Below are 43,300 nucleotides of genomic sequence, written 5' to 3'. Positions count from 1 at the left end.
TCTTTTAAGATAAATGGAATGTCTAATCCAAAGAACATGCTGATGAATATGATTTTAAATGTAAATACTTGTTTGTTAATGTTTTTAAAACCATTTGAAACTAATATTTCAGAAGTTTCTCTGCAATCCATAATTTTAAATATTTCTTTCAACAAAGTATAATTTGGGTCTTTAATATCTAAATTTAATCTCTGTTTCATTTTGATCATCAAATAAATATATGTAATACATACTATTTAAATTTAACGATATAAAGACCCTATTTATTAAAAATAATGAAAATTAAATTGTATTTTTACAAACAATTATAAATAAATATGATAAACATAAAAAATAAGAAATTTTAGCCCAAATTTTATTCAGAAAATTTCAGGCCCCTAAAAGTTAAGTTATACAAAAATAAGCTTTATAGATACCCATTTGATTGAATTTGAATTAAATGATAAAGAATAAAAATATTGGAGGTTATAATCCTTTTTCAAAAATTAGAGTAAAATTGAACAAAAATACATATTATAAAAATTTTTGTAATAATCAAATAGGATTTCTACAAAAGTCCAAAAATATAAAACCTTTATAAATTTTATAAACATATAATTATTTTTTAAATTTAATATCAAAAATGTAAAAACAATCAAAATTGAATAAAATAAAAAAAATACTAAAAAAAAATAAAAAATATTAAAAAATACTGAGATAAAATTATTCCCTTAGATGATTAGCAATAGTTTTTGCCAGACTTATACTGCTTACATCAGATTTCAATGTGTCAGTTCCTGCAAGGTCCTTTGCCCCTGCAGCAAAAATTTTACTAATAGCATCATTTACAAGTGTTGGATGTACACAACATACATTTACACTTACTGCACCATGTTCTTTTAAAATGTTTATAGCGTTAACTATTGTACCACCTGTTGCAATAATATCATCAATAATGACAGCTTCCTTTCCTTTAACAGAAGATATTTCCACTTTACTACCATTATCCTCACTTTCATCTATATCTGCTATAGTAGTTTCAACTTTATCAGGTCCAAGTCTGACTTTTTTAAGATATGTACAATTACATCCTAAAATTTCTGAAATTTCCTCTGCAAAACCTAAAGCACCTTTATCTGGAGCAATAATAATTGGGTCATTTGTTATTTCACTTACATAGTCTGCAATAGCTGGCATAGCAGACAAATTATATGCTGGAATATTGAAGAATTTCCTAACACAATCTTCATGAAGGTTGATTGATGCAAATTCATCAGCACCAGCCATTTCAATTAATTCGGCAACAATCTTTGCTGATATTGCTTCACCATCATTAAATCTACGTTCTTGTCTTGCATAACCCATAAAAGGAACAATAACTTTAACTTTTTTTGCCCCCAAATCTTTAAGATTCCTTATTAAAAACAATAATTCAACAAGAGTCTCATCTTGAGGAAAACCTGTAGATTGAATAATAGTAACCTCTTCATCAACATTTCCATGTACACGTAAATATTTTTCACCATCAGGGAATTTTTTAGTTTCGACCCTAACAAAAACATCATTTAACTCTTTTGCCACATTAGCTGCTAATTTTTGAGAAGCTGAACCACTTACAATCAAAATATCACCAATCAATATTATTATATATAAATAATTATATTTAGATATTTGAAATATAAAAAATTTTTGTAAATCACTAATTTATTAAATAATAAGCTTTTTGATAGAAAAAATAATAAATTTATATGGAAAAATTTAAAAAAAATTATATTTAAATGGAATAAAAATACTAAAAGCTTATATAAAGATTATGTCAAAACTATAATTAATTAGTATAATAGTGAGAAAAATGGAAAGTGTAGGAAGTAGATTAAAAAATTTAAGAAAACACTATAACTTTACACAATCAGATATTGGAAAATATCTTGATTATAATCAGGGACAAATTGCAAGAATTGAAAATGATAGCAGAAAACTACAAAAATCTGCTTTAAAAAAATTATGCGATTTATATAATTGTAGTGAAGATTATATTCTCTATGGAAATGAAGAATATAAAATAAATACCTATGTATTTAGGTCTGATATTCACAATAAAGATTTAAATGGTCTTGCAAAAATGAATAGAATATTAAAAGACATTGAATATTTAAATGAAATTACTAAAGACCTATAATAAGTATTATTAGTTTAATAATTCTTGTTTATAAATATGATTTAAAATATTGATGAAAAATCATAATTACGATTCTCTTATAATGATATAATAGATTTAAACTTAAAAAAATAATATTAAGCATTATTGGTGAATAAAATGGATTATTCTAACTATTTTGAAATGAATGAACTTGCAAATAAATGTAGGAGAAAATGGAATATTCATGATAATAACCCTATTGACATAATATCCCTCGCCTTAAATAAAATTAATAATCTCACTATATCCTTTTTAAAATTTGATGGAAACTTTAGCGGATCATCTTGTATAGTATCCAATCAAGTACTTATCTTTATTAACTCAAATCACCCTTTAGGAAGACAAAGATTTACATTGGCACATGAAATCTATCATTTAATGGCTGAAAGGAACTATATAAACATAAGCTCACTAAGTCATGAAGAAATTGAATCTAATGCTGAAAACTTTGCATCATGTCTCCTTTTACCTCATGGAGGATTAGATTCATATGAAGAGGAATTTAATATTGAAAAATGGACACTTGAAGACATTATTAAAGCAGAACAATATTATCAAATAAGTCATGATGCATTTTTATTTAGACTAAATCTCCTTGGAAAAATTACAGAGGAAGAACGTGAAAAGTTCAAACCACACATTAAAAGAAATGCAAGAAAGCTTGGTTTTACACAGCAATTATATGAATCCTATACTAATTACGAAGAATTGGTCATAGGCAATTACATTAGACTAATCGAATTATCATACGATAATCAATTAATCAGTAAAGAAAAAAGAGATAAACTTCTTTTTAACAAATATAAGGAATATTCTATAAATAAAGATGAAAATAAAAAATATGAAAAATAAAGGGTGGAAAAAGAATAAAAATTAGTATTAAAAAAGGGATAAACTATGGCAAATAATAGTTACAGTATTTCAGATGTAGATGAGATTCTCATGAGTTTAAATGGAAATAAATTAATATTTACAAAACACAGCTTTAAAAGAGAACAATCAAGGGAGATTAGTGAAGAATATATTCGAAAGGTAATATTGAATGAAGACCCTTTAGATATAGAACAAGACAAAAGGAATGAATTTAAATTGTATTACCCTTCCGAAAACTATTCCAATAAAGAATTAGTTATAATAATAGCAATCGATAAAGATAAATCTGTAATAATCCAAAGTGTATGGGAATCAAAAAGAATTATATAAATATTTTATAAAGATTCTATATATAAATTTAAAAATAATAGGTTATTAATTATTAAACATTATTATTGAAAAAAAACTTTGAGAGGAATTTAAATGAAACCATATGTAATTTTAATAGGAAGTGCTTCTGGAATAGGCAAATCAACAGTTGCATCTGAGTTAGCTAAATCACTTAATATAAAACATTTAATTGAATCTGATTTTATAAGAGAAGTTGTAAGAGGAATTATTGGGGATGATTATGCACCTGCGTTACATAGTTCATCATATAATGCTTATAAAACACTTAGAAATCAGAACAGATATAAAAATGAAGAAGAATTAATTAGTGCAGGTTTTGTAGAACATTCTTCTTTTGTACTACCTGCAATTGAAAAGGTTATTGAAAGAGCTGTTAAAGATCATGATGATATTATTATTGAAGGAGTTCATTTGATTCCGGGAATGATTGACTTAGATAAATTTAAGGATAATGCTTCTGTTCATTTCTTTGTTTTAAGTGCAGATGAAAATTCTCATAAAAACCGTTTTGTAAAAAGAGCTACAGAAATTGGAAGAGGCGGAAAACAACTAGATTACTTTATGGAAAATCGTATTATTCATGATTATTTAATGTCACAAGCCCAAAAAAATGACATTAAAGTAATTCAAAGTGATAATATTGATGGAACTGTTAAAAAAATATTATCAGACATTAATGAAAGCTGTGAAAGTTTAAAATTAAAAAATACAGTTGATGAATTATATGATGTAGCAGATATTATTATTAGAAAATATAATGGTACCATAAAAAATGTTTCATATCCAATTAAAGGTTTTAAAGAACCCTTAGTTAGAATGATTAATGTTTCTGAAGTTGAAGAATATGAAAAATTCCTTAATAATTTAAATAATTATGATGAGAGAAAAAGAGATTTAGAAAATCTATATAATTTAAGTGAATATCGCCAAACAACTATCTGTGCAATAAATAAAGAAACACTTGAAGATATTAAAAATGAATTAGATAAAAAAGGCTTTTTATATAAAGAATAAAATTTCAAATATAAATATTTTTAAAGGGAAAATTTAGACTGCTAAAATGATTTTAAAGAAAAAAAGCTTATAGTAAATTACTAAACTTTTATTATACTTGTTTATATATGATTTATAATAAAAATTTGGTAAATAACTATAAAAATAATTTTTATTGAATATTAAAAAATAGTCTAATAAGACAAAATAAATAAAATTAAATAAAATAAAAAAAGAAAAATTAGAAAAATAAAAAAATAAATAAAATTTAGAAATTAGTGTGCTTGTGGAGTGTTTATTGAAATATCAGAAACAGAATCACTAACAGATTCTCTAATTTCTTTAATTTTAGCCATTAAATTATCTTTTCTAGAACCATTTATTAAAATATTATCAAGTACATCATCAATAGTTTCAATTGGGATAATTTCAATCATTTCTTTATATCTATCCTCAATCATAACATCACCTAAATTAGATTTAGGAATAAGTACTTTCTTAATACCTGCTTCTGCAGCTGCTTCTATTTTTCCAGTAGCTCCACCAATAGGCATTACATCACCACGAACACTTAATGAACCAGTGAGTGCTACTGTTTGATCTACAGGAATACCTTCAACTGCAGAAATAACTGCTGCAGTCATAGAAACACTAGCAGAATCTCCTTCTACACCATCATATGCTTGAAGGAACTGTACATGAATATCATAATCAGATATATCAACTTGGGTGTATTTTTTAATAATAGCTGAAATATTTTGTACACTAGCCTCAGCAATTTCTCCTAATTTACCAGAGACAATGATTTTACCTTCATTTTTACTGTTTGCCGGAGCCATTTCAGCAGCAATTGGCATAACAATACCACTTCTATCTCCTATAATAGCTAAACCATTAACCACACCAACTCTTCCACCTTCAGCACTGAATACAGAGTAATCTTTTCTATTTTGAATAGACATATCTGCCATTTGTTGTTCAAGAGTTCTAGCAAATCTTTTAGCTTTTACAACATGTTGTGCAGTAACAAATGATTCACCTTCTTCTTTAGCAACATCTCCAGATGATCTTACAAGACCACCTAAATCTCTAAGTTTAAGGGTTAATGCATCTTTTTTACCTGCTCTACGTTTAGCTTCAAGAATAATTTCATCCATAGCTGTTGTATCAAATGGTGGAATTCTTCCATCATTTTTAATTTCCTGTGCTACAAATCTTACAAGTTTTTTACGGTTTTCATCATTATCATCCATATGGTCTTTCATATAGACTTCATAACCATATCCCCTAATTCTTGAACGCATTGCAATATGCATACCTTCTAAAACCTTAATATTACCAGATGCTACTAATACAAAGTCACATGGTACTGCTTGAGAACGAACCATCGCACCACTACTGTTTTCACTTTGACCCGTAATAGCATAACGTTTTTCTTGCATTGCAGATAAGAGCTCTTGTTGAGTTTTCATACTCATAGTACCAATTTCATCAATGTATAAAACACCATTATGAGCCTTATGAATCATTCCAGGTTCTACACGTTCATGAGCAGGAGTTCCTAAACCACCAGATTGATATGGGTCATGTCTCACATCACCAAGAAGTGCACCTGCATGAGCACCAGTTCCATCGAAAAATGGTGCAAATCTTTTATCTGAATTATTTACTAATAATTTAGGACCTTGAGAAATATTTTTAGGTTTGATTTGAAGTCCAATTAAAAATATGAATGCAGATGCAATAATTGATTCAAGTAATGCATTGTAGAAAAATCCTAAAGCCAATACTCCTGCAATTGCTACCATTATAATTAATGATTTTCTCTCCTCATAAATTTTAGATGAAGATTTAGCACTATTTACAATAATTTTACCTTCACCTGCAGGAACTGTCCTTATTAAAGGATGATTCTGATCATCAGGATTAGGATATACAAGAACATCTTGTAATATTTCAGGAGGTAATAATTCTGACATTCCCTTTGCAAGCATTGATTTTCCAACACCAGGATTACCTATTAAAAGAACATTTCTCCTTTGTTTAGCTGCTTTTTTAATAGTTTCAACAGCTTCTTCATGACCAATAACTTGGTCTATTAAAAGAGGAGGAATATCAATATCTTCACTAGTTTTAACAGATTCATAATCAACCATAGGTCCTAATTTTTCTGTTTCAGGAACTAGATCATCAGTTATCTCATTATTTTCATCTGAAGACATGTCCTCTTGAGAATTTTCTGATTCATCATCAATTTGAGGTTTTAAAATTACATCTTTATTTTCATCATTAGAATCATCAAGATTAACATCACTATTATCATCAGTAATGTTTTCATCTAAAACCTCTTCTTCATTAATAGAAGAATCATCTTTTGATTCTTCTCTAATAGAGGAATCGTTTTTTAATTCCATAAATAAACCTCATAATTATTTTTATAAATAAAATATCAATAATAAATTATCTTTTTAACTTATTATTTACCTATATTAACATACATTAATAACTTATGTTAAATTAGTATAAAAAGATTTTTGTTTTAGTAAATTAAAGTAATTAAAATATTAAAATATAGAGAAAATCTACCCTCTCTTTTATTAAAATAATAGTTTTTGGCACTTTCAAAAACTTGTATTGAAAATCAAGTATAAGTTAAAAAAATATAAATATACTTTAATAATAATTAATAAAAACTTATAATGAAGATAAGAATAAATTTAATTAATTTTTAAAAACTATATTAAATAAAAAAATAATGAAAATTTTCAAAATAACTAAAAATAATATTGATATTTAGAGTAACAATGAATAATATTAAATTTAAGGTAATTTTATGACAAAAACATTAATGATTCAAGGCACATCATCCAATGCAGGAAAAAGTTTACTTGTAGCTGCATTATGTAGAATTTATATGAAAAGAGGATATAAGGTAGCGCCCTTTAAATCTCAAAACATGTCACTAAATTCATACACTACTAAAGAAAATGGTGAAATGGCAGTTGCACAATATTTACAATCATTAGCAGCTAAAATTGAACCTGAAATAGATATGAATCCTATTTTACTTAAACCGAAAGGTAATTTTATTTCTCAAGTTATTATACAAGGAAAAGTAGTAGATGATATGGATTTCTACACTTATCAACATGATTTTAAACAAGAAGCAATACGTGCCATGAATGAATCATACAAGAGACTTAGTAAAAAATATGACATTATATTTATAGAAGGTGCAGGTTCTCCATCTGAAATAAATATGAGAGAAGAAGATATTGCAAATATGGAAGTTGCACACATGGCAGATTGTGATGTAGTTCTTGTTGCAGATATTGATAGAGGAGGAGTTTTTGCTGCAATTGCAGGAACATTTGCACTTCTTAATGAACGTGACCATGCACGTCTTAAAGCTGTAATAATCAATAAATTTTCAGGAAACCTAGACATATTAATGCCGGGAATTGAAAAATTAGAAAACATTATTAAAGCACCAGTTTTAGGAGTTATACCTTTTGATAAAAGTCTTAAATTACCTGAAGAAGATTCCCAATCTTTAGCAGATCATAAATTCCTTGAATATGAGGATAAACAAAAGGATATTACTATTGGAGTTATAAAATTACCTAAAATAGCTAATTTTACAGATATAGATCCTCTTGAAACAGAGCCAGATGTAAGGATTAAAATGGTATCAATATATGATTCACCAAGTGAACTTGATGATGTGGATATGATAATCATTCCAGGTACACGTACCTCAACAAGTGATGCAAAGGCATTAGTAGATAGCGATCTTGGAGAAAAAATAATTGAAAGAGGAGAAAAAATACCTGTAATTGGAATTTGCGGTGGTTACCAAATATTAGGCCAAGAATTAATTGACGAAAATATGAAAGAATCTAATCTTAAACATGTAACAGGCCTTGGACTTCTTAATTTAAAAACAGAATTTACAAACACCATTAAAGCAGCATGCCAGACAAAATTAAGAGTTCCTGATAATGACTATTTATGCGGACTTGCAAAAATCATATTTAAAGGTCTTGAAGAAGAAGAGTTAACAGGTTATGAACAACATGAAGGCACAAGTACCATAATAAATCCTTCAATCAACAGTACTTTTCCACTATTTATTGTTGAAGAAGGGGTGGGAAATGATTATGACAGTCCCTTTGACGGGGCATGTGGACAGTCAAATGTATTCGGCACATATGTTCATGGAATATTCCACAATTACAATTTACGTCGAAACCTATTAAACCATATAAGGAAAAATAAGGGATTAAAATTAGATGATGGTGTAAGTGATCCTTATGAAGATAGTTTAGATAATTCCCTTGAACAATTGGCACAATTAATTGAAGAAAATGTAGATATGGATTATATTGATAAATTAATTTTTGGAGACGACTACACGTATACAACAGCATCTAAATAAATAAAAAAAAAGTTTTCTAAAAAATTACCAATGAAAAAAAAAATATCTAAAAAAAAGATGAAAAAAACTAGAATACTACTTTTATCTAAAAAAAATTATCTAAAAAATATTAAAGAAAAATTAAAAAAAAATAAGAAAAAAAGAAAAAACCTAATTATTATTAGGTTCTCTACCGAAGATATGTACAGCACAGGTTCCTCCTGTACCACCAACATTTTGAGTAAGTCCTATTTCTGCATTATCTACTTGACGTTTACCTGCTTCTCCTCTTAATTGCCATACAACTTCAGCTGCTTGAGCAATACCAGTTGCACCAAGAGGATGTCCTCTAGCTTTAAGTCCACCAGATGGATTAATAGGGAAATCACCATCAGTTCTAGTTTGACCTTCAGCAACTACCACTCCACCTTGACCTTTCTGACAGAATCCTAAATCCTCAATAGCTAGAATACCATTAATTGAGAAACAATCATGAACTTCTGCAAGGTCAATATCTTTAACAGTTAAACCTGCTTGTTTATATGCTCTTTGTGATGCAGCTTTAGTTGCACCAAGAGTAGTTATATCTTTCCTATCATGAAGTGCAATAGTACCTGATGCCTGTTGTGAAGCTCTAACATAAATTGGTGTATCTGTATATTTATGAGCATCTTCAGCAGGACATAATACAACAGCAGAAGCACCATCTGAAACTGGTGAACAATCAAATAAAGTTAAAGGATCTGCAACCATAGTAGCATTTAATGCTTTATCAACAGTAATTTCAAATGGGAATTGTGCCCTTGGATTATTTGATGCATTATGATGAGCAACCACTGCAAATTCTGCAAGTTGTTCTCTGGTAGTACCATATTCATGCATATGTCTTTTTGCAATCATTGCATATAATGATGGGAATGTTGCACCTTGTTGAGCTTCCCATTCAATATCAGATGCAGTTGCAATAGCTGGTGTTGCATCTACAACATCAGTCATTTTTTCCACACCTGCAGAAACTACAATATCATGATAACCAGAAGCAACAGCAAAAATTCCTTGTCTTAAAGCGAGACTTCCAGATGCACATGCTGCTTCTACTCTAGTACATGGAATAGGGTTTAAACCCATATGATCTGCAATAAGTGATGCAATATGTTCCTGATTTACAAATAAACCGGAAGACATATTTCCAACATACATTGCATCTAAATCATTTCCTCCAATATTTGAATCTTCCATTGCACCTAGACCTGCTTCTGCAATAAGGGATCTAAATGATGCGTCCCATAGTTCTCCAAATTTAGTTTGTGAAACACCTATAATAGCTACGTCTCTCATTTTTACACCCCTATATCATTTTTATTTTACCTTTATATTTAGCATAAACTGCATAATCCACATATTTCTTTGTAGCAATGTAATCTTCAGTTTTACTAGCTAAATCTCTGACTTCTTCTATTCTATCGTTAACTTCCATTACAAAAGCATCACTACCAGCACCAGAACCATAACTTACAATAAACAATCGGTCACCTGCTTTAGCATGATCTAAAATATTAGATAAACCTAAAGGAACAGCACCAGAATATGTATTTCCAATATTAGGAGTTAATAAACCATATTTATATTGTTCTTGAGTAAATCCAAATGATTTTGCAGCTCTTAAATAAAATTTACCGTTAGGTTGGTGGAAACAACAATAATCATAATCTTTTGCATTTGAATCAGTTAATTCAAACATTCTTTTTGCAGCACCTTCAACATGCTTAAAGTATGCTGGCTTACCTGTAAATCTTCCACCATGAGAGGGATAATTTTGACCTTCTCTTCTGTAAAAATCTGGAGTATCAGTTGTGAAACTACATGTTTTTTCAATATCTGCAATTGTATTTTCTTTACCTATAACATAAGCAGCACCACCGGCAGAAGCAGTATATTCTAAAGCATCACCTGGAGCTCCTTGTGAAGTATCTGCTCCGATAGCTAAACCATAGTCAATCATACCAGATTCGACTAAACCCATATTTATTTGAATTCCTGCAGTACCTGCTTTACAAGCAAATTCTAAATCTGCTGCAGTTAAATTTGGAGTTGCATCAATTGCATCAGCAACAATAGTAGCAGTTGGTTTTACCGCATATGGATGAGATTCAGAACCAACATAAACTGCCCCAATTTTTTTAGAATCAATTTGAGCTCTTTTTAATGCATTTCTAGCTGCCATGACAGATATAGTAACAGTATCTTCATCAGAAGCTGGTACTGATTTCTCATTAACAACTAAACCACTTTTAAAGGATTCAGGATCATCACCCCAAACTTTGGCAATTTCTTCAACCTTAATCCTATAAGATGGCACATAAGCACCATAACCTACGATTCCTACCATAAAATCACACCGTAATTTATTATAATGAAATTTAGAAATTGATTATAATCTCTTGAATTGTCTTAAGCAATTTCAATATAATTATAAACTTAATTGGCTTAAAAAATAATACCAATAATTCCATAATAAAAACAATTATTCCATAATAAAAATTTTCAAATTCATAATGGAATTTTTAAGTTAAAATTAATTTAGCTAAAATCAACTAAATTAAATTATCATATTATAATAATTGTTTTTAAAACATATAAAAGTATATATTTTTTTTTAAGTGTTATTTCATATAAATGAGAAATTATTAATTATGTTATTAGAAAAAATAAATGTTGATTATATTCTAAAATATATACTTAGAGATTTTTAAGAGTAATTAATAATATACTTATTAAAGAGATTAGTAAAAAGCTTATTTTTTCATATTTAAAAATTTTAATATTAAAAGACTGATTTTGCCACATTTAATTTTAATTATATATTTTTTAAAAAATTTAGAGTATTAGATGTTTTTAAAAAATATTATCTTATCAAGATTTTCTAAGATAAATTAAATTATAGTAAATTACTAAACTTTTATTATATTTGTTTATAAATGATTTATAATAAAATTGGTAAAAACTATAAATAGATTTTATCCATTTAAAATATCATCACCATCTAATATCAAAAAAAATCAATAAGTTCTATCCACCTAATATAACAACCTCAAATATTAAAAAATTTAAAATAATATTAAAAAAATTTAAAATAAAATATATTTATTATTGAATAATTAAAATTAATAAAGGAAAAGTTGAGAATATTCTAGAAAAAATAAGTGTTATTTAAAAAAATAATAATAAGATATAAAAAATTATATTATAATAATTTAGTATATATAAAGAAATATTAAATGAAAATATAGATTTTTATAGGTTTAATACCCATAATACCAATTATTAACTTTTAGTTACAATAATTTACTTTTAACCATAAAGTATTTATATAACCTTAAACCCAGTTGTATATGTAGATGTTTTTTTTAATTAAAAATTTTATAAATTTTAAAATTAATAAGAGGAGTATGAAAATTTTACTAAGATACAGATAGTTAAAATTAGTAAAATAAAATGTTTAACTGTTAAACTCTTCAAAACATCAAAATCATTTTAAATAAAAATTTACTATTTAGTAATAATTACTAAATTTAATATAGAGGTGAAAATATGGCACAACAAGGTCAACCTATTTTTATTTTACCAGAAGGAACCAACAGGTTACTTGGTAGAGATGCACAAAGAAATAATATTTTAGCGGGTAAAGTTTTAGCTGAAACTGTAAGAACTACTTTAGGTCCAAAAGGTATGGACAAAATGTTAGTAGATGGACTTGGAGACATTGTAGTAACTAATGATGGAGTTACCATCTTAAAAGAAATGGATATTGATCATCCTGCAGCAAAAATGCTTGTTGAAGTTGCAAAAACTCAAGAAGATGAAGTAGGAGACGGAACTACTACTGCTGTTATTATTGCAGGAGAATTATTAAAACAATCTGAAAATTTATTAGATATGGATATTCACCCAACCATTATTGCAATGGGATACAGACAAGCTGCTGAAAAAGCACAAGAAATTTTAGAAGACATTGCAATTGCTGATATTAACACTGCAATGTTAAACAAAGTAGCAATTACTGCAATGACCGGTAAAGGAACTGAAAAAGCTCGTGAACCTCTTGCTAAAATCGTTGTTGAAGCTGTCGAACAAGTTGCTGAAGATGGAAAAGTTGACATTGACCATATTAAAATTGAGAAAAAAGAAGGAGCATCTGTTGAAGAAACTGAACTCGTTCAAGGTGTTATTGTAGACAAAGAAAGAGTACACCAAGGTATGCCAGATTCAGTAAAAGATGCTAAAATTGCACTTATTAACTCTGCTATTGAAGTTAAAGAAACTGAAGTTGATGCAGAAATCAGAATTACAGACCCTAGCCAAATGCAAGCATTTATTGAACAAGAAGAAAATATGTTAAAAGAAATGGTTGATAAAATTGCTGATGCTGGAGCAAATGTTTTATTCTGTCAAAAAGGTATTGATGATTTAGCTCAACATTACTTATCTAAAGCTGGAATTTTAGCTGTTAGGAGAGTAAAAAAATCAGATATTGAAAAATTATCCAAAGCTACTGGAGCAAATGTTGTAAGTAATGTAGAAGATTTAGTTGCTACTGATTTAGGTTTAGCTGGATCTGTTGAAGAGAAAAAAGTCTCTGGTGAAGATATGATCTTTGTTGAAGAATGTAGTGAACCTAAAGCTGTAACCCTCCTTATTAGAGGTAGTACTAAACATATTGCAGACGAAATTAAAAGAGCAATGGAAGATGCAATAGGCGTAGTTGCTGCTACTGTTGAAGACGGTAAAGTTGTTGCTGGTGGAGGAGCTCCTGAAGTAGCAATCGCTAAAAAATTAAAAGATTATGCTGAATCTATCAGTGGAAGAGAACAATTAGCTGTAAATGCATTTGCAGAAAGTTTAGAAGTTGTTCCTAAAACTTTAGCTGAAAATGCTGGTATTGACAGTATTGATTCATTAGTAGACTTAAGAGCTGCTCATGAAAAATCTAACACCATGGGATTAAACGTATTCAATGGTGAAGTTACTGATATGAAAGAAGCTGGAGTAATTGAACCTAAACGTGTCAAAAAACAAGCAATCCAATCTGCTTCTGAAGCTGCTGAAATGATTTTAAGAATTGATGATGTTATTGCATCTACTGCGTCAGAACCTGACCCAGCTGCTATGGGCGGAGCAGGCGGAATGCCTCCAATGATGTAATCACAAAGTGATTATAAACATTAATGAGATAGATTTTATCTATCTCTCACCTTTTTTTATAAAACAATTCATTATAAATTTCTAGAAACAACTTTTTTTACCCCTACAATATTTTCAACCATTATTACTAATAAAAACCTTTTTTTAATGTGAATATTGTTAAATATTAATTAATATTAAGATAAATTAGAAATATATTTAATTAATTTATAAAAGATTATTTTCTTAAAAGTTAATCTTTACTACTATATAATAATTATAAAAAATAAAACTTAAATATTTAAAAATAAAGAGAAACAAAATTTCATATTAAATTTTAAGATATAATTAAAAAATTAGATTATAAAATTCATAATTATATTTTTATTTATAAAAAGAAGAATAATATTTTAAAATTTTTCTTTACTAAACACTCTATTTAGATTTATAATTATATTAATAGGAAAAATAATTCAAGGTAAAAATAATGTGTCCTAAAGAAAATAAATTAAGTCAAGAAGAAATAAATGAAATCAAAAAATCAGAAACAGATGAATTATTGATAAATTGCCGTAAACCTAAAGGAGAGCTTGGAGAGCAAATGATTAAAAGAATGAACAAATCTCATGAAAGCCTAGCTCAATGGGGAATAAGCCATCTGAATATATGCGAAGATGATATAATTCTTGATATTGGCTGTGGTGGAGGAGTAAATGTTAATAGATTTTCATCAATGACGAATGCTAAAGTTTATGGACTTGATTACTCAAAAAAAAGTGTTGAAGAATCAATAAAATATAATGCTGAAGCAATTGAAAAAGGACAAGTGGAAATCTTAGAAGGAACAGTGTCAAATATTCCCTTTGAAGATGAAAGTATAGATATTGTAACTGGATTTGAAACTATTTATTTCTGGCCTGATTTTAAAGAAGATTTAAAGGAAATAAAACGTGTACTTAAAAATGATGGAGCAATATTCATTTGCAATGAGGAATTAAATGATGGACATATTGAAGAAAGATTAGGAGATAGAATGAAACTATTGGAAATGTTTGTACCATCTGAAGATGAATTAGGTCAAATGCTTGCAGACGCTGGTTTTAAAGATGTCACCACCTTTACCAAAGGGGAGACGCATTGGTTATGTGCAATTGGAAGAAAAGAATAATATTTTTTTAAATTTTTAGGTGAATCTAATGGAAAGTGAAAAAAACAAACCCCAATGGGACAGCACATTATCATTTATTATGGCAATGATTGGATCTGCCATTGGACTTGGAAATATATGGAGATACCCCTATGTTGTATATTCAAATGGGGGTGGCGCCTTTTTAATACCATATCTTATTTCTATTTTAATAATTGCCTTACCTTTCTTATATTTAGAATATGTAATAGGTTTTGAATTTAAAACATCAGTACCAAACATATATAAAAAGGTTAAAAAGCCACTTGAAGTTGTAGGTTGGTTTATTTGTTTTGTTCCATTTTTAATATTAATATATTATGTTGTAATTATTGGATGGGACATCATATATTTAGTATTAAGTATTACAAAAGGATGGGGAGCAAATACAAATACATTTTTTACAACAACATTACTTCACAGTACCACCTCCATCAGTGGATTAAGCCATATCATATGGCCAGTTTTAGGATCTTTAATAATTATATGGAGTATAATCTGGTATATTTCACGTCAAAATCTAAATAATGGTATTGGAAGATTTAGTAAAATCTTAATACCCTTACTTGTAGGAATTATGGCAGTTGTTGTTATTTACAGTATAACACTTCCAGGTGCAAATATAGGTATTAATGCATTATTTAAACCAAAATGGGATGCACTTTTCAATTTGAATATTTGGCTTGCAGCTGCAGGGCAAATTATATTTTCACTAAGTTTAGGTTGGGGCGTCATATCAACATATTCAAGTTACCTTCCAAAAAATTCTAATCTTATTAAAAATGGAGGGATAGTTGCAATTTCAAACTGTAGTTTTGAGCTATTAACTGCAATAGGAGTATTTTCAATACTTGGATTTATGTCAATAACAGAACATGTACCTATTAATCATGTAGTAACTGAGGGAACAGGGCTTATTTTTGTAGCATTTCCAATGGTATTCAATAAAATGGGACCTTATGCAAATATAATCGGACCCTTATTCTTCTTATGCGTATTCTTTGCAGGAATCACTACAACAATTTCATTACTTGAACCAATATCTAATGCAATTACTCAAAAATTTAAAATTAAAAGAGAAAATGTTGTAACAATATTATGTGCAATAGGATTTATTGTATCAACTGTATTTGCAACAGGTATGGGAACTTATTTGGTTAAAATAGCAGACTCATTCTTGAATAACTTTGGAGTTTTATTTGGAATTGTTCTTGAAGGTTTAATATTTGGATGGTTGTACAATAATAAAAAATTACTTAAAATCATTAATAAAAATGGAAAAATTAAATTAGGTAATTGGTGGGTATATCTTATCAAATATATAATTCCAATACTGTTAATCGGTATTTTAGCAAATGGAATTTATGAATTAATCTTAAATAATAATTGGTCTACTTTAATATTCCAATTAATAATTGGGATATTACTGGTAATATTTCCAACAATATTTACCCTTCTTCCAAAAAGGGAAGAAGAATTGGAAATTGAATGAAGGGTTAAAATTTTATTTTTCACTAGTGATTTTAAATTGTATTTTTATAAACAATCGACTATAGCATGATAATAATAAAAAATGAGAAAATAATTTGAATTTATATTTAATAAATTCATCCACTAAAAATATTAATAATAATAATAATAATATTGATTGAAAAAAAGTAAACTAGGAAAAATAGTTTTATCTAAAATTATAAAATGCCTAAAGCACCTAGCATTGCTTGAAGACCTAAAACAAATATAGCAAAACCACCAATAAATTCAATTAAATCAGCATATTTAATAGCAACTTTAGTACCTAAAGTACCTAATAATAGCCAAAAAATAACAAACATTAAAGATAAGCCAGCTAAAATTAGAGGATTTACACCTGCTATAACTCCCTGAGAAGAAAGTACTAAATTTTCAATATTACCAAAAATGATTAATGGTAAAAATGGTTTAAATTCATCAAATCCCATAAATTAACCCCTTAAAAAATTTAATGTATAATATGAGTTGCTTTTAGCATAGACTGAACACCTAAAATAGCAATTGCCAAACCACCAATGAACTCTATTACATCCGCATACTGAATTGCAAAAGATGTAGCAAAAGTACCTATAATCAACCAACAGGACACTGCAATAATACTGAAAAGAGCAAGTTTCTTAGAATCCACACCTACAACTACCCCTTGGGAAGCCAAGATTAAATTTTCAATATTACCAAATATTAAAAGTCCTAAAAACGGAACATAAATACTAAAATCAATCATTTACTCACCAATTCGTTATTTTTATAAGAAAAAATAATATAACAATTATATTACAATATTTTATTAAAATTTAAAGTTTCTTTAAAAAAAAACTTGGAAAATATTAAAATAATTGTAAAATTTTAAAAATCCAATAGATAATAAAATTTATTTATTCTTAATCAGTTTATTAAATAATACATTTTACTACAATATTAAGAAAAAATAAACATTTACTAAAGAAAATTCATTAAAGATATTAATAAATTAAATTAAATTAAATTAAATTAAATTAAAAATTTTTCCACTTTTAATATATAATTTTATATTATTTAAATGTTTTTAAATATCAAATAAATTATTATATTAATTATAAAAAAAATAAAATACATAATTTTATTTTATAAAAATAAATATAATATCTAAATTCAATAAGAATAAAAATAATTAAATAATTAATTAATAAATTAATTAAAAATTAGACTTTTAAAAAACTTAAAAATTAAACAACTGCTAATCATTTTTTTAAACAAAATCAAGATAAAATAAATATATTAAACTAAAAAAAAAATCATAACTTAATTTAATTAAAAATAAAAAAAATATTTTTAGAAGATCTAAAAAGTATAGGAAAATAAGCAAAAAAAACAAAAGCTTTATATATGATGTAAACCAACATTATTTTGTTGTATTAAAATATTTCAAATGCGGTGTTAGTCCAGCCTGGTTAAGACTCTAGCCTGCCACGTTAGAGACCCGGGTTCAAATCCCGGACGCCGCATATATGCAGCCGTGGTATAGTCTGGTTATTACTCTGGCCTTCCAAGCCAGCAACCCGGGTCCGAATCCCGGCGGCTGCATTTTTCTGTTTTTCGATTTTTATATATAATTTCAATAGATTATACTATTTTTTGAAATACTATTTATTGAAAATACTATTTATTGAGAATAATATTTTTTAAAAAGAAAGATTTTTTATTGACTTTTAATTTTTAAATACTTTAAAAAAATATTAATTTTAGATAAGTTAAAAGCTGAACTATCATATGAAAAAGTAAAAAATTTTTGCAAGAAAAAATATCAATTTACTTTAAATAACCTATCATAAAAATGAATGATAATTTTAAAAGTATATAATTAAATAGTGAATATTAAATTTAAAAAAGTCATTGTGAAATAATAAAAAATAATTTATTTGGAATATATATAATATACCATCGTATAAAAATTAATTATAAATTTCTAATAAAACATTATTAAGTTTTAGCTAAAAAATAAAAAAATTTCATATGACATTTAAAGTTTTAATCATTAATTATTGTGTTTTAATTTTATATTAAAACATAAAGATTTACAAAAAACGCTATATTAGCTATTAATACTTAAAATATACATAAATAGATTTAATAAAAAAGATTAAAGAAAGATTAAATAAAATTATATAAAAAATATTAAAAAAAAGATAGATTAAATTATATAAAAAGAATGATAAAAAAGATAAATTAAATTATATAAAAAAGGATATTAAATGAAAAAAAATTTAAATTAAAAAAAGTTAAAGAAAAGATAAAAATTATTGAAAAGAATTTATTCATTTACATTAGAACTATTATCAGCAACTTTAGTGTAAACTACTTTATCATCCTTTTCATGAGATTCAACATATCCTTTTCTAATTAATTTTTTCAAGATATTCTCAATACTTCCAATGGAAATCTTATCAAAAGCAACATTTTTAATATACTCATGGATTTCAGCGGAAGTCAAAGGTTCATCTGGAATTAAATTAAATACTTGAGATTGGAATGAAGTCAAATCAGGTTTAGGAGGAATAATCAATTTATGATACAAATCTTTTATTTCTTCCAGTTCCTTAATATTATCGTCTTTCTCTTGAAGTTCTTTTCTAAGATCCTCATTTTCAATATTTGTATTTGAAGAACCATTAACATTACCAGATTCAATATCCTTTATTTGAGACTGTAATTGTTCTAAGTTTTTCAAATCGTTATTATGTTGAGCTTCAAGTTCGGAAAATAAATCCTTAATTTTTTCCAAACGATCAATTTTCTTATCTTTAAGTGAGTTTTCTTTTTTAAGTCTATTATATTCCTCAATAGAAATTGAATTGGATTTTAAAGAATTTAATTCCTTGACAAGTTCATCATAAGTTTCACCTTCATCAGAACCTGCTTTATATTTATTTAATTCATTCAATAAATCGTCATACATTTCCTTGGAGATGGAATTGTTTTTGACATATTGAAGTTCAATTTCCAAATTAGTGTAATCCTCTTTAGAAACAGATGATTCTTTTAAACTTTCAAGTTCTTCGTTAAGATTATCATAAACCTCTTTAGAAACAGATTGAGATTTATATTTCTCATATTCATCTTTAAGTTCATTATAGGAATCTTTATCTATAGTACCTTGACGAATTTTGGTTAATTCTTCGCCTAATTCCTCATAAGATTTTTTAGGCACAGCAGTTTTCTTAAATTCATCATATTCTTTTTGAAGATTATCAAATTTTTCTTTAGAAATTGAATTTAAAAGTAAAGACCCTAGTTCATTTTCTTTAGATTCTAATTTTTTATTTGTAGAGTCTAATTCTGCTTTTATTTTTAAATATTCTTCAGATGATACACGATTTTCATTGATTATATTTAATTCCTGGCTTTTTGAAGACAATAATTCATTTGCATAATCTAAATCATTTTGAAGAGTAATCAGTTTATCATTGGATTTTTGTAAATCTTGAATAGTTGAATCTTTAGATTTAATTAATTCTCTTAAATCTTCTAATTGTTCTGTTAATTTATCATATTCAGATTTGGAAACTGAATCTTCTTTTAAACTATCAAGCTCTTCATTTTTTTGAGATAATTCATGTTTTGTATTAGTTAATTCCTCTTTAAGTTCAATGAAACTATCCTTAGAGTCAAGTTGGTTTTGTAGGTTAATGATTTGGATTTTATAATCTTCAATATTTTTTGAAAGTGATTTGATTTCTGAGTCCTTTTGACTGATAATATCAGTTTTTTCTTGAATTTTCTCATCACTTAAAGTTTCCCCTTGTTGAAAATTAGTTAAAACTTCTTCAAGAGAAGACTTAATAGAAGATATATCAGCTTCAATTGCTGTTCTAACTGATTTAATGTTATTATCAAATTCACTTAATTTACGTATTTTTTCATCTTGATTACTGATAAGATTTTCATTATCAAGAATTATTTTATTTTTAATATTAATCTCTTCATCCTTTGCATTGATGGATGATTTAAGATTATTGATTTCATCTTGAAAATCACTTTTTAGTTTTAACAATTCATTTTCCTTATCAGTTAAATTAAGCTGTAATTCATTTACAGTTTCATCATGTTGAATTTGAATTTTCTCATTTTCTAAGTTGACTCGTTGTTTTTCTGCTGCAGCTAAATCAGTTTTAAGTCTATTTATCTCTAATAAACAAGATCTAACTAATTTTTGTAGAGTCTCCCTTTCATAACTGTCAAAAACCATTATATTCTCCCAACAAAACTTTATAATAAAAAATCATGATTATTATTATAAAAATTTAAAATTTAACCAATATAAAACTTTAAAAAAAAATTCAATAAAGTAATTAATTTTAAAGTTAAAAATATTAAATTAATGTATCTTAATATAAAAAATATTATAAAATTTGAAATTTAATAATATTTTACTATAAAATAATTTTATAGATTAAATTTTATAGAATTATTTATAATTGATATATATTTTAATAGTATTTAAAGTTATTTAATAAAATTAAGGAAAAAGTAATAAGAAAAATAAGAATTAATAAAATAATGGTAAAAAAAGAAAAAATGAAATGAGAATAATTAAAGTATTTTCTCATTAATAAGTTCAGCATTTAAAACTGAAGCTCCAGCAGCACCCCTAACAGTATTATGACCTACTAATATATATTTAAAACTATTATTCATAGATGCATCTTTTCTAAGACGTCCTACAGTTACTGCCATACCACCATCAGACAATCTATCTAACCTAGGTTGTGGACGATCCTTTTCATCTTTTACAATAACAGGATTTTTAGGAGCAGAATATAAATCTAATTCTTGAGGTAAACCTTTGAAATTAGACATTACATCTTTAATATCTGCAATATTTTCATCATTATCAAGTTCGACAAAAACTGCCTCAGTATGACCATCAACTACTCCAACCCTATGACAAGAAGCAGATAAACTGAAATCAGCATTTACAACATCAGTTCCATCTAAGTTACCTAAAAGATGTAAAGTTTCACTTTCCATTTTTTCCTCTTCATTTCCAATATATGGAATAATATTATCAACAATAGCCATTGATGGAACACCATTATAACCTGCACCAGAAACCGCCTGCATAGTAGAAACATAAACCTTATTAATTTTAAATGCATCATATATAGGTTTTAATGTTAAAGTTAATGCAATTGTAGAACAATTAGGATTAGTTACAATAAAACCATCCCATCCTCTGTTTTTTTGTTGAATTTCAATTAAATCTAAAAATTCAGGATTAACCTCTGGAATAACTAAAGGAACATCATCAACCATACGCATAGCACTTGCATTTGATGCTACAACATAATCTTTTGCAAATTCCGGTTCAACTTTAGCTGCAAATTCTGTTGGAAGTGATGAAAATAAAATATCTACATCATTTGACATAGCATCAGGTGATGTTTCACATACAGTAATATCTTTTACATAATCAGGCATTGCTTCATTAAGATACCAAGTTGTTGCATCTTCATAACGTTTACCCGCTGACCTTGAAGAAGCTGCAAGAGCAGTAATCTCAAAATCAGGATGTTTATCTAAAAGTTGGATAAATCTTTGACCAACCATTCCAGTTGCACCAAGTACACCTACATTTACCATATAATCAACTCACTTACAAAAATAATTTTTATAAATAATAAAATAAGATTAGTCTAAATTATAATTAAACTAAAAATAAATCTAAATACCTAATACATCAGACATATCTGAGATTTTACCCGGTTCTGCATTAGGAATATATCTAATAGCCCTAATTACACCAGCAATGAATACTTCCCTTTTATGTGCTGTATGTTTTACTTCAAATCTTTCACCATCACCTACATAAAGTACTGTGTGGTCTCCAGTAATATCTCCACCACGTATAGCATGGACACCAATTTCAGGTTTTGTCCTTTTACCTACATGACCTTCTCTTCCATAAACTGCAACTTCCTCAGGATTACGTCCTAAAGCATCACATACAGTTTTAAGAGCTGTAACAGCAGTTCCAGATGGAGAATCTTCTTTTTGATTATGATGAGCTTCAATAATTTCAATATCGAAATCATTCAATATAGGTGTTAAATCACGGATAACTTTAAAGAACACATTAACACCAATAGAAAAATTATAAGTCATAACTGATTTAATATTATTATCAACTACAGCTTTTAAATTAGATTCCAATTGTTCTGGAGAAAATCCAGTAGTACCAACTACTAAATTAACACCACATTTACTAGCAATTTGAATAGTTTGAGCAGCTGCAGGTGCAATAGTAAAATCAACCAACACATCAGCTTGACTTTCTTTTAGAGTTTCTTCCAATTTTTCAGAACCAGTTATTGGAACACCTAATTCACCAATACCTACTTGAAGACCAATATCTTTTCCTTCAAGAGGAGTGTTAGGAAGTTCTATAGCAGCAACTACTTCCATATCATCTTGTTCTGTAATTTTTCTAACAATACCTGAACCCATTCTTCCTGCAGCTCCAGTAACAGCAACTTTTAACATAATATTATATCTCCTTAAAAAATTATTAACTAAAATTATTATTAAATTTAGAAATCAAAATAAAAAAAATAAATAAAAGGGGGAAAATCTAAATAAATCCGTCTTTTTTAAGAATATTCTTTAAAACTTTTTTGGTTTCCTCTTTAATCGGTGCAAGAGGTGGTCTTAAATCTCCTGCGGGTTTACCCATCATATGATAAGCCGCTTTAGTAGGAGCAGGACTAGTTTCCATAAATAATGCATTGATTAAAGGAATCATTTGATAATGTAAATTTCTTGCTTCATCATATTTACCTTCCATTGCAAGATGTACCATATCAACCATTCTTTTTGGATCTACATTTGCAGAAGCACTAATAACTCCTTTAGCACCAATTGAAATTAATGGTAATGTAAGACCATCATTTCCAGATAAAATATTAATATTATCATATAAACCATTTTCTTTTAAAAGACAAATAGTATCATTTGCTTTATCTAAACTAGGATTTGCTTCTTTTACAGCAGTGACTTTATCTAATTTAGCAAGTTCCACAATAGTTTCAGATGCAATATCAAGTCCAGTACGTGATGGTACATTATATGCAATAATATCAATATCAGAAACCTCATTAAGAGCCTTATAATGTTCAATTAAACCGTGCTGTTGTGGTTTATTATAGTAAGGAGTGATTACAAGTGCCTGATCTGTACCAGCATCTCCACAAAATTTTACTAAATCTAAAGCTTCAGCTGTAGCATTACTACCTGCACCAGCAATTGTAGTTACTCTACCATTTACTTCATCAACAAAAATTTCAATAAGTTGTCTATGTTCTTCATGAGTCAATGTAGCAGATTCGCCTGTAGTACCACAAACAACTAAACCTTCTACCCCATTATCTATATAAAAATTTATATTTTCCCTAAAACCTTCTTCATCGATTTTCATATCTGATGTAAAAGGAGTAAGCATTGCAACAGCAGTTCCTTCAAATTTCATCTAAAACCTCCTTAATAAGTTCAAGTGCTTTTTTACCATCTTTCCATTCAACAAACAATATAATAGCTGTTTGTGAAGAAGAGATTTCTACAATATTAATATTATTTTTGTGTAATGGTCTTGTAATATCAGAGATTATACCTGGCGTTTCCACATTAAATTCAGGACCAATAACACTTATCATAGCTATATCATTACCAATTGAAAGTGAAGATAAATTATCATTATTAACAACAAGACGATGTAATAAATGATGTGCATTATCAGATTTTTTCTTACTTACAAATACAGTCATTGAATTTGCAGCTGCAGAAATTCCATAAATATTAATATTATTTTCTGAGAGAATATTTGTAAGTTGAGAAAGCAATCCTTTAGATTCTATCATATGTTCTCCAACTACTGCAATAATAGATAATTCTTCAGGATATAATGTAGCTGATTTTAATAAATCTCCTTCAAAAGGACCAATAATTGCAGTACCTTTATCTGAAAGATTTCCTTTCTCAAAACTAATAATCTTAGCACTAATATTAGGATCTTTAAATTTTAAAGCATTTGGATGTAAAACCTGTGCACCATGTAGTGCAATATCCCTCATTTCTTCAACAGAAATTTTATCTAATTTTTCAGCCTCTTCAATTTTGCGAGGGTCAGTACTCATTACACCATCCACATCTGTAACAATAACAACTTCATCTGCACTAAGAGCATGGCCTAAAAAGAAAGCAGTTACATCACTGCCACCTCTACCAATAGTAGTAATTTGATTATTTGGACCTCTACCCAAAAATCCACATACTACTGGAATGACTCCTTGCTCTAGAAGTTGAGCAAGTTTTTTTGATTGATATTCAGAAGCTTCAAAGTTAATATTTGCTTCCAATGGATTATTATCAGTTATAATTGGCCATGCTTCATTATAAGTGTCAATGAATGTTGACTTTACACCTAAAGATTCTATGGTTGATGCCATTACTCTTGCACTTGTCATTTCCCCCATAGATAATATTTCTGCCATCTGTTGAGGAGAAGCAATATCCCCTATAGCTTCTTCTGCAACCTGAATCAAATCATCTGTAGTTTTGTTAATAGCTGAAACTACAACTACAACTTGATTACCTTTCATATATTCATTTACAACAGATTGGGCAGCTTTTTTTATTCTGGAACCATCTCCAACAGAGGTTCCCCCAAATTTTGCCACTATTAATTCCATTGAATTCACCATAATCTAAAAATTTAATAAAAAATTTAAAGTTAATTATTATTAATTTAATAATTTTTAAAAAATTATTACACACATATATTATACATTTATAAATTTTAAATATACACATTAATATATTTTTATAAAATATTAAAATTTAATCTCAAAAAATTGTATTTATTTCATTAAACTACTAACTAAATAAATTGTATTTTTCATTTAGCTAATAAATTAACTAAAAAAGTTATAAAAAATATAATCTTGAATTTTATTATTTGAAGATATTGAAGAGGATTAAAATAAAAAAGTATTAAATTTGATATTTTGAAAAGATTGAAGAATATATTACTATTGAATTTTATTAATGAAAATAATTGAAAGCATATAATAAAATAATAAAATAAAATAAAATAAATTAATAGCATGTTTATTTTCTACTATCATCTTTATTTGAAAACTGATAAAAATTAATTTTCATCTTCATCACAATTATAATAAATCTCAAAACTATTTTTAAACTTATTCAAGCCCCAAAAGTCTTCTAATTCTCTCATAAAATCAGACTTATTAAATAGCTCAGAAATTATATAAACATTGTTTCTTGTTCTTGAGAGTGCAACATAAAACAATCTTCTCTCTTCATTTACTTTTTTACTTGAAATATCATAATCACTTGAAACATAATTTAAAAGTGAATGACTACTTCTAGTACTTGGAAACTTATCATCTAATAGGACTATGACATTATCCGCCTCTAAACCTTTTGAAGCATGAATCGTTTTAAAGTTTATATCTAACTTATCACTATCTTTAATGTGGGAATTTTCAGGATAAATAATCTTTAAATTATTTGATTTGCCTATTTGTTTAAGATTTTCTCCATTGAAACTATTTTTTGATAAATATTTTTTTATAATATCCTTATTTCTTGCCAAAATATATAAAGTAGATCCCGGATAATTTTCAGTTAAATCAAAAATAATTTTAGATAAAATATCATTTTTTGATTTGTCATTACCATGAATATATGAAACCTTGATTGGAGGATTTTCAGCAGAAACATTAGAAATTAGATTCTTTGTGATTTGTTTATTATTTGAGAGAACAAACTTACTTGCAACATCAATTAATTCCTGAGAATTTCTATATGTTTCTTTTGTAAAAACAATAGTAGGATTTTTAAAGTATTTAGGAAACTCAGTAAACAATTCAATATTAGTATCTCTAAATCCATAGATAGACTGCCAATCATCACCAACAACAACTATCTTACAATTAGTTTTATGTTTTATAGCCCTAATAAGCTTATAATTTAGATAAGAGGTGTCCTGATATTCATCAATCAATATATAATCATAACTATATTTTAAACCTAATAATTCCACAAGACCAATAGATTTGTTAATCATATCACTAAAATCAACCATATTATTTTTAAGTAAATATAATTCATATTCAAGGAAAAACTTAGATACAATATCTAAAAACCTATGTCTATTTTCAATGGTAGATTTAGAGTAATCATTAATGGAAAAATAATAAGGGTCAGTGTAGAAGCTATAGAATTGATCAAAAGAATAATTTTTCCTTTTAAAGCTTTCCATAAAATCTTCAATTAAACCTGGAAGAGGACATTGTGATAAAACAAAATTATACTCCTCAACTATTTTGTCCTCTTTAGATAAATTTTTACGACTTGAAATTAAATCTTCAAAGGCATATTTTGAAATGTGAAAAATATCATATCCTAATTTTATCATATCTTCCATTTCATTAATAGTCAATGAATTCTTAAACCTTTCTATAAAAAACCTATCATAATCCATTGAACGACTTTTAATATTTTTATCAAATGAACCTATAATCTTTAAACCTAATGAATGGAAAGTTTTTGTTTCAATAAATCTTCCAAGTTCATTTTCAAGCTTTTCTCGCAATTCACGAGCTGAAGAAGTATTGAAAGATAAACATAAGATTCTTCTAGGATCTACTCCTTTGCTTTGAATGAGATACTTGACTTTGCTTATTAGTGTTAATGTTTTGCCAGTACCTGCCCCTGCAATGATTTGAAGGTTATCATCATCGACAATTGCAGCAAGTCTTTGATAATCATCTAATTTGTGGCCACAGATATTATTAAAAAAATCTGAACTTTCTTTAAATTCGTTCTTTAAACTAGAAGACATAGACTCTATACTGACAGTTTTAAATTTCCCATCGAATAATTCCAAATCCTTATCTTTATCAAAGTCTTTAATAAGTCTATTAATTTTATTGTTTTTATATTCCATTTCATATTCTTCTATTAAAGGACCATATTTTGAGAAAAGATGTTCTTTAGAATCAAAACTAGAAAGGTATTTTCTAGGAGAAAAATCTTTTTTAGAATTTTTAGATTTTTTGCTGTTTTTTAACTTTTTAAGATTATACTCCTCACTAGTAATTGTTTCAATAGAAATATTACCTTCCAAATCAGTTTTCATAGATAAAATATTATTATCATCAATACTTGTTTTCTTATTATTTTTAGTTTTTTTAGTTCTTTTATCTTTTTTAGATTTAGTTTTTTTAGTTCTTTTAGTTTTAGCTTTTTTAGTTTTAAAATTATCAGAGCTTCTACTATCAGCTGATTTTATATTGTCATTTTCACTATAAGACCTTTGACTATTTGGATTTTTATCTACTTTATTATTTTTATTTAATAGTGAGGTGTCCTTTTTATGGCCTTTAGTGTTATGTTTTAAATTAGATTTAATATTGTTTTTATCCTTGATTTTTACATCATTATCTGGAGATTCCGTTTTGATAATATCATTACAATAATCATCAGCATTTTTTAAATCATCCTCTTCCAATGATTTCATAGCAGTGTAATAAACATCCCTTTTATTTATATTTTTTTTAAGGGTAAACTCTTCCAAATATGCAAGAATCTCATCAGTCAAATAAATAGTTACAGGTTTAACTTTATAAGGAGTTTCATATTTTAAAATTGGAAGATTATTATTAATGATATAAAAGATTTTTTCAAATAAAACTTCATTTAAACCTAAACCAAAATCCATACAGTGTTTGCTTAGCTTTTCAAAAAATTCTTTTTCCATGAAAATTTTATCTTTAATTATACCACCTAATAATAAAAAAAATAGCAATTTAATAAAAAAAATCTAAAAATATGTAGAAAAAGTGTAAAAATCAAATAAAATAAGAAAAGTAAGTTTAAGTTAAAAACTTAAGCTTGTACTTCTTGTAATTTCATTAATCTGGTGATATATCCAGCAATTTTATTTCTTAAATGTTTAGTACTGACAGTAGAATATTCAGATACTAATTTTTTATTGGTTTCAAAATCAGTAGTAAAATCACTATGATTTTCAATAAGTTCTTTTGATATACGTTTAACAAATGTAGTTCTTATATTTCCCATAATCATTCCTCCATATTTTTTAAGTAAAAAATTGTATTATTCTAAATTATCTAAGACATGCTTTTGTCTATCTTTACTTAAATCAATTAATACTTTCATAATTTGATTTAATTTATCTTGATCAATATTCTTCTCAATAGCTAATTTTTCAGCTTTTTGAAAAACAAATTTTTCTCTACTTTCATCATAGACATCCATATCTAAATAAGTTTTAGCTTTGACGATACTATCTGCAAGAGAAGTTCTCTCATAAATTATATTAATTAAATCATTATCAAATTTATCAATTTTTTCTCTAGAAGATTTAAGGACATTTTGAGCTTCTTCTTCACTCTTAAACAAATTTCTCTTAGTTTCTTCTTTCATGAAAAAATCTCCATAAATTGTAATAATTATAATAATAATTAAATATGTATCTTTATTATATTTAAAGATATTGTATTTTACATTCATTTATGGGATTTTATAAAACCTTAAAATAAAAAGCTAATGAAAAATCAAATCCTTAATTACTTATAAAAATTCAAAGATAAATAAAAGTTTTATAAATAAAGTAAGATAATAAGATGAATAATAGATTAGAAATCTGAATTTTTTAAAATAAAAATGAACATAAATACTCTTATTTTTATTATTAAGTATATTCATAAAAGATAGTATATAAAAATACTATTTAAAATCAGTTATTTTAATAAAAAATGTCTTTATATCCAAATTCAAATCATGCGATAATATTTATTTTAAGATAATATAAAACACAGATTAAATTTAGATATAAAGACCAGAATTTACTTTGCTAAAAGAAAATATTTAAATTATGAATTGTTATAGAAACTTTGAAATTTTAGATTCCAACGTTCTATTTAATTCTTTAAATACTTAATTTATGAAACATAAAAAAATTATAACCAAGAGATACCTAAATTATCAACAATCCCACGGATAGGCTCTTTAAGATATGCATTGGATAAATATCCTATTATAATACCTGTTATAATTAGAATTACAATGTGCCCTCCAAAATATCCTTTATAAACCCCAGCTACAAATGCACCATACAAAAATTCCACCAAAGAATTTTCCATAGAACCTAAAACAACTGCAGTAATTGCACCAGACATAATAGCGTTGAACATTCCATCAATAGTTCCTGCAAAAAATCCGACAGTAATTAGGATAGCAAATACAAAAGAGAACCATGAAAATCCAATTACCAAATATCAATTTCCATAAAAACAAACTTATTTTCTTTAATTAATAAAAATCCATCGATTGAGTTTTATTTCCAATGTAACGATTAGGATTATAACCAGTAACAAACTTATTGATTGTATTATGCTTTGATGTTGATTTTTCCAACATATTAAAACGTTCAACACTTGTTAGGAAATAATCCTCATCCTTGATTCCAAATTCCTCTGCAAGTTTTTCATATCTATATTAAAAACAATAATATTATAAAAGAATAGTTCCTTGATTATTAACCTTAGTTTGAATAATTTCGCCTTCAAATTGACTCCAAGCTTCTTTAACACTATCAATTGATACATCATCTACAATAGCAGTAAAAGCAGATCCAGTACCAGACAAACCAGATGCTAATGCTCCAGCAGATAATGCTTCAATAGCAATATTAGAATCATAACCTAAAACACTGGAATATAAAATACCATTTAAGTTAAGTGCCTTGAAATAATTTTTCTTTAAAGCCTGTTTATATGCCAAATCAACCATTGAAGATATAAGAGATATTCTTTCAACATCAACATCTATCGTTAAAGAGTTCTTATCAACAAGAAATATTAAAATATCAGATTCTTTAAACTTTTCTTTAACCAATAGTTTACGATTATAATTATCAGATACAACCACACCACCAAAATAAGAAGCCGAAGCATCATCATATGCACCTGTAATAGTTACCTTTGCATCAAGTGATGTGTCAATAGCCAAATTCAATAATTCATAATCATCTAATGGTTTTAATTCAAATTCCTCTGCAATAAAGGATGAAACAGCTTTACAAACTGCATTTGATAATGCACTACTACTAGACAGACCAGATCCCATCGGAAGATTAGTTTCAGTTCCAATAGTTAAAGAACAATCCACATCATAATAATCAATCACTGCACTTGCACACATGTCCATAAGCTTAGTATCTGCACCAATATCAGATTTAGATATGATTTCTCCAGTATTATTTTCACTAACTGAAGCCTTAATATTCAAATCAATTCCAAATGCAGAACCAAATCCTGTAGAAATTGCATTTATTATAGTTGCTGAACCTGGAGATACAACTGTTTTTTTCAAGAAATCACCGCTTTATTAAATAAAATATACATTAGTACTACTAAATTATTTAATGAATATTATGCCACTTAATTTAATTGAATATTACTTCTTATTGAGTATTTTTCCTATTAAATAAAATATATGTATTATGCTTTATAAGAATTATTGTAAAAATTTAATAATTTATTAACAATATTAATTTGATAATATAAAACTTATTTGAATTATGAAAATAATTATTCAAAAAATACATATTATAAAAAAAATATCAATAAACTATAAAAAATTTCCAGATAATTAGTAAACTTTAAATATTAATTTATAAAACCTTTATACAATTAAGAAAATTAATATAAATTTATTAGTTAAATCTAATATTAATTTTAAATTAAAAACATTAAATGATTATTATATTATAAAATTTTAAAGGTGATACAAATGACAAAAGTAGAAGTATTTATATCATCAACCTGCCCTCACTGTCCTGGTGCAGTACAGGTAGTTGAAGAAGCAAAATCCCAAATTCCTAATTTAGAAGTTGAGATTTGTAATGTTGAAGATGAAGAAAACAGAGAAAAAGCTATAAATTATGGAATTATGGCTGTACCTAGTATTGCTATTGACAATCACATTGAATTTGTTGGTGCACCTAGTTTACCTGAATTACTAGATCGCTTACAATAAATTTAATAATTTCTCTAATTTTTAATATTTTCTCTAATTTTTTCATCATTTAATTAATTTAATCTTTTTTAATTTTTAAAATAAAAAATATAAGATTAGATATTTTATTTATTATTAATTTTAATTTACATAATTTAATTTAACTATTATATTCAAGTATGAAAGATAAAACAAAATGAATTAATAAGTAAATTATTAAAATAGTTTACAAAAATTTTTTTGCTTCCATTATGAATTTTTCAGCCTGAATTAAACAATCAAATGTCTCATGTTTATCAAAATTCACTGTGAAATCATAACTAGATTTCCTTCTAAGGTTTTTAGCATTAGAATAATAGGCATAAATTTCCTGATTAAAATCGCCATCAAGAACAAAATCTTTACTAAATTGAGTCAAAATTGTATCATGTTTTTTACTGACAAAATTATGAGTAAGTAATAAAGCTTTAGAGCATCAAACATCACATATTATGAATGAGTTATAGACCCTCTATACTTTCCAGCATCAAACAATTTTTGAGCCATACTTAATTCTTCAATTGCTAAATCCATGACTCCATTAATTTCTTCAATATTCATATAATAACCCCCTTCATCCATTACATTTTTAAGAAAACTATAATCTTTTGTTTTATTGAAATGTTCTTCAGTCATTATATGAGGCGAAATAATTTCCTCTTTTTCTAGAATAAAATCTACAACAATATTGCTAATAATAGATTCCAATTCATGATTCTTATTATGAATAACAATTAAAATATCAATATCCAATTCCTCATTATCATCTCCACGTGCAACAAACCCAAATAATATCATTTTAATAATTTCATCTGAATCAATAGCATTAGCAAATTCCTGAGCAATTTCAAACCTATTATACAATATAATCATTAGGATAAATAAGTTAATAAATTATTTGAAATTCATAATAATAAATACTTTGAAAATATGGTTTATACAATGAATAATGATTGATTTATAAATTCTCAAATTATTTTATAAATAAAGAAAAGATATAAGTTTTATATTTAAAAATACATATTAAAATTTATGAACCCTAATAATCAGGAAAAGGGATATAAATCTGGACCTACAACTGGAAGCATTGCAACTGCAACTGCTCTTGCAAGTTTAAAAAGGATAATAAGTAGTGAAGAAATATCTATTGTTCAAATTAATACACCTACCGATAGGTTAGATATATTTTTAGACAGATGTGAGTTGATTGGGGAAAATAAGGCTTCCTCATCTGCACATAAATATCCTTATGATGATCCTGATGTTACTGTTAATATTGAAATAATTACAACAGTTGAACTATTTAATTCTAGTGAATATACTGTTGATTATACTAATCCTTTAATCGATAAAAATGACAATGTAATCATTAAATCTGGAGGAGGAATTGGTAAGGTAACAAAAAAAGGTCTTCAAATACCTATTGGAGAATATGCCATCAATCCAATTCCCCGAAAGATGATTAAAGATAATTTAAAAAAGTATGTACCTAAAAATAAACTTGCAATAATAACTGTAACAATTCCTGATGGTGAAAAACTAGCAAAACGTACAATGAATCCTCGTATTGGAATTGTTGGAGGAATAAGTATACTTGGAACAACAGGTATTGCAAGATCTATGAGTACAAAAGCTTATAAAGATTCACTTTTAATACCTCTAGATGTTGCCGTTGCTGAAGGCTTTGATGAGATAGTATTTGTTCCTGGCAATATTGGAGAGAAAATTGCAAACAATATTCTAGACATTGATAAAGACCAGGTAATACAGACAACAAACTTTGTAGGATTTATGTTTGAAGAGGCTTCAAAAAGAGAAATTAACCATTTAACCTTAGTTGGCCATATTGGAAAACTGGTTAAACTTGCAGGCGGAATATTCAATACTAAACATGCAGTGGCAGATGGACGTAGAGAAATATTTGCAGCACACACAGGTTTATGTGGTGGTTCTACAGAGATTATAAAAGAAGTATATTCATGCAAAACCACAGAAGAAATTATTGATATACTTAAAAAGTCCCAATTGGATATTTTAGTACTGGACAGCATTGCTGATGCGATCAGACAAAGAGTTCAAGACAGATTTAAGATTAAATTAAATGTGATTATAGTTGATATGGAATCCCATATACTAAATTCAAATTATGATAATTATTTAATTAAAGATAGTTTTAAAAATTAAATAAACAACTTTTTAAAGAGTAATGATTATTAATTTAATTATTTAAATAAAATATAAAATATAAAATAAATTAAATTAAAAGGTGATGTAATGAAAATAGCAATGGTTGGTCAATTCCCACCACATATTGGAGGAGTAGGTGTACACATACACACACTTGCAAAAGAACTAATTAAAGAAGGCCATGAAGTATATGTAATTACATACCCTCATAAGGATATAAAAGACATTGATGGAATCCATGTTATAGGAACAAAAGGGATAAACATACCAGGTTTAAGAGGACTTGGATTTTATTTAAATGGTAAAAAAACCCTAAAAAAACTTGTAAAAGAAGAAAATATTGATATAATTCACGGACATTACCTAGCTCCAGCTGGACTACTTGCAACAGAAGTAGGTAAAAACACTAATACAAAAACATATGTTACATCACATGGATCAGATATCTTCGAATTATATAATAATAAATCTATTACCCATCCAATTATAAAAAGAGTGCTTAAAAAAGCAGATGTTGTTCTTGCTGTAAGTGAAGCATTAAAAGAAAATATCTTAAAAATCCCTCTTAAAGGACTAAAAGATAAAATTAGAATACATCACAATGCAGTAAACATTAATACATTTAAACCAAGTGAAGATTATTGTTTTAAAAAAGAGCTTGAAAGAGATTATGGACTTAATAATGACTACCCAATATTATTATTTATTGGAAATCTAATTGACCGTAAAAATGTTGATGGTTTAATTAAAGCTAAAAAAATGAGCAAAACTAATTATAACCTTGTAATTGTAGGTAAAGGTCCAGAATTAAAAAAACTAGAAGAGATGGCAAAAGATATAGATAATATTTATTTTACAGGTGCAAGAAGTCATATTGAAAAAATAATCCCCTCCTCAGATATTGTAATATTACCTTCACATAGTGAAAGTTTTGGAATCGTGCTTATTGAAGCCCTTGCATGTGGAAAAGGAGTTATTGGAAGTGATACAGGAGGTATTTCTGAAATCATTACACCAGATGTTGGACTATTAATTAATAGTGAAGATAATCAGTCTATAGCTAATGCTATTGACAAAGTATTTCAAGATAAAGATTTAAAAAATAAATTTTCAAAAAATGCACGAGAAAGAGCTAAAGTATTTTCAAAAATGGAAATACCCTATGATGAGATAAAATAAACTAAAATTATATGATTTTAATATAAAATGCATAATACTTGAAAAATAAAATCTAACTCTATAAAAAGAATATATTAAAGAAAGATAAAAAAATAAAAGAAAAAATAAGAGTTGATAAACTCCAATTAAATAAAAAGAATTAATTAAAAATTAAAAAATAATAAAAATAAAATAAATTATAAAAAAGAAATAAAATTAATTAATATAATAAACCACCGAATATTATTGTGTATTCCGGTATTTTACTATCTATAACCCATTTCATCGGAATATTAAAAATTCCAGATGCTGTTTTTTCTAAATCTCCACCGAAACCTTCAAATGAATATCTGCTTTTATTTGGATAAACACAATTTCCACCAGTAATTCTACTACAACCATTACATAATTTACATTGATTTGGAATAAGTGCTTTTGAATTATGACGAGCTGATTCCTTAGATAGCAATTCATTGTGAAGAAGACGTTTTTCTTTATTTAAACTTTTTTTAAGTATGGCATTAGCTTCACCCGGCAATTTTTCTCCAACATCACTCTTGTCAAAATCTATTTTAACCGCATAAATATCAAGATTTCTGAATTTTTTTATAACCTCTTCTACATTAAAATCATATACAGGACATGCCCAGTTTTTATTATAATTAGGACATTGCATACAATAGTTTAAATTAGAATTAACATTACCATAATCAGATAAATAATCACTTGTCTTAACTGTTTTTACAATTTTTTTAGCAGTGTACATTAAATCCCCTACAAATTCAATGAATTATATTATATATTTAATTAAATAAAATCCTTTCTTTAAAACTTATATTAAAAAAATATTTGAAAAAGAAATATAATATTTAAATATAAAAACTATTGAAAAAAAATAAAAAATAAAATTAATATTTTATCAAATATATATTTATAAATCAAAATTTGAACAAGTGAAATTATGAATAATAATAAAGAATTTACTCACTTAAGCGAAAATGGTATACATATGGTTGATGTTTCAGCTAAAGCAGAACAGAGTAGAAAGGCTATTAGTAGTGGAAATATATACCTTAAAAAAGAAACTATATCAAAAATTCAAAATTCCGAAATCAAAAAAGGAAATGTACTTACAACAGCCCAAATAGCAGGAATTCAAGCTGTAAAAAATACATCCAGCATTATTCCATTATGTCATCCTCTAAACATTACTGGCATAGACATAGAATTTGATGTAAAGGAAGATTATATTAATTGTAAAGTGAGTGTAAACTCTAAAGGTCAAACTGGAGTTGAAATGGAAGCAATTACTGGTTGCAGTGTTGCACTTTTAACAATATGGGATATGGTTAAAGCTGTTGAAAAAGATTCTGATGGTCAATATCCTAATACGCATATAAGTAATATTAAAGTAATAAAAAAAGAAAAAAACTAATAAAATATAAATATAATAATAAAAATAAAATTATAAGGAAATTAATTTAAATTAAACTTTAATATGTTTAATAAAATAAAATAATTTATTAAATTTAATTAATTTTAATAACTGAATTAAAAGATATGGTTTGAAGTTTAATAAATAATAGTTTTCATAAGGACTTACCTATACTTCATATATTCTTTAGAATAGATTATTATAAAAAAACTGCTGATTAATATGGAAAATCTAGATGAAAATATAAAAGAAATAATTAATGCAAGTTATCCATATATTGAAGAATTTAATCCTGCACAAAAAGCAGTACTTGACAGTGGATATATTGATGATAAGTCTAATTATATAATTGCAATACCAACTGCAAGTGGTAAAACAGTACTAGGAGTACTTGGTTTACTGAAAAGTCTTATAAATGGATCAAAAGCAATATATGCAGTTCCATTAGTTTCAATACAAAATGAAAAAATTAAGGAATTTAAAAAATTTGAAGACTTTGGAATAAAAGTAGGTCGCCATCCAAGTTCAAGTGATTTGGCAGTAATGGTTTTTGAAAGTTTCGATACACTAACACGTTACAACTGGAATGTATTAAGAGATATTGACTCAATTGTAGTTGATGAATTCCATATGATTGGCGAAGATTCTAGAGGACCTACTATTGAATGTGCTATTACAAGAGCAAGAATTATTAATCCTTCAATGAGAATAATTGCATTATCTGCAACACTTGCAAATATGGAAGATATTAAAAACTGGCTAGATGCAACAGTAGTAGAACATGATTATCGTCCAGTACCTCTAAAAAAACAGGTCCTTGATAATGAAATGTTTAATGTAAAAAGCAAAAATGATATTATTGTTAAAATCATTGAAAAAGCTAAAAAAGAAAATAGTCAAGCATTGAGTTTTGTATCAACAAGAAGATTTACTGAAAGTCTAGCCAAATATGTTGCAGGTAAAATCAAAAATAAAATAACAAAAAAAGAAAAAGAAAGATTTGAAAAAGTTGCAGATAAACTACTTGATGTTCCTAAAAGAAAAGGCTCAAGACCAACAACCACCTGTTTAAGTCTTGCAGAATCAGCAAAATACGGATGTGTATTCCACCATGCAGGATTGTTTTCTGAACAAAAAGAAATTATAGAAGACGAATTTAGAGCTGGAAACATATTGATGATTGTTTCAACACCAAGCTTAATGTATGGTGTAAATCTCCCTTCAAAATCAGTCATAATCCGTGATTATACACGTTGGACCAATCAAGGCCCTCAATCAATACCTGTATTTGATTATGAACAAATGTCTGGAAGAGCAGGAAGACCATTATATGATAAGGAAGGATATTCATATCTACTTGCTAAAACCTCTGAAGAAGCCAAAAATCTTGAAGAAATGTATGTTTATGGATCAATAGAAGACACTAATTCTAAATTAATTGAAAATAAAGATGCATTCTACAAACAAATTATTGCACAAGTTGCCTCATCCATATCAAAAAATCCTGATGAGCTTTTTGATTTTTTTAAGAAAACATTATATGGATATCAAATGAATAAAAATGAATCCTTAAGTTTTTTTGCAGAAGAAAGCTTAAAATATGAAATTCAAACATCCATTGAATATTTAATGAAAAATGGAATATTACAAATTACACCAAGTGGAATAAAAACAACTGATTTTGGTCTTTTAATTGCCAAATCAAATTATGCTGTAAATACTGCAATTAAAATTAAAGAATACATTACTCATGTTGAAGACCAACTTAATATTGGAGAATTACTTTATCTTCTTACACAAACTGTAGATTTACCTCTCATATCACGTAAAGCAGGTAAAAACAAAGAACCAATAATGGAAAAAATGACATCACTTGGAATATTTGCAACAGAAACTGGAAATCCCGAAGCAACATGTGTATCACTTATGGAATGGATTAATGAAAAAACAGAATATGAAATCGAAAATAAATATCATGTTTATTCTGCATCATGTAGACGTTGTGCACTTGAAGCGTCCATGCTTATTAAATTCACAAAAGATACCTTCGAAGTATTTGGAGAATATAAATATATTAATGACTTGAATAAATTATCTGCAAGATTATATTATGGTGTTAAGGAAGACATTATTCCTCTTGTTTTAGGTGTTAAAAGATTAGGAAGAAAAAGAGCAAGAGCAGCTGTAGATATATTTGGAGAAGATTTAAGGGTTGCAAGTCTTAGAGATCTACAAAGAATTGATGGTATTGGTCCAAAACTTGCCTCAAGAATTAAAGAATTTGCAGATACTTATAATTCTCAATAGATAACAAACTATTAAAAAATATAATAAACTTGTAAAAAAGAATCTAAAATTAATTAAAAAAAGATAATTAACTAATAGATTTAAAATGAATTAAAAAAAGCAATAGAATTTAGTTAAAAATAGACCTAAAATTAATTAAAAAAAGATAATTAAATTTTAATAAAAAAGAGAAAAATTACATAAAAGACTAGAAAACTGTAATATTGAAAAAATAGGAATAGTGGAAATAAAGTTAACCTCCACCAGTTACATTATCACCAATACCTGCCTCACCAAAGTCAGATTGTTTTTCTTTAAAGTTTTCTTCATCAAAAGTCTCTTCCCTATTATAATAATCCTCTTTATCAAGGATTTCATCATCATATAAAACTTCTACTGCTTCAACAATATACCACATATCTGTTTCTTGGATTTTAACCCAATAAGAATCATCTTTAATTTTTAAATCTTCAACTTCACCAGTAGTGCCTGTAGCAGTATAACGAACAGTTTTTCCTATTTCAATATTTCTACCAATGGCATCTTTAATATCCATCTAATCACCTAATAAAATAAACTATTCATTATTTTTTTTATTATTAAATATTAATTTTAAAATTAGTTATTTACTCTTCAGCTATATCAATATCTAATAATACATAATCCCCTATATTTTTAACATTGTCATATTTAACAATAATATCATTGTTTTTATCTAATAAATTTTTTTTAAGAGAAATTGTAAGATCATCAATTTTTCCATTTTCTATATCAAATTCAACATCATTAATTTTTCCTACTTCATTTGCATTAGTATCTAATACTTTCATACCTAAAAGACTTTTAATTTTCATCTTAATCCTCATTTAAAAATTTTAAACTAAAACAAAATTATTATTTAAATATTAATTTAAACAATATATTAATTAAAATTTTACAAATGAAAATATAAATAATTAACTATAAATTTTTTTATTATGCTAAGATAATTTATTTTGGCAAATAATAATAAATATTGTAAAATAAAAATATTAATTTAATATTTTTTAGTAAAAGAGACTATAGAAAATTTAAAGGTTTTAAAAAGGGATTATATGGATAAAAATCTAGATAAAGCCTCAAGAATAATTATTGATGATATTTTAAATGGTAAAATTAAAACACGTCGTGACCTTGAGGTTTCCAAAAGACAGATTTGCAGGGATATGAAACTATCCAAATTTATGAGTAATTCAGATATATTGGAACGTGCAAGTATTGAAGAAAAGGATATTGTAATTCCTATTTTACAGAGAAAACCTACAAGAACCTTATCTGGAGTTGCCATTGTAGCAGTAATGTGCCAACCACACAAATGTCCTCATGGAAGATGTATGTATTGTCCTGAAAGTAGTACTGCCCCTCCAAGCTATACTGGTGAAGAACCTGCTGCATTACGGGGACGTATGTTTAAATTCCACCCATACATCCAATGTTATAATAGATTGATGCAACTATATAATGTAGGCCATCCTATTGATAAAGTTGAACTTATTATTATGGGAGGAACGTTTCTATCACTTGATTGCTCTTATCAAGAATGGTTTGTATCCCAATGCCTTAAAGCAATGGTAGATTTTGGTATCATCCTTGAAGATGTTGAAATCAAAAATACAGATTGTTCTAGAAAACTTGATTTAGAAAATATTGATAAGGAAATTTTAAACAATTACTCCCCTTACTCAAATGGAATAGTCAAACAATATAAACCAAATAATTTTGTAATCCTTGAAGATATTCAAAAGGCAAATGAATCTTCTAAAATTAGATGTATAGGTATGACTTTCGAGACAAGACCCGATTACTGTAAGAAAAGTGATATTAACAGAATGTTAAAAATGGGAGTTACAAGAGTAGAACTTGGTGTTCAAACAACAGATGAGAAAATATATGAACGTGTAAAAAGAGGCCATACAGTTCAAGATACAATAAATGCTAACAGAAATCTTAGAGACTCAGCAATTAAAGTTGCAATGCACTTTATGCCAGGACTTTTCCAAAGTCCTGAGGAAGACCTTGAAATGTTTAAACAGGTTTTTACAGATAGTAATTACAAACCAGATATGTTGAAAATATACCCAGTTATTGTAACAAAAGGTAGTGAACTATACGATTTATGGAAAGAAGGCAAATATGACCCATACACAACTGAGGAAGCTGTTGATTTAATTGTTGAAATAAAAAAGATACTTCCAAAATGGGTTAGAACTATGAGAATACAAAGAGATATTCCAACAACACTTATACAGGGAGGAATATCCAATTCAAATCTTGGAGAATTTGTATACAAAAAACTTGAAAAGGAAAATATTAACTGTAAATGCATAAGATGTAGAGAAATTGGCCATAAGAAAACTAAAGAAGACTATAATATTAATGATTATAAATTATTTATGGAAAAATATGAATGTTGCAAAGGAGAAGAACATTTTTTATCAATTGAAGATAAAAATGAAGAGTCAATTGCAGGATTTTTAAGACTTAGACTCCCATCAACTAATCCATTTAGAGAGGAAATAACAGAAAAATCTGCATTAATACGTGAATTACATGTTTATGGAAATCTAATAAATATTGGCAAAAAGAATCTAAATATAGGTCAACACACAGGTTTTGGAAAAAAATTACTTAAAAAAGCTGAAGAAATATCCTTAAATAATGGAAGAGAAGAAATATTAATAATTAGTGGTATAGGAACAAGAAACTACTATCGTAAATTTGGATATGAAAGAAAAGGACCCTATATGGCAAAAAAATTAATATAAAACCATTATAAATTTAAAGAATATGTTCTTCTTTAAAAATAATCAATCATATTTATTGGAACAAGAAAATGAAAATAACTGAAAATAAGTAAAAATATAAATATTATACCCATTAAATTAAAAAAGTAGTAGGGAAAAATAAAGAGGTAAAAATATGAAAAATAAAACCCCCAAAGAACTAGCAAGATCAATGGATTTTACATATTTAGACAATACTGCTACAAAAGAAGACATAGTAGTATTTTGTCAAATTGCAAAAGACTGGAATATGTACTCTGTTGTAGTCAGCCCATGTTATGTTAAACAAGCGTCAGAATTATTAAAAGATAGTGAAGTTAAAGTTGGAACTGTTGTAGGTTTCCCATTAGGTACTAATGATAAAAGAGTAAAAGCATTGGAAGCTAAAATTGCCATTGAAGATGGTGCAGATGAAATTGACATGGTAATGAATATTCCTGCATTCGTTAATGGTGATTATGACATTATACGTGAAGAAATTGCTGATGTAAGAGAAGCAATTGGAGATAGAGTATTAAAAGTTATTATTGAAACTAATTTATTAGAGGAAAAACAAGTTACAAAAATTAGTCAAATTATAAACAAAACTGATGCTGATTTTATTAAAACAAACACAGGTTTTACAGGAAATAATACATTTAATGAAATGATAACCTATTTACAACTTATTAAAACTGCAGCTAATAAAAAAGAGATGAAAGCTTCAGGTGGTATTAAAGATGAAAAAACCTGTTTAAGATATTTAGCAGCAGGTGCAACACGCCTTGGATCATCAACTGCCAATGTTATTTTAGAAGAATATCAAAATTTACTTGATAATAAAGCTTATAAACCTAAAAAAATTATGTTATAATTTTTCTAAATCTTTTTTTTATTTTATCTTTAAAATTATTTATTTAAATGCACAAATAAACACTTATTTTAATAATTGAATCAATTCAAAATATAAAGCCTACACTATTAATATTCAAATTCAAAAAAGCACTAATTTTAAAATCAATTAAAAAAAAATCAAATAAAACTCTAAACATTATCAAATTCAAAAAAAGCACTAAATTTAAAATACAATAAATAAATCCAATAAACCTAATAATAATATAGGGTGCTAGATTTTTTAGTATGAGAAACTTGCATAAACCTCTTATTTTTACTAAATTCAATTAATTTATATTTGTTTTATTACGGTGTTTTCATAAAATTCATAAAATTTAAAATAGAAAAATTTAAATCAGCATATTTAAATATAAAGGATAACATATATTTATTTGATGATAAAAATGTTACCGAATTTAAATTACGATTCAAAATACCCAAAATTTAATTTGTTAGACAAAATAATTAAAATTAACAATTCTAAAAAAAAAAATTAAAGACACATGCAACCGTAAAAAAAAATTACAAAACATCAAAATGATGGTAAATTCAATTAAAATTCAATTAATGACTATATATTTTAATTATACCTTTTCCGATGTAGTTAATGAGTTAAATCCTAGTACAAAATTGAGAAAAATATGCAGGACTTTCTAAAGAAACACCACCCACAGAGCAAATCTATAAATAC

At 26.5% G+C, this 43,300-nt stretch carries 36 protein-coding genes, 2 tRNA genes and 2 pseudogenes; 17 read left to right on the top strand and 23 right to left on the bottom strand.

Features of this window, described 5'->3' with window-relative positions; genetic code table 11:
• Window positions 1-200, bottom strand: a pseudogene (locus tag QZ146_RS00195) (IS5/IS1182 family transposase); the annotation flags it as partial.
• A gap of 502 nt (window positions 201-702) precedes the next feature.
• Window positions 703-1,602 carry a ribose-phosphate diphosphokinase gene (locus QZ146_RS00190; protein WP_295721275.1) on the bottom strand — a complete coding sequence of 300 codons (900 nt, stop codon included), beginning with the start codon at window positions 1,600-1,602 and terminating at the stop codon, window positions 703-705.
• A 229-nt stretch (window positions 1,603-1,831) separates the two neighbouring features.
• Between QZ146_RS00190 and QZ146_RS00185 the strand changes: the two genes are divergently transcribed.
• From QZ146_RS00185 to QZ146_RS00170, 4 genes are all read left to right on the top strand, one after another.
• Entirely contained in the window at window positions 1,832-2,158 is a 327-nt protein-coding gene (locus QZ146_RS00185) for a helix-turn-helix domain-containing protein (RefSeq protein ID WP_295721272.1), read from the top strand.
• Between the two features lie 138 nt (window positions 2,159-2,296).
• On the top strand, window positions 2,297-3,031 hold the full coding sequence (locus QZ146_RS00180) for an ImmA/IrrE family metallo-endopeptidase (RefSeq protein ID WP_295721270.1): 735 nt from the start codon (window positions 2,297-2,299) through the stop codon (window positions 3,029-3,031).
• 45 nt (window positions 3,032-3,076) lie between these two features.
• A complete protein-coding gene (locus QZ146_RS00175) occupies window positions 3,077-3,382 on the top strand; it encodes a DUF4258 domain-containing protein (protein WP_295721268.1) in 306 nt (101 codons plus the stop codon).
• Between the two features lie 93 nt (window positions 3,383-3,475).
• On the top strand, window positions 3,476-4,417 hold the full coding sequence (locus QZ146_RS00170) for a 3H domain-containing protein (RefSeq protein WP_295721266.1): 942 nt from the start codon (window positions 3,476-3,478) through the stop codon (window positions 4,415-4,417).
• Window positions 4,418-4,671: 254 nt separating this feature from the next.
• Here QZ146_RS00170 and lonB read toward each other — a convergent pair whose 3' ends face one another.
• Window positions 4,672-6,618: an ATP-dependent protease LonB gene (lonB, locus tag QZ146_RS00165; RefSeq protein WP_295721280.1), complete on the bottom strand. Its 1,947-nt coding sequence runs from the start codon at window positions 6,616-6,618 to the stop codon at window positions 4,672-4,674.
• Window positions 6,619-7,229: 611 nt separating this feature from the next.
• Between lonB and cobQ the strand changes: the two genes are divergently transcribed.
• Window positions 7,230-8,834: a cobyric acid synthase CobQ gene (cobQ, locus tag QZ146_RS00160; protein ID WP_295721264.1), complete on the top strand. Its 1,605-nt coding sequence runs from the start codon at window positions 7,230-7,232 to the stop codon at window positions 8,832-8,834.
• Window positions 8,835-8,984: 150 nt separating this feature from the next.
• Here cobQ and QZ146_RS00155 read toward each other — a convergent pair whose 3' ends face one another.
• Both QZ146_RS00155 and QZ146_RS00150 read right to left on the bottom strand, forming a co-directional pair.
• Entirely contained in the window at window positions 8,985-10,151 is a 1,167-nt protein-coding gene (locus tag QZ146_RS00155; RefSeq protein WP_295721262.1) for a thiolase domain-containing protein, read from the bottom strand.
• Between the two features lie 10 nt (window positions 10,152-10,161).
• Entirely contained in the window at window positions 10,162-11,202 is a 1,041-nt protein-coding gene (locus tag QZ146_RS00150; RefSeq protein WP_295721260.1) for a hydroxymethylglutaryl-CoA synthase, read from the bottom strand.
• A gap of 1,202 nt (window positions 11,203-12,404) precedes the next feature.
• Here QZ146_RS00150 and thsB point away from each other — a divergent pair.
• From thsB to QZ146_RS00135, 3 genes are all read left to right on the top strand, one after another.
• Complete coding sequence (gene thsB / locus QZ146_RS00145) at window positions 12,405-14,015, top strand: thermosome subunit beta (protein WP_295721258.1); 1,611 nt, start codon at window positions 12,405-12,407, stop codon at window positions 14,013-14,015.
• Window positions 14,016-14,481: 466 nt separating this feature from the next.
• Window positions 14,482-15,162 (top strand): class I SAM-dependent methyltransferase, encoded by a 681-nt coding sequence (locus QZ146_RS00140; protein ID WP_295721256.1) that lies wholly within the window; start codon window positions 14,482-14,484, stop codon window positions 15,160-15,162.
• 28 nt (window positions 15,163-15,190) lie between these two features.
• Window positions 15,191-16,672 (top strand): sodium-dependent transporter, encoded by a 1,482-nt coding sequence (locus QZ146_RS00135; protein ID WP_295721254.1) that lies wholly within the window; start codon window positions 15,191-15,193, stop codon window positions 16,670-16,672.
• A 196-nt stretch (window positions 16,673-16,868) separates the two neighbouring features.
• Here the strand turns inward: QZ146_RS00135 and QZ146_RS00130 are convergent, their stop codons facing one another.
• A complete protein-coding gene (locus QZ146_RS00130; RefSeq protein ID WP_295721252.1) occupies window positions 16,869-17,138 on the bottom strand; it encodes a hypothetical protein in 270 nt (89 codons plus the stop codon).
• A 20-nt stretch (window positions 17,139-17,158) separates the two neighbouring features.
• Window positions 17,159-17,434 (bottom strand): hypothetical protein, encoded by a 276-nt coding sequence (locus tag QZ146_RS00125; RefSeq protein ID WP_295721250.1) that lies wholly within the window; start codon window positions 17,432-17,434, stop codon window positions 17,159-17,161.
• A gap of 686 nt (window positions 17,435-18,120) precedes the next feature.
• On the opposite strand from QZ146_RS00125, the gene QZ146_RS00120 reads away from it, so the two are divergent.
• Window positions 18,121-18,194: transfer RNA gene (locus QZ146_RS00120), tRNA-Gly, on the top strand.
• A 5-nt stretch (window positions 18,195-18,199) separates the two neighbouring features.
• Window positions 18,200-18,273 (top strand) — tRNA-Gly (locus QZ146_RS00115).
• A 727-nt stretch (window positions 18,274-19,000) separates the two neighbouring features.
• Here the strand turns inward: QZ146_RS00115 and QZ146_RS00110 are convergent.
• The 11 genes and pseudogenes from QZ146_RS00110 to QZ146_RS00065 form a co-directional block, all read right to left on the bottom strand.
• Window positions 19,001-20,935: a hypothetical protein gene (locus tag QZ146_RS00110; protein ID WP_295721249.1), complete on the bottom strand. Its 1,935-nt coding sequence runs from the start codon at window positions 20,933-20,935 to the stop codon at window positions 19,001-19,003.
• A gap of 344 nt (window positions 20,936-21,279) precedes the next feature.
• Window positions 21,280-22,329 carry an aspartate-semialdehyde dehydrogenase gene (asd, locus tag QZ146_RS00105; RefSeq protein ID WP_295721248.1) on the bottom strand — a complete coding sequence of 350 codons (1,050 nt, stop codon included), beginning with the start codon at window positions 22,327-22,329 and terminating at the stop codon, window positions 21,280-21,282.
• 81 nt (window positions 22,330-22,410) lie between these two features.
• Window positions 22,411-23,229 (bottom strand): 4-hydroxy-tetrahydrodipicolinate reductase, encoded by an 819-nt coding sequence (gene dapB, locus QZ146_RS00100; protein WP_295721246.1) that lies wholly within the window; start codon window positions 23,227-23,229, stop codon window positions 22,411-22,413.
• An 88-nt stretch (window positions 23,230-23,317) separates the two neighbouring features.
• Window positions 23,318-24,211, bottom strand: coding sequence for a 4-hydroxy-tetrahydrodipicolinate synthase (gene dapA / locus QZ146_RS00095; protein ID WP_295721244.1), 894 nt, complete (start codon window positions 24,209-24,211; stop codon window positions 23,318-23,320).
• Complete coding sequence (locus QZ146_RS00090) at window positions 24,201-25,430, bottom strand: aspartate kinase (protein WP_295721242.1); 1,230 nt, start codon at window positions 25,428-25,430, stop codon at window positions 24,201-24,203. The genes dapA and QZ146_RS00090 overlap by 11 nt, the downstream gene beginning before the upstream one ends.
• Before the next feature lie 458 nt (window positions 25,431-25,888).
• Window positions 25,889-28,525, bottom strand: coding sequence for a UvrD-helicase domain-containing protein (locus QZ146_RS00085; protein WP_295721240.1), 2,637 nt, complete (start codon window positions 28,523-28,525; stop codon window positions 25,889-25,891).
• 128 nt (window positions 28,526-28,653) lie between these two features.
• Window positions 28,654-28,848, bottom strand: coding sequence for a 30S ribosomal protein S17e (locus QZ146_RS00080; RefSeq protein WP_295721238.1), 195 nt, complete (start codon window positions 28,846-28,848; stop codon window positions 28,654-28,656).
• Between the two features lie 36 nt (window positions 28,849-28,884).
• Window positions 28,885-29,214 carry a chorismate mutase gene (locus tag QZ146_RS00075; RefSeq protein ID WP_295721236.1) on the bottom strand — a complete coding sequence of 110 codons (330 nt, stop codon included), beginning with the start codon at window positions 29,212-29,214 and terminating at the stop codon, window positions 28,885-28,887.
• A 536-nt stretch (window positions 29,215-29,750) separates the two neighbouring features.
• Window positions 29,751-30,065, bottom strand: a complete 315-nt coding sequence (locus QZ146_RS00070) for a hypothetical protein (protein ID WP_295721234.1) — start codon at window positions 30,063-30,065, stop codon at window positions 29,751-29,753.
• Window positions 30,066-30,067: 2 nt separating this feature from the next.
• Window positions 30,068-30,285 (bottom strand): annotated as a pseudogene (locus tag QZ146_RS08795) (zinc ribbon domain-containing protein); the annotation flags it as partial.
• An 18-nt stretch (window positions 30,286-30,303) separates the two neighbouring features.
• Window positions 30,304-31,164 carry a shikimate kinase gene (locus tag QZ146_RS00065; protein WP_295721232.1) on the bottom strand — a complete coding sequence of 287 codons (861 nt, stop codon included), beginning with the start codon at window positions 31,162-31,164 and terminating at the stop codon, window positions 30,304-30,306.
• Between the two features lie 420 nt (window positions 31,165-31,584).
• Between QZ146_RS00065 and QZ146_RS00060 the strand changes: the two genes are divergently transcribed.
• Window positions 31,585-31,830 carry a thioredoxin family protein gene (locus QZ146_RS00060; protein ID WP_295721230.1) on the top strand — a complete coding sequence of 82 codons (246 nt, stop codon included), beginning with the start codon at window positions 31,585-31,587 and terminating at the stop codon, window positions 31,828-31,830.
• Window positions 31,831-32,035: 205 nt separating this feature from the next.
• Here the strand turns inward: QZ146_RS00060 and QZ146_RS00055 are convergent, their stop codons facing one another.
• Window positions 32,036-32,227, bottom strand: a complete 192-nt coding sequence (locus tag QZ146_RS00055) for a hypothetical protein (protein WP_365316083.1) — start codon at window positions 32,225-32,227, stop codon at window positions 32,036-32,038.
• A gap of 71 nt (window positions 32,228-32,298) precedes the next feature.
• Window positions 32,299-32,721, bottom strand: coding sequence for a nucleotidyltransferase domain-containing protein (locus QZ146_RS00050; RefSeq protein WP_295721228.1), 423 nt, complete (start codon window positions 32,719-32,721; stop codon window positions 32,299-32,301).
• A 159-nt stretch (window positions 32,722-32,880) separates the two neighbouring features.
• On the opposite strand from QZ146_RS00050, the gene cbiD reads away from it, so the two are divergent.
• Both cbiD and QZ146_RS00040 read left to right on the top strand, forming a co-directional pair.
• Window positions 32,881-34,032: a cobalt-precorrin-5B (C(1))-methyltransferase CbiD gene (cbiD, locus tag QZ146_RS00045; protein ID WP_295721227.1), complete on the top strand. Its 1,152-nt coding sequence runs from the start codon at window positions 32,881-32,883 to the stop codon at window positions 34,030-34,032.
• A gap of 90 nt (window positions 34,033-34,122) precedes the next feature.
• Entirely contained in the window at window positions 34,123-35,214 is a 1,092-nt protein-coding gene (locus tag QZ146_RS00040; protein WP_295721225.1) for a glycosyltransferase family 4 protein, read from the top strand.
• Between the two features lie 199 nt (window positions 35,215-35,413).
• On the opposite strand, the gene QZ146_RS00035 is transcribed toward QZ146_RS00040, so the two are convergent.
• Window positions 35,414-35,959, bottom strand: coding sequence for a DUF2284 domain-containing protein (locus tag QZ146_RS00035; RefSeq protein ID WP_295721223.1), 546 nt, complete (start codon window positions 35,957-35,959; stop codon window positions 35,414-35,416).
• A 195-nt stretch (window positions 35,960-36,154) separates the two neighbouring features.
• Between QZ146_RS00035 and moaC the strand changes: the two genes are divergently transcribed.
• Both moaC and QZ146_RS00025 read left to right on the top strand, forming a co-directional pair.
• A complete protein-coding gene (gene moaC, locus QZ146_RS00030; protein WP_295721221.1) occupies window positions 36,155-36,628 on the top strand; it encodes a cyclic pyranopterin monophosphate synthase MoaC in 474 nt (157 codons plus the stop codon).
• Window positions 36,629-36,841: 213 nt separating this feature from the next.
• Window positions 36,842-38,935, top strand: a complete 2,094-nt coding sequence (locus tag QZ146_RS00025) for a DEAD/DEAH box helicase (RefSeq protein ID WP_295721277.1) — start codon at window positions 36,842-36,844, stop codon at window positions 38,933-38,935.
• Window positions 38,936-39,167: 232 nt separating this feature from the next.
• On the opposite strand, the gene QZ146_RS00020 is transcribed toward QZ146_RS00025, so the two are convergent.
• On the bottom strand, window positions 39,168-39,470 hold the full coding sequence (locus QZ146_RS00020; RefSeq protein ID WP_295721218.1) for a DUF2098 family protein: 303 nt from the start codon (window positions 39,468-39,470) through the stop codon (window positions 39,168-39,170).
• Window positions 39,471-39,540: 70 nt separating this feature from the next.
• Window positions 39,541-39,768 carry a PRC-barrel domain-containing protein gene (locus tag QZ146_RS00015; protein WP_295721216.1) on the bottom strand — a complete coding sequence of 76 codons (228 nt, stop codon included), beginning with the start codon at window positions 39,766-39,768 and terminating at the stop codon, window positions 39,541-39,543.
• A gap of 240 nt (window positions 39,769-40,008) precedes the next feature.
• Here QZ146_RS00015 and QZ146_RS00010 point away from each other — a divergent pair, with 240 nt between their 5' ends.
• Both QZ146_RS00010 and deoC read left to right on the top strand, forming a co-directional pair.
• The gene (locus QZ146_RS00010) at window positions 40,009-41,718 is read left to right on the top strand and encodes a tRNA uridine(34) 5-carboxymethylaminomethyl modification radical SAM/GNAT enzyme Elp3 (protein ID WP_295721214.1); all 1,710 of its coding nucleotides are present in this window, start codon (window positions 40,009-40,011) and stop codon (window positions 41,716-41,718) included.
• A gap of 154 nt (window positions 41,719-41,872) precedes the next feature.
• Window positions 41,873-42,589 carry a deoxyribose-phosphate aldolase gene (deoC, locus tag QZ146_RS00005; protein WP_295721213.1) on the top strand — a complete coding sequence of 239 codons (717 nt, stop codon included), beginning with the start codon at window positions 41,873-41,875 and terminating at the stop codon, window positions 42,587-42,589.
• Window positions 42,590-43,300: the final 711 nt, after the last annotated feature.

This window comes from uncultured Methanobrevibacter sp., assembly GCF_905235195.1.
Classification (GTDB): Archaea; Methanobacteriota; Methanobacteria; order Methanobacteriales; family Methanobacteriaceae; genus Methanarmilla.
Note: the sequence above shows the minus strand (reverse complement) of the source record. Positions and strands in the feature narration are given on the sequence as shown.

Coding starts and splice junctions, on each gene's coding strand:
- QZ146_RS00110 (WP_295721249.1), bottom strand. CDS start 20,935: ATGGTTTTTGACAGTTATGAAAGGGAGACTCTACAAAAATTAGTTAGA.
- QZ146_RS00180 (WP_295721270.1), top strand. CDS start 2,297: ATGGATTATTCTAACTATTTTGAAATGAATGAACTTGCAAATAAATGT.
- moaC (WP_295721221.1), top strand. CDS start 36,155: ATGAATAATAATAAAGAATTTACTCACTTAAGCGAAAATGGTATACAT.
- thsB (WP_295721258.1), top strand. CDS start 12,405: ATGGCACAACAAGGTCAACCTATTTTTATTTTACCAGAAGGAACCAAC.
- deoC (WP_295721213.1), top strand. CDS start 41,873: ATGAAAAATAAAACCCCCAAAGAACTAGCAAGATCAATGGATTTTACA.
- QZ146_RS00090 (WP_295721242.1), bottom strand. CDS start 25,430: ATGGAATTAATAGTGGCAAAATTTGGGGGAACCTCTGTTGGAGATGGT.
- QZ146_RS00060 (WP_295721230.1), top strand. CDS start 31,585: ATGACAAAAGTAGAAGTATTTATATCATCAACCTGCCCTCACTGTCCT.
- QZ146_RS00010 (WP_295721214.1), top strand. CDS start 40,009: ATGGATAAAAATCTAGATAAAGCCTCAAGAATAATTATTGATGATATT.
- asd (WP_295721248.1), bottom strand. CDS start 22,329: ATGGTAAATGTAGGTGTACTTGGTGCAACTGGAATGGTTGGTCAAAGA.
- QZ146_RS00125 (WP_295721250.1), bottom strand. CDS start 17,434: ATGATTGATTTTAGTATTTATGTTCCGTTTTTAGGACTTTTAATATTT.
- QZ146_RS00050 (WP_295721228.1), bottom strand. CDS start 32,721: ATGATTATATTGTATAATAGGTTTGAAATTGCTCAGGAATTTGCTAAT.
- QZ146_RS00175 (WP_295721268.1), top strand. CDS start 3,077: ATGGCAAATAATAGTTACAGTATTTCAGATGTAGATGAGATTCTCATG.
- QZ146_RS00135 (WP_295721254.1), top strand. CDS start 15,191: ATGGAAAGTGAAAAAAACAAACCCCAATGGGACAGCACATTATCATTT.
- QZ146_RS00080 (WP_295721238.1), bottom strand. CDS start 28,848: ATGGGAAATATAAGAACTACATTTGTTAAACGTATATCAAAAGAACTT.
- cobQ (WP_295721264.1), top strand. CDS start 7,230: ATGACAAAAACATTAATGATTCAAGGCACATCATCCAATGCAGGAAAA.
- lonB (WP_295721280.1), bottom strand. CDS start 6,618: ATGTCTTCAGATGAAAATAATGAGATAACTGATGATCTAGTTCCTGAA.
- cbiD (WP_295721227.1), top strand. CDS start 32,881: ATGAACCCTAATAATCAGGAAAAGGGATATAAATCTGGACCTACAACT.
- QZ146_RS00075 (WP_295721236.1), bottom strand. CDS start 29,214: ATGAAAGAAGAAACTAAGAGAAATTTGTTTAAGAGTGAAGAAGAAGCT.
- QZ146_RS00020 (WP_295721218.1), bottom strand. CDS start 39,470: ATGGATATTAAAGATGCCATTGGTAGAAATATTGAAATAGGAAAAACT.
- dapA (WP_295721244.1), bottom strand. CDS start 24,211: ATGAAATTTGAAGGAACTGCTGTTGCAATGCTTACTCCTTTTACATCA.
- QZ146_RS00085 (WP_295721240.1), bottom strand. CDS start 28,525: ATGGAAAAAGAATTTTTTGAAAAGCTAAGCAAACACTGTATGGATTTT.
- QZ146_RS00185 (WP_295721272.1), top strand. CDS start 1,832: ATGGAAAGTGTAGGAAGTAGATTAAAAAATTTAAGAAAACACTATAAC.
- QZ146_RS00015 (WP_295721216.1), bottom strand. CDS start 39,768: ATGAAAATTAAAAGTCTTTTAGGTATGAAAGTATTAGATACTAATGCA.
- QZ146_RS00040 (WP_295721225.1), top strand. CDS start 34,123: ATGAAAATAGCAATGGTTGGTCAATTCCCACCACATATTGGAGGAGTA.
- QZ146_RS00150 (WP_295721260.1), bottom strand. CDS start 11,202: ATGGTAGGAATCGTAGGTTATGGTGCTTATGTGCCATCTTATAGGATT.
- dapB (WP_295721246.1), bottom strand. CDS start 23,229: ATGTTAAAAGTTGCTGTTACTGGAGCTGCAGGAAGAATGGGTTCAGGT.
- QZ146_RS00130 (WP_295721252.1), bottom strand. CDS start 17,138: ATGGGATTTGATGAATTTAAACCATTTTTACCATTAATCATTTTTGGT.
- QZ146_RS00035 (WP_295721223.1), bottom strand. CDS start 35,959: ATGTACACTGCTAAAAAAATTGTAAAAACAGTTAAGACAAGTGATTAT.
- QZ146_RS00170 (WP_295721266.1), top strand. CDS start 3,476: ATGAAACCATATGTAATTTTAATAGGAAGTGCTTCTGGAATAGGCAAA.
- QZ146_RS00140 (WP_295721256.1), top strand. CDS start 14,482: ATGTGTCCTAAAGAAAATAAATTAAGTCAAGAAGAAATAAATGAAATC.
- QZ146_RS00155 (WP_295721262.1), bottom strand. CDS start 10,151: ATGAGAGACGTAGCTATTATAGGTGTTTCACAAACTAAATTTGGAGAA.